At 67.2% G+C, this 40,983-nt stretch carries 30 protein-coding genes (1 of these 30 running past the window's edge); 18 read left to right on the top strand and 12 right to left on the bottom strand.

The features are described from left to right. Positions 1–322: 322 nt before the first annotated feature. The 3 genes from AC1RNC_RS12250 to AC1RNC_RS12240 form a co-directional block, all read right to left on the bottom strand. Positions 323–1,570, bottom strand: a complete 1,248-nt coding sequence (locus tag AC1RNC_RS12250) for a hypothetical protein (protein WP_492886552.1) — start codon at positions 1,568–1,570, stop codon at positions 323–325. Positions 1,571–1,625: 55 nt separating this feature from the next. After that, positions 1,626–2,678, bottom strand: coding sequence for a DUF6976 family protein (locus tag AC1RNC_RS12245; protein WP_492886550.1), 1,053 nt, complete (start codon positions 2,676–2,678; stop codon positions 1,626–1,628). Between the two features lie 861 nt (positions 2,679–3,539). Then, positions 3,540–4,538, bottom strand: a complete 999-nt coding sequence (locus AC1RNC_RS12240; RefSeq protein ID WP_492886548.1) for a glucokinase — start codon at positions 4,536–4,538, stop codon at positions 3,540–3,542. 334 nt (positions 4,539–4,872) lie between these two features. Here AC1RNC_RS12240 and AC1RNC_RS12235 point away from each other — a divergent pair, with 334 nt between their 5' ends. The 5 genes from AC1RNC_RS12235 to AC1RNC_RS12215 all read left to right on the top strand — a co-directional run bounded on the left by AC1RNC_RS12235 (position 4,873) and on the right by AC1RNC_RS12215 (position 10,180). Then, complete coding sequence (locus tag AC1RNC_RS12235) at positions 4,873–5,274, top strand: BA14K family protein (protein WP_492886546.1); 402 nt, start codon at positions 4,873–4,875, stop codon at positions 5,272–5,274. 224 nt (positions 5,275–5,498) lie between these two features. Further along, on the top strand, positions 5,499–6,929 hold the full coding sequence (locus AC1RNC_RS12230; RefSeq protein ID WP_492886544.1) for an efflux transporter outer membrane subunit: 1,431 nt from the start codon (positions 5,499–5,501) through the stop codon (positions 6,927–6,929). A 10-nt stretch (positions 6,930–6,939) separates the two neighbouring features. Further along, on the top strand, positions 6,940–8,250 hold the full coding sequence (locus AC1RNC_RS12225; RefSeq protein WP_492886542.1) for an efflux RND transporter periplasmic adaptor subunit: 1,311 nt from the start codon (positions 6,940–6,942) through the stop codon (positions 8,248–8,250). Beyond that, positions 8,247–8,963, top strand: coding sequence for an ABC transporter ATP-binding protein (locus AC1RNC_RS12220; protein ID WP_492886540.1), 717 nt, complete (start codon positions 8,247–8,249; stop codon positions 8,961–8,963). The genes AC1RNC_RS12225 and AC1RNC_RS12220 overlap by 4 nt, the downstream gene beginning before the upstream one ends. Then, entirely contained in the window at positions 8,960–10,180 is a 1,221-nt protein-coding gene (locus tag AC1RNC_RS12215) for an ABC transporter permease (protein WP_492886538.1), read from the top strand. The genes AC1RNC_RS12220 and AC1RNC_RS12215 overlap by 4 nt, the downstream gene beginning before the upstream one ends. A gap of 410 nt (positions 10,181–10,590) precedes the next feature. Here the strand turns inward: AC1RNC_RS12215 and AC1RNC_RS12210 are convergent, their stop codons facing one another. After that, positions 10,591–11,562 carry a LysR family transcriptional regulator gene (locus AC1RNC_RS12210; RefSeq protein ID WP_492886536.1) on the bottom strand — a complete coding sequence of 324 codons (972 nt, stop codon included), beginning with the start codon at positions 11,560–11,562 and terminating at the stop codon, positions 10,591–10,593. Between the two features lie 430 nt (positions 11,563–11,992). Between AC1RNC_RS12210 and AC1RNC_RS12205 the strand changes: the two genes are divergently transcribed. From AC1RNC_RS12205 to AC1RNC_RS12165, 9 genes are read left to right on the top strand one after another with little or no spacing between them, the layout of a single operon-like run. Then, positions 11,993–14,344 carry a TonB-dependent siderophore receptor gene (locus tag AC1RNC_RS12205; protein ID WP_492886534.1) on the top strand — a complete coding sequence of 784 codons (2,352 nt, stop codon included), beginning with the start codon at positions 11,993–11,995 and terminating at the stop codon, positions 14,342–14,344. Between the two features lie 17 nt (positions 14,345–14,361). Beyond that, entirely contained in the window at positions 14,362–16,164 is a 1,803-nt protein-coding gene (locus AC1RNC_RS12200; RefSeq protein ID WP_492886532.1) for an ABC transporter ATP-binding protein/permease, read from the top strand. After that, complete coding sequence (locus AC1RNC_RS12195; protein WP_492886530.1) at positions 16,161–17,510, top strand: TldD/PmbA family protein; 1,350 nt, start codon at positions 16,161–16,163, stop codon at positions 17,508–17,510. The genes AC1RNC_RS12200 and AC1RNC_RS12195 overlap by 4 nt, the downstream gene beginning before the upstream one ends. Further along, entirely contained in the window at positions 17,507–18,967 is a 1,461-nt protein-coding gene (locus tag AC1RNC_RS12190; protein WP_492886528.1) for a metallopeptidase TldD-related protein, read from the top strand. The genes AC1RNC_RS12195 and AC1RNC_RS12190 overlap by 4 nt, the downstream gene beginning before the upstream one ends. 29 nt (positions 18,968–18,996) lie before the next feature. Further along, entirely contained in the window at positions 18,997–19,320 is a 324-nt protein-coding gene (trxA, locus tag AC1RNC_RS12185; protein ID WP_309998654.1) for a thioredoxin, read from the top strand. Further along, positions 19,320–20,213, top strand: coding sequence for a hypothetical protein (locus AC1RNC_RS12180; RefSeq protein WP_492886525.1), 894 nt, complete (start codon positions 19,320–19,322; stop codon positions 20,211–20,213). Before trxA ends, AC1RNC_RS12180 begins: the two co-directional genes overlap by 1 nt. An 18-nt stretch (positions 20,214–20,231) precedes the next feature. Continuing rightward, positions 20,232–21,218 (top strand): thioredoxin-disulfide reductase, encoded by a 987-nt coding sequence (trxB, locus tag AC1RNC_RS12175; protein ID WP_492886523.1) that lies wholly within the window; start codon positions 20,232–20,234, stop codon positions 21,216–21,218. A 28-nt stretch (positions 21,219–21,246) separates the two neighbouring features. Then, positions 21,247–23,280 (top strand): M3 family metallopeptidase, encoded by a 2,034-nt coding sequence (locus tag AC1RNC_RS12170; RefSeq protein WP_492886521.1) that lies wholly within the window; start codon positions 21,247–21,249, stop codon positions 23,278–23,280. After that, on the top strand, positions 23,270–24,346 hold the full coding sequence (locus AC1RNC_RS12165) for a PLP-dependent cysteine synthase family protein (protein WP_492886519.1): 1,077 nt from the start codon (positions 23,270–23,272) through the stop codon (positions 24,344–24,346). The genes AC1RNC_RS12170 and AC1RNC_RS12165 overlap by 11 nt, the downstream gene beginning before the upstream one ends. Positions 24,347–24,853: 507 nt before the next feature. Here AC1RNC_RS12165 and AC1RNC_RS12160 read toward each other — a convergent pair. The 4 genes from AC1RNC_RS12160 to AC1RNC_RS12145 are packed head-to-tail and all read right to left on the bottom strand — an operon-like array spanning position 24,854 to position 29,569. Then, positions 24,854–26,107, bottom strand: a complete 1,254-nt coding sequence (locus AC1RNC_RS12160; RefSeq protein WP_492886516.1) for an MFS transporter — start codon at positions 26,105–26,107, stop codon at positions 24,854–24,856. Then, positions 26,104–27,048: a VOC family protein gene (locus tag AC1RNC_RS12155; protein ID WP_492886514.1), complete on the bottom strand. Its 945-nt coding sequence runs from the start codon at positions 27,046–27,048 to the stop codon at positions 26,104–26,106. The genes AC1RNC_RS12160 and AC1RNC_RS12155 overlap by 4 nt, the downstream gene beginning before the upstream one ends. Further along, positions 27,048–27,923, bottom strand: a complete 876-nt coding sequence (locus AC1RNC_RS12150) for a fumarylacetoacetate hydrolase family protein (RefSeq protein ID WP_492886512.1) — start codon at positions 27,921–27,923, stop codon at positions 27,048–27,050. Before AC1RNC_RS12150 ends, AC1RNC_RS12155 begins: the two co-directional genes overlap by 1 nt. Beyond that, on the bottom strand, positions 27,923–29,569 hold the full coding sequence (locus tag AC1RNC_RS12145; RefSeq protein ID WP_492886510.1) for an FAD-dependent monooxygenase: 1,647 nt from the start codon (positions 29,567–29,569) through the stop codon (positions 27,923–27,925). The genes AC1RNC_RS12150 and AC1RNC_RS12145 overlap by 1 nt, the downstream gene beginning before the upstream one ends. A gap of 197 nt (positions 29,570–29,766) precedes the next feature. On the opposite strand from AC1RNC_RS12145, the gene AC1RNC_RS12140 reads away from it, so the two are divergent. The 4 genes from AC1RNC_RS12140 (at position 29,767) to kce (ending at position 35,136) form a co-directional block, all read left to right on the top strand. Further along, a complete protein-coding gene (locus AC1RNC_RS12140; RefSeq protein WP_492886508.1) occupies positions 29,767–30,681 on the top strand; it encodes a LysR substrate-binding domain-containing protein in 915 nt (304 codons plus the stop codon). Between the two features lie 137 nt (positions 30,682–30,818). Next, entirely contained in the window at positions 30,819–33,053 is a 2,235-nt protein-coding gene (locus AC1RNC_RS12135; RefSeq protein WP_492886506.1) for a TonB-dependent receptor, read from the top strand. A 66-nt stretch (positions 33,054–33,119) separates the two neighbouring features. Further along, complete coding sequence (locus AC1RNC_RS12130; protein ID WP_492886504.1) at positions 33,120–34,106, top strand: alpha/beta hydrolase; 987 nt, start codon at positions 33,120–33,122, stop codon at positions 34,104–34,106. Positions 34,107–34,203: 97 nt separating this feature from the next. Then, positions 34,204–35,136, top strand: a complete 933-nt coding sequence (gene kce, locus AC1RNC_RS12125; protein ID WP_492886502.1) for a 3,5-dioxohexanoate:acetyl-CoA acetone transferase — start codon at positions 34,204–34,206, stop codon at positions 35,134–35,136. Between the two features lie 463 nt (positions 35,137–35,599). Here the strand turns inward: kce and AC1RNC_RS12120 are convergent, their stop codons facing one another. The 4 genes from AC1RNC_RS12120 to AC1RNC_RS12105 form a co-directional block, all read right to left on the bottom strand. Continuing rightward, the gene (locus AC1RNC_RS12120; RefSeq protein WP_492886500.1) at positions 35,600–36,670 is read right to left on the bottom strand and encodes an ArsO family NAD(P)H-dependent flavin-containing monooxygenase; all 1,071 of its coding nucleotides are present in this window, start codon (positions 36,668–36,670) and stop codon (positions 35,600–35,602) included. A 238-nt stretch (positions 36,671–36,908) separates the two neighbouring features. Next, entirely contained in the window at positions 36,909–37,820 is a 912-nt protein-coding gene (locus AC1RNC_RS12115; protein ID WP_492886498.1) for a metallophosphoesterase family protein, read from the bottom strand. 71 nt (positions 37,821–37,891) lie between these two features. Next, positions 37,892–40,375: a TonB-dependent receptor gene (locus AC1RNC_RS12110; RefSeq protein WP_492886496.1), complete on the bottom strand. Its 2,484-nt coding sequence runs from the start codon at positions 40,373–40,375 to the stop codon at positions 37,892–37,894. 106 nt (positions 40,376–40,481) lie between these two features. Then, on the bottom strand, positions 40,482–40,983 hold the 3' portion of the coding sequence (locus tag AC1RNC_RS12105) for a FecR family protein (protein WP_492886494.1). 476 nt of this gene lie beyond the right edge of the window; 502 of the gene's 978 nt are visible here — the last part of the coding sequence; its start codon lies off the right edge, out of view; its stop codon occupies positions 40,482–40,484.

The following is a 40,983-nucleotide window of genomic DNA, read 5'->3' as shown; positions in this document are numbered from 1 at the left end:
GTTTTCTCAGGTTGTGGCTTGGGTCGATCTATAAGGTTTTCAATGCCTTAGTGGGATCGACCCAAGTTGCAGCGACACGCTTAGCAAGCCCGCCCTACTGTGCTGCGACAGCAACTTAACGCTGATGATAGTGCGAGGCGGTCGCATTTATGGCTCTAGATCGGCCATCCGTGCAGTGCTGCCGTAGAGCCGGCCCCTTGATGAGCGACAGCAGCCAAATGGCTTAGGCGTAAGCGCCGCTCTACATCTGAGTGAGGAGGCGGGAAATCACGATGCGACCATCCCAGGTGTCTAGGTAGTCGATGGGGCGCTCAGAGTTCGCTCAGGCTGGCGTCTGCCGCTGCCGATGATCAGAGAGCCGAATCGGGAGATTGAGCGCCGGGCACTCGACTTCGCCACCGGGCGCATCCGCCAGGGGCGCCACCATCGGTCCGCTGAGAAAGGGCGCTCGCAATCGCCGGCAGAGATCTAGCTCGCGTAGACTGGCGAGCCCAGCGACTCCCTGCCAAACGCGCTTTGCACGATAGGCCTCCGCGGCCTTCAGGAAGCGGGTGATCAAGTCCAGGCGGGCCCGCTCATCTTGACCGGTCAGCACCAAGGTGACGCTGTTTACAGCCCCGGCCGGCAGGCTTTCGATCCTAAACCCCGGGTCGCGAACCTGTAGGTCGATCAGGGAAAAGCGAGGCTGTAAAAATGCGCGCAACTGGCTGATTGCGCCGTAGGAAGGCTCGCGCGGCACATCATACACATTGGCGGCCAGCCTGGGGCGGGCGGCAAGAGGGAGCTTCTCGACCAGGGGGCGATAGGTTTCCCGCAGGGTGGGTTTGATCATCGAGGAGAAACTGAACGGGACGAACATGTAGCCGCCCACATTCGCGCCCCGCAGCGCCTCGTTTGCGGCGTTCAGGCAGATCATATCTCGCGTCGATGCATCGGAGTCTTCGACAGAGCTGAACGGATCGCCGTCCCAAGCCGCGCGACAATCGACGCCGCTCCCAACGAACCGCTCCCTTAGGAGGTAATAGATTCCCCACCACCCCGTGGTCGCCACCGGCACCCCCAGCAAGCTGCTGGGGCCACCTTTCGGCGGGTCTGGCTCGATCGCCTCCAACTCCTCCGCGGGCGGCGAGCCCTCCACGGGACCATCGCGAGGAACAAGACTGGTCACGCCCTGCGGGGTGATCTTGCAAATCCGGCCCGCGAAGTCTCCGTCGCCCTCACCGGCCATGAGGGCCCTAAGGGCTTCATTCGAGGTTCCGGCAAAGCGCATTACGTCGCTCTGGTCGCCTTCAAACATCAGCAGGGCGATTTCCCCGGCGCCCTTGTCGCCAAACAGCTTGTGCTGCAAGTCGACCGCAAGCTGGCGCATCTCCCGAGCATCGAGCCGGGTCGCGCGAGGGTCAGCCAAGACGAAGGAGAAGGGCGCGACGAGGCCGTGACGGCGTGGCCACGTCCAAACGGATTCGAGATAGGCTCCGGCCACCTTGGCCACCAGGCCCGCCATGGCTTCCGTGTCGGCGAATTGTAGGTCGTCCCCGACGAATATCTTAAGGCAGGCGATTGCGGTCATGACGCGCGCTCAAACTCTTGGTGGCGAGGCGATGGACGGGGCGGTGGCAGGCTCGTCATCGCCCAATGGCTTGGGCGTATGAGGCGACATTTGCGCCGAGCCTTCCGGCGACTACGCTATCTTCGGTGGGATCAAAGATCGCTAAGCGAACAAGTGTCTGATTAAGCAGGATGTAGGCGAACTCGCCGAACGTTACTGGACCGACAAAGCCCCCCGCGGAGCGCCCTTCCAGGCCGGCGTGCAGGTAGTTGAGTATGCAATTGCAGGATAGCATGCCTGGGGCCTCATCTGGTGGCGCGGCATAGGCGTACGGCAGAGTATGTTCCCGGACCGATCGCGCCAAGCGGTAGGAGACGCCGGGGACGACCGGTGCGTAGAGGCGCACGATCCCCGCCTCCCGATCCACCGCTTGGAATGAGACGTTGATCACGGCTCCGCCATAGTCGGCCACCATGGGCGAGCGCGTATCGAACCCGCCCGCGACAAGATATTCCGCGAAGTTGGCCGCCTGTCCATCGACGAGACAATCGCTCACCGAAAACCCGGCCTCCGGGAAACAAATGACGTCCCCGTCGCCCTCTTCAAACAGATTGACGATGTCGAGATCTGCTTCGAGGTGAGGAGGCAACTCCAGCCAGAGCGTGGCCAGGCCATCACAGGCCGCCAGGCCGGTGGCGCCATCGAACACCTTCGGAAGCTGTTGCTGCGCCAGATCCAGCCGAACGCCAGCGACCCAGCCGAAGACGGGTTGATCATACAGCCCGGGCAGGGCGGGTCCTTCCAACGCGTATCGCTGGTGCGCCTCGGCAAAGGCTGGCGTGATGATGCAAGTCACGCCGTGGCTGAAGCGGCCCTCCGTTACAGCCTCCAACCGGCTTGCCGGCAGGATGGCGGTTCGGGCTCGCAGAGCCTCGTCAAAAACGGTGCAAAAAAGCCGGTCCTCGCGCGCTACCCCGCCCGCTTCCGTGACAAAGTATGCGGTTGTGCCGCCAATCCATCGCCCGCGCGGCAAGCCGCGAAGCAGCACCTCGGATCCCGAGATGAACGCCACCGCGCCGGTTGCGATCAGCTCTGCCGTCGCCTCTGGTGTCAGAAACAGATTTCTCATGGCGCGGATCCTGGGTCTCTGTTTCAACAACCTACAAGTCAGGATCGATCAATTCACTAACTTCGCGCAGACCGATTGTCGCAGCCACGCCGCGCGCGAGAGCCCTGGCGTAACGCGTCGGAGACGCGCCTCGCGCCTGCGGTGCGGTGTCGCATGACCACGTTCGATGATGCTCAACCCGCGCCGGCATCGACGGGGCGGTGGCGGGACGTTGTGTTCGTCCTGGACCTTCAAACCGTGTCGGCGGCTGGCTTCATGCCATTTGAGCTCCCCTAAATGGCGCTTCGCCGGCGAGGGCCGATCATCCTTGTCGGCGCACGCTGATCCCGCGTGAGGCGACAGGTCGCAACCTAGGCGGCAGATCCGATTAATGACCGTGACCTACGCTTCGAACCATGACATCGGCTTTCGATCTTACGACAGACGGTTCGGGATTTGCGCCTCCCCTGGGACGTGGAGAGGGCGACACCGTCTATGTCTGCGACGGCACCTTGGCGCGTAAGGCCGTCCTTCTTGACCTCGCCGGGGATGAGGCGCTGATCGATGTTGGCGAGAGGCGCCTGCCACAGCGGCTTGTGTTGGTCGATCCGCGGACCGGCCTCAGCTACCTGTCGGCCGTGATCTGGCGACGAGGCGCTCGGGTGCGCGTCAGGTTCTTGGGCGAGGGGCCCCGCTACAGGGTCCTACGATCGACTCGCGATCTGGACTGAGATCATCAACGGCAGGCTTCCTGAGCGGTGTCGCGAAGCGACCTTCCCAATCGGGCTGGCGACGACTTGTCGGAACAGGTTACTTGCCGCGGGCGCCTCGCGCCTCTCCGCCAGGACGATCGCGGCCTGCGCTCAAGTCGTCGTCGTGGCTTCAATCGAACAGGGTGGTCAAGCCCAATAGGCCGCAGTTGGGATCGTTGACCAGATAGAGTGGGACGTCGCGGAGGTAGGCGGCCATGCGTCCCTTGGCTTCGAAACGTTGCCGGACAATAGCGCGATCTAGCCGATCGCCCCACGACAGCACCGTCGCGCTGATGATGTAGACACCACTTCGCGCGCCGGTGGTCAGCACAAGGTTGCCGCACACCGCGCCCAGCCACCCCGAGACCAGGTTGAAGGTCTCCAGCGCCACGGCCTCGCCGCGGTTGGCGGCTTCCAGCAGTGTTTGGAGGTTAGCTGGACGCCGCGGCGCGCCAGCCAGGGTCGAGACGGCCAGCGCTACGTCCAGCAGCCCCTGGCCCGAAAGCACGTGTTCGGCGGAGACATGGTCGTGCCTGTCCCGCAGCACGCTGATAATGTCGGCTTCGCGGTCATTGGCGGCGGCCAGGTCCACGTGTCCGCCCTCGGCGGCGGCGGCTGTCCAGCCGACAAATCCGTCGGGATAAAGGATCGACATGCCAAGGCCCGCTTCGGAGGGGCCCACCGCGCCGACCGGCGCGTCTCGGTGCGGCGCGCCGCCGCCGATCGGTTCTAGCGCCTCGGGCGCCAGCAGCGGCACGGCTAGGGCTCGGGCGGTGAAGTTATTGACGAGGTGTAGGCGCCGCAGTCCGAGCCGGTCGGCGATGAGGTCGGCATCGAGGCGCATATCAGAGTGGGTTAGCTGGATAACGCCATCCAAGTTTGGCCCCGGCGCCGCGATGGCCACGCCGTGCAAGGGTCTACCGAACGATGCGCGCGCTTGGGCCAAGATGTCGATCAGTTGGTCCTGGCTCGTACAATCGACCACGCTCACCGACGCGGGCGCCTGACCGGGCGCGGCCAGGCCGAGGCGGGCTTGAAGTCCGCTCACATCGACCACCAGGATCGGGTGAGTGACGTCTGGAGACTCGATCATCCATCGATTTCCCTTGACCAACCCATCGGCACGCAAGTCGCCCTTCACAGGTCGTGAGCCTGGCCAAAATCACGGGATCGACAATAGGCCGCGATGTCGCATGGCCGCGTCGGATCGGGTGTGGGACTATTCATCCTCTATCGACACCCGATCTATTGGTCGCCGGGGCCTGTCTGGCGGTTCGTCGAAGGCGCTGGGGGGACAGCGGCATTGAGCGCCTGGCCGACGCCGAAGCCGTCATCGCCGGCGCGGCGGGCGCGCAGATCCGGATGGGCTGAACTTCGTCCCACCGCCGATTTGATCAACGGCAAAGGCTGGCGGCGGCCAGCCTCTACGCTCCCCAGGGCTTATGATGAGAAGGAGATTTCAGATGCCGCGTGTCCTGGTCGCCAGCACCCTGATCCTGGCCCTTGCCGCCCAAGCCCCTGTTCCGGCGCTCGCCCAACCCGGCCGCCACCCGCCGAGCGAGTCGCGTCACGATCGCTGGCGCTCGCCGCCGCCCGGCTGGACCGAGCCGCAGTGGCGCTATCGCCAGGACTATGTCCGCCGCCACCCGGACCGTCGGAACGACCACAGCGACGCGATCATCGCCGGGGTTCTGGGCTTTGCGCTCGGCGCGGCGATCGCCGGCTCCAGCCAGGACAAGGACCGGGTCGAGCCCCGGCTCAACGATCCGGACTGGATCGCCTACTGCGCCCGCAAATACCGGTCCTTCGATCCCCGCAGCGGCACCTATCTCGGACGTGACGGTCTGCGCCGGTACTGCCAGTAGCAGAGGCGGGGAGGCGACTTCCTCGGCCATCGCCGCCCTGGCCTTTGGCGAGGCGGCGATGACGGCGTGGCGGGGTTCTGGGCACGAGCGGCTTTTTCCGCCCGATTTGCCTGCGATCAAAGGTGACGGAGGCGTCACCTTGTCCGCTTGACCGGCGTCAAGGTGGCGTACGGCAAAGTTCGGTAAGTGGGCCCCAAGTTGCGCCTCTGGACAGGAGGGGACAGTTGATCCACTTCCGAAATATGCTGCGGGCGGCGTCGGGCGGCGTCGTGATCCTGCTTGCCGGTTGCGTTGCGGGGCCCGACTACCACGCGCCGACGCTTGCCGAGCTGAGGGTCCCTGAGCAATTCACGGCCGGGGCGCGCGAAATCTCCGCCGACGTTGACCTCGCCCGCTGGTGGCAGGCGTTCGGCGACCCGACCTTGACGGCCTTGGTGGAACGCGGGCTGGCCGCCAACCTCGATATCGACGAGGCGGGGTCGCGGGTGCGCGCGGCGCGCGCCGACCTCCGCGCCGCGCGCGGGGCGCTGCTGCCCAGCCTGAACGCGTCCGGCTCGGGAACCCGCCAAGTCGGCGAACGCACATCGGGTCAGACCTCTGGCCGCGCCAGCTACCAGATCGGCTTCGACGCCGCCTACGAGACCGACATCTTCGGCGGCGGACGTCGTTCGGTCGAGGCCGCCCGGGCCACGGCCGAGGGGACACGCGCCAGCCTGCGGGCGGTCCAGCTCACGGTCGCCTCCGAGATCGCTCTCAACTATCTCGACGCCCGCGAGGCCCAAGCCAGGCTGCGCATCGCTCGCGACACGCTTTCCACCCTGGACGAGACGGTGGAGATCACCGGCTGGCGGCTGCAGGCGGGTTTGGTCGGCTCCCTCGACCTGGAGCAGGCCCGCCAACTCCGCGCTCAGACCGCGGCGAGCATCCCCGCGATCGAGACAACCTACGCCGCCGCGGCCAACCGACTAGCGGTGCTGCTGGGCGAAGCGCCGGGGGCGGTGAACGGCCTGCTCGAGCCCGCCGCCGACCCGCCCGCCGCACCGGTCGCGCTGCCCGCCGCCATTCCCGCCGACGTGATCCGCCGGCGGCCGGACGTGGCGCTGGCCGAACGCACCCTGGCGGCGGAGACCGTCCGCATCGGCGTCCAGGCAGCCCAGCTCTATCCGGCGCTGACGCTGAGCGGGACCTTTTCCGGCTCGGGCGGTTCGCTGTCGAACGCCGCGGGCGACATGGCCGGCGACCTGGTCGCCGGGATCACCGCCCCGATCTTCCGGGGCGGCCAGATCCGCGCCGCGGTGGAGGCTCAGCGGGCCAGCGCGGCCGGCGCCTTGGCCGCCTATCGCACCAGCGTCCTCACCGCCCTGGAGGAGAGCGAAAACGCCCTCGTCTCGGTGTCCGCCACGGACCGCCGGCTGCAGGCGCTGGTCGCCGCCGAGTCCGCCGCCCGCAGCGCCGCCGAAATCGCCCGCATCCAATACCGCTCCGGCCGCACCGATTTCCAATCGCTGCTGGAATCCGAGCGCACCTTACTCTCCAGTCAGGACAGCCTGGCCTCGGCGCGCGTCGCCCGCGCGACTGCGGCGGTCCAGCTCTACAAGGCCCTGGGCGGCGGCTGGCAGGCCGCGCCAGACCCCTCCAGCGTCGCCGCTCCCTAGAGAAATCCAGATGGACCAGACCTCAGCCTCCACGTCCGACGCCCGCGCCAAGATCGACGCGTTTCTGGGCGTGAAACCTGGCGCGCGTCGACGCTGGCCGCTGGTGATCGCCCTCCTGGCCATCGGCGTGGCGCTGGCGCTGCTGATCTGGTTTCTGCTGCGCGGCGCGGGCGACGAGCCCCGGTACGCCACCTCTCCGGTCGAGCGCGGCGACCTCCGGGTGACCGTCTCGGCCACCGGCAACCTCGCGCCCACCAACAAGGTGGAGGTCGGCTCCGAGCTCTCCGGCATCGTCAGCGCGGTCTATGTCGACAACAACGACCGCGTAACCAAGGGCCAGATCCTGGCCCGACTGGACACTTCGCGCCTGGAGGACACGGTCCGCGAAAGCGAAGCCGCCCTGGCTTCGGCGGAGGCCAGCGTCGCCCAGGCCCAGGCCACCCTGACCGAGGCGCGGGCAAGTCTGACCCGCATGGAAGAGGTCAATCGTCTATCCGGCGGCAAGGCGCCCTCCGCCACCGAACTGGACGTCGCGCGCGCCGAGCAGGCCCGAGCCGCGGCCAACCTTCGCGCCGCCCAGGCCGCGGTGGGCCAGGCTCGCGCGAACCTGTCGTCAAACCGCACCCAGCTTTCCAAGGCCACGATCCGCTCGCCGGTGAACGGCGTGGTGCTGTCACGAGACGTGGAGCCGGGTTCGACCGTAGCCGCGACGCTGAACGCGCCCGTGCTGTTCACCCTGGCCGAGGATCTTTCGAAGATGCAGCTGGAGGTGAAGGTTGACGAGGCCGACGTGGGCCAGGTGAAGGACGGCCAGAAGGCCACCTTCCAGGTCGACGCCTATCCCGGCCGGACGTTCAACGCCGTGGTCAAGCGCCTGGACCTCGGCTCCACGACAACCACGAGCTCCAGCGGTTCAGGCCAGGTGGTCGCCTATACGGCGGTGTTGACGGCCGACAACCCCGATCTTGCGCTCCGTCCCGGCATGACCGGCACAGCCGCCATCGTGGCGACGGAGAAGTCCAATGTGCTGCTGGTCCCGAACGCGGCGCTCAGGTTCGCGCCCGCCGCCGCCGCCCGGAGTACGAGCGGGGCGACCAGCATGCTGATCCAGAGGATGCCGCGCTCGCAGGGACAGACCGCCGACGTCGCGATCGGGCGGGGCAGCCGCCAGACCGTCTATGTCTTGCGGGACGACGGCGAACTACGACCGATTCCGGTCCAGGCCGGCGACAGCAACGGCAGCCAGACCGAGGTCGCCGGCGACGCGCTGAAGGTCGGGATGAAGGTCGTCACCGGCCAGCTCGCCGGGGCGGCGCGATGACCGCCGAGCCGCTGATCTCGCTGCGCGGGATCACCAAGACCTTCGGCGACGGCGCGGCGGCGTTCCAGGCGCTGAAGGGCATCGATCTCGACGTCCAGGTCGGCGACTTCGTGGCGGTGATGGGACCGTCGGGCTCCGGGAAGTCCACGATGATGAACATCCTGGGCTGCCTCGATACGCCCACCGGCGGCGAATACGTCTTCAAGGGCATCCATGTGGAACAGCTCGATCGGGACGAGCGGGCCCTGCTGCGGCGGCGCTATCTGGGCTTCATCTTCCAGGGCTACAACCTGCTCGCGCGCACCAGCGCTCTGGAGAATGTCGAGTTGCCGCTGCTCTATCGCGGCGAACCGAAACGGACCCGGCGGGAGATCGCCATGGAGGCTCTTCGGAAGGTCGGACTGGCGGATTGGTCGCACCACATGCCCGCCGAACTCTCCGGCGGCCAGCAACAGCGCGTCGCCATCGCCAGGGCCATCGTCACCCAGCCCGAAGTGCTGCTCGCCGACGAGCCCACCGGAAACCTCGACACCGAGCGCTCGCTCGAGATCATGCGGCTGCTCGAACAGTTCAACGACGAGTCGGGGATCACCATCCTGATGGTGACGCACGAGCCTGACATGGCGGCTTTCGCTCACACCACGGTGAAGTTCCGCGACGGCCTGATCGAGGCTATCGAAGCCGGCAGGCCCCGGGTTGGAGCCGCTCCGTGAACGCTGTCCTGGTCACCACATTCGCCCTGGCGCTTCGGGAGATCCGCCGGCACCTGATGCGGTCGTTTCTCACCGTGCTCGGCATCGTCATTGGCGTGGGCTCCGTGGTCACGATGGTGACGCTCGGCAACGGCACCACCGCCGCCGTCCAGCAGCAGATCTCAAGCCTGGGCGCCAACATCCTGCAGATCCGGCCCGGCCAGGGGTTTGGGCGCGGCGGCGGCGGCGGTTCGCAGCCGCAGCCCTTCGAGGCCGACGATATCGAGGCGCTCAGGCAACAGGTGGCCGGCCTGGTGTCGGTCGCTCCCCTGGTCCAGTCGTCGGGCCTGGCGGTCCGCAACGCCGCCAACTGGTCGACCACCATCTATGGCACCAGCAACGATTACCTGAAGGCCCAGTCCTGGAACATGGCCGAGGGGCGAACCTTCACGGCGGCCGAGGAGCAGGCGGGCAAGACGGTGTGCCTGATCGGCTCCACGGTCCGGCGCAACCTGTTCCGCGACGAGAACCCGGTCGGCGCCTCCATCCGCATCCGCGACCTTTCGTGCCACGTGGTTGGCGCGCTCGCGGCGCGCGGGTCCAGCATGGGCCCCATGGACCAGGACGACGTGGTGATCATGCCGGTGAAGGCCGCGCAACGCCGGATCACGGGCAACCAGCACGTCAGCATGATCATGGTCTCGGTGGACCCGGCCTACGACTCCAAGACCGTTCAGGCCTCGATCAAGTCGTTGCTGCGCGAGCGCCGCCACCTGCAGCCGGCCGACGCCGATGACTTCAACATCTTCGACACCCAGCAGATCTCGGAGACCCTGCGGAGCACGACCCAGATGCTGACCGGCCTCTTGGGCGCCGTTGCCGCGGTCAGCCTGCTGGTGGGCGGGATCGGGATCATGAACATCATGCTGGTGTCGGTGACCGAGCGCACGCGCGAGATCGGCGTCCGGCTGGCCATCGGCGCGCTCGGGCGCGAGGTGCTTCTGCAGTTCCTGGTGGAGGCCGTGGTGCTGTCCAGCCTGGGCGGCCTGCTGGGCCTGACGCTGGCCCTATGCGCCAGCCTGATCCTCGCGCCCATGCTGAATGTGCCGTACATCTTCGACCCGACCATCAATACGGTCGCCTTCGTCTTCTCGGCCCTGATCGGCGTGTTGTTCGGCTACTTCCCCGCCCGCCGGGCCGCGCGGCTCAATCCGATGGACGCGCTTCGTCACGAATAGAGGCCGCGCTTGATCGCCTGGGCCTGCTCGGACTGCAGGTCGTCGATCATTTCAAGCATCTCTCGCAGCTTCTCACGCGCGCCGGCGAGCTTGCGGGCGGTGACGAGGTCTTGGCGGCCCGCGAGCTGCCCCTCCCCAGCATCCTAAGGATGGCCACCGGCGAGCTGGGTTGGCCGTTGATGGAAATCGTAGCTCAGAGGGCTTCGGCGTGGGCGTAGTGCTCCTCGCCATTCGATTCTGCGCGCCACGTCACCGGGCGAACGTCGTGTTCCTGGAGGTGAGGCGACGTCAGCGACTGGCGCGGCCCCGCCAACTCCGGACCGGCCGATGGACCGGGTGGGCTCGGATGGCGCCGTTAGGGTCAGGCCGCAATCGACGCCAGCGCCAATGAGCGCTTCCGCCCCCGCCCGTCACTCAAGACCGCGTGGATATTGTCGGCGCCGTTCCCTGATCTGGTCGACAAACCATGCCAGCATGGGATCTCGACGATGTTTTGGCCACTGCGCGACAACTGGGGTTCGACGCCTGGTAAAGGGCGCGGTGACGACCTTCAGCGGCATCATCGATGCATAGTGTTGAAACAGCCACATGCTGCCGGTCGCCACCAGATCGCTGCCGATGACGATAGCGGGCAACGTGGCCTGCGAGCTGGTCTGAATGCAGATCCGGCGCGCGCGCAGCATCTCGGCGCCAGCCGCGTCGAGCGGAAAGCTTTCCGTCAATTCGCCGCGGGCCACGATGTGCCGCGCGGCGCGATACTGATCTTCGCTCAGGTCATGGCAGTCCCGCAGCGTTGGATGGTCGGCCCAGATCATGCAGGAGGTTTGGTCGTTCAGGATCGGCAATGTCTCCAGACCGTCGAGCGCGCACTGTCCGGGAAGCAGCAGCAGATCGGCTCCATCATCCAGCGCGCGCCGCGGTCGCGCGATATCGAGCGGTAAAATGCTCACGGTCAAACCGGGGGCGGTCGTGGACAGATTGCGCAGCACCGCCCCAAGCAGCATCTGCTCAATCGCCTCGGACGTGGCGACATGGATGGCGCCGGTGGTGGTCATGGGATCGAAGGCGAGCGAGAAGTTGAAGGCGCCCTCCACTTCGCGCATCACCCGCTGCACTTCGGGACGCAACGCCAGACCAAGGGGCGTGAGCTGCTGCTCGGCGCCCAGGTGGATCACAAGATCGTCGGCGAAATGCTCGCGAAGCCGACGCAGGGCATGGCTCATGGCCGGCTGACTGAGCCGGACCTCTCGTCCTGCTTCGGTCAGGGACCGCGCGCGCAGGATCGCATCCAGGGGGTAGAGAAGGTTCAAATTCAGTTTGCGCAGCGGTAAGACGTCGGGAGGCGGTGTCCGCACTTCTGCCTCGGGTTGCTTGGCGTTCATCCTGTGCCTGCCCCTTACCGACTTCGCCGGACCGCTGCTTCCAGCAATCTTCCATATGTAGACTATAGTTGCTTCTGGCGTCCGCTGACCCGTTGGTCGATTGGCGGTCCAATCTTCGCGCGGGCTTGCAATCCACCCGGGACATCACCGTAGGCCATCCATGCGGCTTATGGGGGCATGAACACTTCGAATTTGCCAGTCATGGAACGGACACATAGCGTTTCTTTCGACGGAAAAGTCCCGCCAGTGCTTGGGCTCCAAGACTGGGGGGCGCCGTCGAGCAGGAGGGGGCCGCGGTCGTAGCCGATCTGGAAGCGACTGTTTCGCGCCGTGAGGCGAGTTCGTTTTGTCATAGGGTCTGCGGCTTAGCGGACGGGCAGTCGCGCCCGTGCGGGGATGGCGTGCGGCCCTCAAAAGGGGGAACTGCGTGATGCATATGACTGCCAAGACCAGATGTCTGTTAAGCGCCGCAAGCCTCGGCGTTCTGGCGCTGGTGAGCGTCGTCTCACCGTCGTCCGCTTCGGCCCAGAGCGCACAGGCCACGGCCATCGACCTGCCCGCCATGCCGATGGCCGAGGCGCTTCAGGCGATCGCCGCGCGGACAGGCGAGACGATCAATTACGACCCCGACGCCGTCCGGGGACTGACCTCCCGGCCGGTGCATGGGGCCACGAACGCCCGGCGGGCGGCGGAGGCGGCGATCAAGGGCAGCAGTCTGGCCGTCCTTTCGGGCGCGAAGGCGGGTCTGGTCGTCGTCGTCGACCCGGTCATCCTCAACGAGATTGTCGTGATCGCACGTCGCGACGAGGCCGAAACCAGCTCGCTGGTCCGCCAGTCGAGCACCTCCGATCGCAACGGCCTGGGCCTGCGCAACCAGCCGCGCAATACGCAGGTCATCACCGCCAAGACGATCGAGGAACAGCAGGCGCTCGACATCACCGACATCCTGCGCAACGCGGGCGGTGTGTCGGCGCTGGTCAACACCCCCAATAGCGGCGCCAGCTATACGCTCCGCGGCTTCTCGGCGGGCGGTCTGGTCAACGGCCTGACGACGACGTCGCAATATGGCGTCAATGCCGGGGCCGATCAGCCGGTCGCCAATATCGAGCGGGTCGAAGTCCTGAAGGGCCCCGACGCGCTGCTGGCCGGGTTCGGCAATCTGGGCGGTAACGTCAATGTGGTGACGAAGAAGCCGAGCGCCGAGCGGCGGCTGGCCGTCGGCTTCGATACGGGCTCGTTCGGGCTGGTGCGCGGCGTGATCGACGCCAACGGTGCGATCATCGCCAACAAAAAGCTGTCGGCGCGCGTCATCGCCAGCGCGCAGACGATGGACCACAATTACGGCGGCTACACGGGTGACGAGAACTGGCTGTTCGCGCCGACCGTGCGGTACAAGGATCGCCTGACCGATGTCGTGATCGGCGCCAGCATCAACGAAGGCTCCAGCGGCATCGGCGCCTTCACGCTGTTCGACAACAAGACCAGGCAGATCATCGATCGCGACCCCTCGCGGCCCATCTATGCGCCCAACCAGGGTATTCACATCAACACCACGCGTATCTACTTCGATGCGACGCGACAGATCGTGCCGGGTATCGACCTCGTCGTGCGCGGTACGCACGACCAGACCCTGCTGAAGCTCCGGGCCGCCAACGTCGGCTACAGCCGCGCGGGCGCTCTGATAGCCGATACCCAAGGTTCGCGGCAGGACGGCTCATCCAGCGCCATCGACAGCTTCCTGCGGATCAAGACGCGGATCGGCGACGGCGTGAAGGCCAGCTTCAACTTTGGCTACAATTACAGCGACGGCGACAGCGCGCAGCAGAGCGGGCTGGTCTATAACCGGGCCACGAACCCGTCGCTCGACGCCAATACACCCTTGGTCGTCATACCGTGGTCAGCGTTTGGCGATGTGCAGATCCGCAACAGCGGCAAGCAAGAGGGGGTCTATGGCCAGGCTCTGATCGAGTTCTGGAAGATCAAGGTCCTGGGCGGCGTTCGCAAGAACTGGTTCGAAAGCACATCGCAGACGTTCTTCGCGGGCCCGTCGCCATTATTGGTGCAACGCAAGAGTGGCGTATCACCGAGCGGCGGCGTCATCTTCGACGCCACGGACAACCTTTCGATCTTCGCCAACTATGCGCGAGGCGAGCAGGCCACGTTCACGGTCGCCAAGGATGGCTCCATCCTGCCGAACATCATCACCAACAACAAGGAAGTGGGCGTCAAGCTCGACCTCTTCCAAAAGCGCGCGACGATCAATGCGTCCTATTTCGATATCCAGCAGGACAATATCATCGTTCGTGACCCAACGGATCCGACCAACCTCTTCCCCGGACCGGGGCAGCGCGGGCGGGGCGTCGATCTGAACATCGCCGGGCAGTTGTCGCCGGGATGGACGGTGCTGGCGTCGCTGACGCACACCAAATATGCGCTGCTGACCACGAATGCCCTTCAGACCGTCGTGGCGAACCAGCCGCGTGACACGTACAGCGTCTATTCGACCTATCGCACGAAGATTTCGGAGGGTGTCAGCGGCGGCGTATCGGCCGGCCTGTACGGGCGGTCGAGCTCGTTCGCCAACCTGCTGGGCCAGTATGTCGTACCGTCGTCGCGGCAGATCGATGCGAATGCTTTCCTTAGTGTGAGGGGCTTCGACATCAATATCGGTGTCCGCAATATCTTCGATCGCCGAAACTACGGGTCGAGCTCCATCTTCACCTACGTGCCGGTCGGAGAGCCGCGCAGCGTGCGCCTAAGCATTTCCAAGCGCCTGTTCTGATCGGGTATCGCAGACCGATGACGCCACAACCTGTCAATGTCGAGGAGACCCGCCGCGAGGCGGGTCTCCGTTCCTCCCAGCCAGCGCGAGAACGCTGGGCCTATGCTTGGCGTTTAAGCACGCGCTATTTCGTGTCGGACGACTGGAAATGGGCGTGGTTCCTGGTCGCCTGCTATTGCGCGATCGAGATCGGCACCACCTACGCCTTTCTGCTGTCCAATCAGTGGCAGCGCCATTTCTACGATGCGATCGAACAGCGGCAGGGCGGGTTGTTCCTGTCGCTGGTCTTCGCCTTCTCGATGATCATCGTTCTCCAGATCGGGACGGCCTTCGCGCACAATCTCGTCGGCTGGACGCTGTCGATGCGGTGGCGCCAATGGCTGACCGAATGGTATCTGGGCCGCTGGTTCGCCCGCGATCGCTTCTATGAGATCGAGCGGTTGCGGATGATCGACAATCCCGACCAGCGCATCGCCGAAGACGTGAAGGAATTCACGGCGATGGGCTTGGTGTACGGGACATCGCCGCTCGCCATCGTGATCGCACTCGTCTTCAGTCTGGTGCGCGCGATCGTCTTCGCCGCCATATTGCTGCAGACATCCTCGCCGATCAGCATTCCCCTTTTCGGCCATCGCATCCCTCTGCCCGGCGGCGACCTCGTCTGGTTCGCGATCGTCTATGTCCTGTTTGGCACGGTGTTCATCACCTGGATCGGCAAGCCGTTCGTCCGGCGCCGGATGCTTGAGCAGCATTTCGAAGCCGATTTCCGTAGCGACCTGCTGCATGTTCGGCGCAACAGCGAACAGATCGCTTTTTCCGGCGCGCAGGAGATCGAACAGAGCGGACTTCGCATCGCCTTCGACAACATCCGGCGCAATTGGTACCGCATGATGCTGGCCAATGCGGGTTTGCAGGTAGGGCAGGGCGTCTATCAGCAGGTCATGGGCATCGTCCCGCTGTTTCTGGCCGTGCCGAAATACTTCGCGGGCGCGATCAGCTTCGGTCAGGTCCAGGCGGCGCGCGACGCCTTTGCGCAGTTCGCGGGCAGTCTGTCCTATATCGTCACCGCCTATCCAAGCATCGCCCGCCAGATCGCCAACATCAATCGTCTGAAGGCGCTGGACGATGCGATCGATTATGAGCGGCCGCGTGGCATCGGCTTTACGCCCGGCGGCGCGCCGGAGGGCGTCGCGATCAGCGCGGCGGGTCTGATGCTGCGTCGCCCGAATGGCGAGCCTTTGCTGTCGGTCGCCGACTGGACCATCCGCGATGGCGAGCGCTGGGTGATCGAAGGGCCTTCGGGCACGGGCAAGACCACCCTGCTGCGCGCCATCGCCGGACTGTGGCCGGATGGATCGGGCCAGGTCGCGATGACCCGGCGCGGTACGGCGATGCTGGTGCCGCAGCGGCTCTATCTGCCGCTCGGCACGCTCAAGAACGCCATCTGCTTCCCCGACCGGACCGAGGATCACGATGATGCGGCCATCGCGCGGCTGCTGGAGCGGGTCCGGCTCGAGGCCCATATCGAGGCCATGCACGAGTCGCGCATGTGGCAGGACGAATTGTCGCCCGGCGAGCAGCAGCGCGTGGCGCTCGCCCGCATCCTGCTTCAGCGTCCGACCTTGCTGGTGCTGGACGAGGCGACGAGCGCGCTCGACGCGGACAACGCCGCGCATTTCTACCAGTCGGTGCTCGACGCCATGCCCGAGGCGACCATCGTCAGCGTGGTGCACGATGAGAAGCTGGCCGCCTATCACACCGATCGCCTGCAACTGCATCACGGCCACGCCACCGCCGCCCGTATCGAGGTTCAGGCGTGACCAGGCTGCTCACCCAGACCGAGACCGAACTGCGCGAGGCCGCCCAGCTGGCGGTGGAGCTGGCGGGCCGGCGTGGCGCGCGGGCCCGCGCCTCGGTCCATCACGACGCCGTCGCCAGGATCGCGGTGCGCGACGGCGAGGTGGAGACGGCCGAGCGCAGCGGCGGCCAGGGCCTGGGCCTGACCGTGTTTCACGAAGGGCGCCGCGGATCGGCCTCGACCGCCGGGTTCGATCGGGCGGCGGTGGAGCGGGTCGTCGAGGAGGCGATGCTGATCGCCGGACATGTCCAGCCCGATCCAGACGCCGACATGCCCTCCGCCGATGCGCTCGCCTTTTCCGGTCCGGCGCCGTTGCTCTACGCTGACAGTCTCCGTGGTCCGGCGACGCTGCTGGACGCGGCGAACACGATGAACCGCATCGCCATCGGCGTCGCCGCCGCCGACAGCCGCCTGCGCGCGGGGGAGTCGGTGGCGGTGGCGACCGAAGGCCTCTGGGCGCTGGCGACCAGCGATGGATTCTGCCGCAGCGCGCTGCGCTCAAACGACGCCCGCTGGACAGTGATGCTGGCGCAGGACGAGGGCGGCGGCATTTCCGACTTCTGCCAATCGCAGGAACGACGGGCCGACGCTCTATCGTCCGCTGAACAGCTCGCGAAGACCGCCGCCGACCGCGCCCGCGGGGCCCTGGGCGCGCGCTCGGTCGACAGCCGTCGCTGCCCGGTGCTGTTCGAGCCGCGCGTCGCCGCCACTCTGGTTGGCGAGCTGGCGGGCGCGCTGACCGGCGCGGCGCAACATCGGCGCATGAGTTTCCTGCCCGATCCGATCGGACGCGGCGTGGCCGCCGCCCACCTTGATCTTCACGAAGACCCGTTCGAGCCGCTGGGTCTGGCCAGCGGCGGCTTCGACAGCGAGGGGATCGCCGGATCGCCGCGCGCCATCCTCCGGTCCGGCGTGGTCGAGGGGCTCTTCCTGTCCAGCTTCACGGGGCGCAAGCTGGGCATGCCCTCGACCGGCAATGCCGATGGCTACTACAATCTGCGGCTGACCAGCACGGCCGAAAGCGGCGACTGGGGCGAGATGCTGCGGATGCTGGGCGCAGGACTGATCGTCACCCAGTTTCAGGGCGGCAAGACCGATCCCGCCAGCGGCAACTGGACCCAGGCGGTGCGGGGCCTCTGGGTCGAGGACGGGCAGGTGGTCCATGCCGTCACCGACGTGACGCTGGCCGGGACCATGCCCGCGATGCTGAACGGCGTCCGCGCGGTCGGCCGGGATGTCGAGCGGCTGGGCGCGATCCGCACTGGTTCGATCCTGATCGATGACATGCTGGTGGGAGGTAGGGCATGAACGGCGGCGCCCTCGCGATCGACCGCGCACGCTCGGCGTTGCTCGGCCCGGCCGGACTCGACGAAGCGGCGATCGCCCGCGCGCTGGGCGAGCTGGCCGGAGGCGGCGCGGATTTCGCCGACCTCTATTTCGAGACGACCAGCATGCGCAGTTGGGGACTGGAGGGCGGGCGCGTCACCCAGGGCGGCTTTGTCATGCGCCAGGGCGTCGGCGCGCGCGCGGCCCATGCCGGCCAGGTGAGCTTCGCCCACTCCGCCGATATCCGCGAGGGCGCGCTGCTCGACACCGTGCGCGCGGTGCGGACGCTGGAGCGCCGAGGGGAGTCGGGGCGGCGCCCGCAAGGCGTCGCGCTGAACCGCCGGGTCGCGGGACATGATCTCTATCCCGCGGTCGATCCGGTCGCGGTCGAGGACGCCGGCGCCTGGATCGCGATCCTGAAACGGATCGACGAACAGGCGCGCGCGCGCGATCCGCGCATCGTGCGGGTCGACGCCAACGTCCGCGCGACCGACACGACGGTGCTGGTCGCCGATGCCGACGGTTTGCTGGCTGGCGACGTGCGGCCCATGACCATCCTGTCGATGGTGGTGATCGCCGAGCACAAGGGTCAACGCGCGCGCGGACAGGCGGGTCTGGGCCGGCGCGCCGGCCTGGACGGGTTCGATGCGGCCTCGATCGATGCGATGATCGCGACCGCGACGCGCATGGCGGTCAACAATCTCGACGCCATTCCCGCGCCGGCCGGCGAAATGCCGGTCGTGTTGGGGCCGGGCTATCCGGGCGTGCTGTTCCACGAGGCGGTGGGCCACGGTCTGGAGGCCGATCACCACCGCAAGCATCTGTCCGCCTTCGACGGCAAGGTCGGCGAACGCATCGCCGCGCCCGGCGTGACGGTGATCGACGATGGCGGCATCGCGGGGCGGCTGGGGTCGCTGGGCATCGACGACGAAGGCGCCGCGCCCGACCGCACCGTGCTGGTCGAGGACGGCGTGCTGACCGGGCTGATGCAGGACCGGCTCAATGCGGGTCTGATGAACGCGCGCTCGACCGGCAACGGCCGCCGGCAGTCCTATGCGCATCTGCCGATGCCGCGCATGACCAACACGTTCCTTGCGAATGGCGCCGCCGATCCGGCCGATATCATCGCCTCGATCGATCGCGGCGTCTATGCGACCGAATTCGACGGCGGGCAGGTCGATATCGTCACCGGCCGTTTCAACTTCACCACGATCGAGGCCTGGCTGGTCGAGAAGGGCCGACTGGTCGCGCCGGTGCGCGGCGCGACACTGATCGGCGTTGGGCACGAGGCGCTTCGCCATGTCTCGATGATCGGCAACGACCTGGCGCTCGACAGCGGCATGGCGACCTGCGGCAAGCAGGGCCAATCGCTGCACGTCAGCGTCGGCCAGCCCACGCTGCGCATCGACCGGATGATGGTCGGCGGACAGGCCGGCTGACCCCCTATTTCCCCGAAAGGACAAGTATCATGCGTAACGCGACCGAGCAGGATTTCGACGAGATCGTGATGAAGAACGACAAGCCCGTGCTGGTCGACTTCTGGGCGCCCTGGTGCGCGCCGTGCAAGGCGCTGGCCCCAACGCTCGACGAGATGGCCAAGGAATATGCCGACGAGATGGAGATCGTGAAGGTCGATATCGAGGCCAATCCCAAGCTGGCCGAACGGTTCGCGGTCCGCGGCATCCCGCTGCTGATGATCGTGAAGGACGGCGCCGAGACCGGGCGGACCTTCGGCACCATCTCGCGCAGCCGGCTCGACGCCTTTGTCGACGCCCATGTGGGAACGGAATGATGACGATGGTCGCGTTCCACGGCGATAAGGCGGTCAAGGCGCAGGCGATGGAGCGCCTGCGGCGCCACATCGCGGCGGACAGCTTCGTCTATTTCCCGGCCTGGGAGAACGGACAGGCCAATGTCATCGGCGCCGTCATGGAAGCCGACGATACGCCGGGCTTCGCCGAGCGACTGGGATATCCGATCGCGCTGGCCGAGGCGCTGCCGATGTTCGTCAACGGCTTCCGGCCGAAGGCCGAGGCCGAGCGCTTTGCGTGGGCCTGGCTGGAGCGAACGCCCGTCGGGGCGGATCTGACGCCGATCGTCTCGCAATTGGTGCTGGATCTTCTCGCCAACGCCGAACTGGCGGCTCTGACCGAACAGCGCCCGGATGTGGAACAGGGCCGTCTGGCGATCATGGCCTTGCATCGGCGTGCGATCGACGGCGACGAACCCGATCGAAAGACGTGGAAAGCCGCCCGGATGGCCGCCGTCGCCGCGACGGACGCTCTGGAGGAGGCGACGCTGGATCGTCGGGCGGGGCAGGTTATCGAGGCGGCGGCCTGGCCTGGCGCCATGCGGACCGTCCTGCGCGACACGCTGAACGGGCTGGGAACCCTCGAACTCCATCTCTCGCTGTCGAGGATCGGCTGGACCGACCAAGACGAGAGCCGCGTCTTCCATATCCGCGATCAGGCGGAGAAGGACGGATACAAGGCCGAATTTTCCGGGCTCGACCGCGTGCTGGCGATCCTGGACGCCGACCATCCGGCCCTGGCGCGGCAGTTTCGCCTGCGGCTGGAGCGGGTGGAGGCGTCCAGCGAACGGTATCGGTCGTTCGGCTGGAAAGCGATCGAGCTGATGGAGCGCGCGCCGCTGGCCGCCGCGCCGGTTCCCGCACAGCAAGGATGAGGGCATAGGATGCCGGGAATGACCGGGCCGCGCGCGCGGCACAGCAAGATGCTGATCATCGGCTCGGGCCCGGCGGGTTATACCGCCGCCGTCTACGCCGCGCGGGCCGCGCTGGCGCCGACACTGATCGAGGGGCCGCGGCCGGGCGGGCAGCTGACCATCACCACCGAGGTCGAGAACTGGCCGGGCGAGGAGAGCGTGCTCGGTCCTGACCTGATGGCGCGGATGGGCGAGCAGGTGCGCAAGGCCGGCGTCGACCTCGTCAGCGACCAGATCGTTGAGGTCGACCTGACCCGCGCGCCGTTCCTCGCGGTCGGCGATGGCGGCGCGCGCTACACCGCCGACACCATCGTCGTGGCGACGGGCGCATCCGCCCGCTGGCTGGGACTGGAGAGCGAAACCGAGTATCGCGGACGCGGCGTGTCAGCCTGTGCGACGTGCGACGGCTTCTTCTATCGCGGTCGGGTCTGCGCGGTCGTCGGCGGCGGCAACACGGCCGTCGAGGAGGCGCTGCACCTCACCCATTTCGCCGAGAAGGTCTATCTGATCCACCGCCGCGACACGCTGCGCGCCGATAGCACCAACCAGGCGCGGCTTCGCGCCAATCCCAAGGTCGAGATGGTCTGGAACGCCGAAGTCGCCGAGGTGCTGGGCGATGGCGGCGGCGTGACCAGCGTGGCGCTGCGCGACACCCGTGACGGCGCCGTGTCGCACCTGGCGGCGCACGGGCTGTTCGTCGCGATCGGCCACGATCCCGCGACCGCCTTGTTCAAGGGGCAACTGCAAATGGACGATGAGGGCTATATCCTCGTCGCGCCCGGATCGACCGTCACCAGCGTGCCGGGCGTGTTCGCGGCCGGCGACGTGCAGGACAGGCTGTTCCGTCAGGCGGTGACGTCCGCGGGCACGGGCTGCATGGCCGCGCTTGAGGCCGAGCGCTATCTGGCCGGGCGCAACGCGCAGGCGATCGCCACCGAAGACGCCGATGTCCGCCTGCTGGTCTGAACTCTCGCCCAAGATGGGAAATTCCATGATGAACGCGCTGCTCGACACGCTGGCCTTGCCGCGGTTTGGCGATATCCGCCCCGACCAGATCGCGCCCGCGCTCGACCAAGTTCTCGCCGACCACCGCGCGGTCGTGGCCAAGATCGTCGCGACCCGGCCGACCGATTTCGCGGACGCGTGGCTGCCGCTGGAACGGGCCGACACCGCGATCGCGGGCGTCTGGTCGGCCGTCTCCCATCTGCAAGCCGTGGCGGACACGCCCGAGCTGCGCGCCGCCTATGCCGCCGGACAGGTGCGGCTGGTCGAGAACCATCTTCAGGTCATGCAGAACCGGGCGCTGTACGAGGTGCTGGTCGCGCTGACCGCGACAGCGGATTTCGCCGCCTCGCCCAACGCCGATCGCGCCGCGGTCGAGCATATGATCCGCGACTTCACGCTTTCCGGCGTCGCGCTCGCGCCCGAGGATCGCGCCCGCTTCGCGGCCATCTCGGTGGAGTTGTCACAGCTTTCGACGGCGTTCGGCAACGCCGTGCTCGACGCGACCGACGCCTGGTTCGAGCAGGTCGAGGACGAAGCGCTCCTCGCGGGACTTTCGGACGCCGACAAGGCGATGTTCGCCGAGGCGGCCAGGGCGAAGGGGCTGACCGGCTGGGTCGTCACGCTCCAGATGCCCAGCGTCAACGCGATCCTGACCTTCGCCGAGGACCGGGGGCTGCGCGAGCGCGTCTATGCCGCATCGGGCACGCGCGCGTCCGACCAGGGCCCGCACGCCGGACAGTTCGACAATTCCGGGCGGATCGCCGAGATTCTAGACCGGCGGCGCGAGGCCGCGCGGCTGCTCGGCTTCGCCGATCCGGTCGCATGGTCGCTCGCCACCAAGATGGCCGCCGATGCGGACGCGGTCCTGGCCTTTCTGCGCGATCTCGCCGCCCGCGCGAAGCCTGCCGCCGAGCGCGAGATGGCGGCGCTGGCGGATCATGCCGCCAGGCGTCTGGGCATCGCCGAGCTTCAGCCCTGGGACGTCGCCTATGTCGCCGAGCGGATGCGGCAGGCCCTGTACGCCGTCGACGAGCAGGCGGTGCGCGCCCATTTCCCGGTCGAGCGCGTTATCGCCGGGTGGCGGCGCCTGCTCGACCGGCTGTTCGGCATCCGTCTGATCGCGCGGCCCGACGTCGCCGTCTATCATCCCGACGCCTGCTATTATGACGTGGCGGACGAAGATGGCGCGGTGTTCGCGGGCGTCTATCTCGACCTGCACGCGCGCCCCGGCAAGCGTGGCGGCGCCTGGATGGCGCAAGCGCGACCGCGGCTCAACGACGGGAATGTCCAGCGCGTGCCGGTCGCCTATCTCGTCTGCAACTTCGCGCCGAAGACCGATGGCAGTCCCGCGCTGCTCAGCCACAAGGAAGTCGTCACCTTCCTGCACGAGACCGGGCATTGCCTGCATCACCTGTTCACCCGCGTCGACCGGCCCAATATCGCCGGCATCAGCGGGTTCGAATGGGATGCGGTCGAACTGCCCAGTCAGTTGATGGAGGATTTCGCCTGGGACAGCGCCGTGCTGGGCGACATGTCCGGCCATTATGTGACGGGCGCGCCGCTGCCCGATGCGCTGTTCGAGACGCTGCTCGCCGCACGCCACTTCCTGTCGGGGATGTTCGTCGTACGTCAGGTCGAATTCGCGCTGTTTGACCTGTTGCTGCATCGGGGCGGGCTCGGCGACGACCCCATCGACGTGATCGAGGCGGTGCGCGACGAGGTGGCGGTCGTTCGCCCGCCCGCCTGGCACCGCTTTCCGCACGCCTTCACCCATATCTTCGCGGGCGGCTATGCCTCGGGCTATTACAGCTATCTCTGGGCCGAGGTGCTCGCCGCCGACGGGTTCCAGCGCTTTGCCGAGGCTGGGCTGATCGACCGCCCCACCGCGGCCAGATTTTGCGAGGAAATCCTCTCCCGGGGCGCGAGCCGTCCGGCGGCGGAGAGCTTCCGCGCCTTCCGCGGACGCGACGCCGACCCGGCTGCGATGCTGGTCCGGCATGGACTGACCGCCGATGCCCGGTAATCGCGGTGAGACTCCCGTCCAGGCCTGGCGGGCCGACGCGATCCGACGGATAGAGGCGGACTTCAACCGCTCCGCCGACACGCACCTTATCCGGCTGGACTTGGCGCGTTATCCAGGAATCACGCTCTATCTGAAGGACGAGAGCAGCCACCCCACGGGGAGCCTGAAACACCGTCTGGCGCGCTCGCTGTTCCTCTATGCCCTGTGTAACGGCTGGATCAGGCCCGACACCTGCATCATCGAGGCATCGTCGGGATCGACGGCGGTCAGCGAGGCCTATTTCGCACGGATGCTCGGCTTGCGCTTCATCGCGGTTGTGCCCGCATCGACGGCGGCGCCCAAGCTCGATGCGATCCGCTTCCACGGCGGCGAAATTCATACGGTCGACGACCCGCGCACCGTCTATGACGTCGCCCACCGCCTCGCACGCGAGACGAAAGGCCATTATCTCGACCAGTTCACCTATGCCGAACGCGCGACCGACTGGCGGGGCAACAACAACATCGCCGAAAGCATCTTCGCGCAGATGGCGGCGGAGGCGTTTCCGATCCCGGCATGGATCGTGTGCGGCGCCGGCACGGGCGGGACGTCCGCCACGATCGGCCGCTACATCGCCTATCAGCGCCATGCGACCCGGCTTTGCGTCGCCGATCCGGTTCACTCGGTCTTCCATCGCCATTTCGCCGATCCGACGGTCGTGTCACTGCCGGAAGCGAGCGCCAGTTGCGTCGAGGGGATCGGGCGGCCGCGTGTCGAACCCAGCTTCATCCCCTCGGTGATCGACCGGATGATCGCGGTCGAAGACGCCGCCAGCATTGGCGCGATGCGGGCTCTGTCTCATCGTCTGGGGCGTCGGGTAGGCGGCTCCACCGGCACGAACCTGGTGGCCATCGCTCAACTGGTCGAAGAAATGGCGAGCCAGGGCGAGACGGGCTCGATCGTGTCGATCCTGTGCGACGGGGGGGATCGATACAGTTGCACCTATTATGACGATCACTGGCTGCGGGAGCGCGGGGTTGACTGGCGGCCCCATGAGATGCTGTTCAGGGCCCAGTTCGATGCATGAGCGCTCACGGCGCACGCTCGGCGAGCCAGGCGGGGTATCGCCTTGTTGGCCTGGGTGCTGGGCGCGGCGGTTTCTGACCACGCGATAATCTTAGCGCTCGCCCGCGCCGCGCGGCGCGTGTCGTCGAGCAGTTGGTCAGCGCTGCGAACGTCGCCCTCCTGGAGGCGTTCCAACGGCAGATGTTTGCGCGAGGCGGCCGCGGAAGTCGCCATCGGCTATGAGCGCCGCTGAGGTGGCCAGGCTGCATCAGGCGTCCCGGCAGCAAAGAACGATCGGCTTGTCCTTGGGGAGTTCGGCCCAGCGCTTGCGCATTTCGGGGCTGGGTATCCATCGCGCTCTAACGACCCGTTTTGCCGGCGTTGGGTGTCGCTCCTGGCCCCCATCAGGAAATCGGAACGCCGCTCCGCCCATCAGGAAAAGGGCTGGCGCGCGCGCCGCGCGCGCCAGCAGGAGGGGCCGAGTTCCAGGGCGGAGGGCTCGGCCGGTGGCGTCAACCGGCCGGCGTCGTCAACCGGCCGGCGTCGTCGACGATCGGGGAGGTTCCTCGACGAACAACGCCGCGATGAAGGCGACGCCCGCCAGGGCCGCGCACACCAGTTGCGCGGCGGCTAGGCCATGATGGTCGGCCACCCAGCCGGCCAGGGTGGGGGCGCCGCCGCCGCCGATGATCTCGCCCACGAACAGCAAGATCGCGAAGGTCGTCGAGGCCATCTGGGGCGGGACGGTCTCGCCGGGAACGACATAGACCATCAGGGTGAAGGCGCCGGAGGCCACGAAGCCGAGGATCACCACGGCCGCCACCCACCACGTCGACAGCGACATCAGGGCCATGGCCGCCGGCGTGGCCGCCGAGCACAGACAGGCGGCGATCAGACACGCCCGCCGACCTACCCGGTCGGACAGGGCGGGCAGCATGATGCCGCCGATGCTGTGGATGATCCCGAGGGTGACGAAGAACAGAATCTTCGAGGTCGGCGTGAACGCCGGCAGGGACGACAGATAGAGGGGCAGGAAGGCTGCCGAGGCCACCGTCGAGCCGATCAGGGTGATCGCTCCGACCAGGGCCAGGAGGATGTTTCGGCGGGCGATGATGCGCACCGCGCCGCGCAGGTCCAGCCGCTCGGCCTTGGCGGTCCCGCCCAAGGCGCGCGGCCGCGTGGCGATCCATACGGCCAGCGCCACCAGGGGCCCGGGTAGGGCGATGGCCAGGAAGGCCGAGCGCCAGCCCAGCGTCGCCGAAAGGCCCGTCATGATCGGCGGGGCCAGCACCGCGCCCACGAGGGCTGAACCGCCGATGATCACGCCGAGGTTGGCGCCGCGGCGATCGGCCGGCGAGGCCGCCGAGACGGTCGACTGGATCAGCGGCAGCACCGGCCCCTCGAAGACGCCCATGGCCACGCGAAGCAGCAACAGCGCCGCGAAGGTTGAGACCAAGCCCGACAGTCCGCCGACGATCGAAAATCCGATCGTGCAGATGACGATCAGCAGCCGTGGGCGAACGCCCAGCACGTCGCTGGCTAGCGAGAAGAAGATGCTCGACACGGCCCAGGCCAGAGAGGTCGCCGACATCAGCTGCCCGAGCTGGGTGTTGGTCAGGTGCAACTGGCCCTGGATCGCCGGAAACAGGAAGCTGATGCCGGTGCGATTGAGGAAGACCAGCGCGGCGCAGGTGGCGAGCGCCAGCAGCAGGCCAAGCTCCCCCGCGCCGCGCCGCATGGCCGGCGCCGCGGCGGCCGGCAGGGGGCTGGAGACGGGGGTCAAGGCTTGGCTCCTTCGCTATTGACGCCGAAATCGTCGGGCGGGGGTGGGCCCCAGAGATAGAGGCCGTTTTCGGGCGAGGCTTCGGTGCTAGGCCAGTCGAAGTCGGCCGGCACGTAGTCCATGTTGAAACTGTATTCGGCGAAACTGCCCCAGGGATCGCGAACATAGTGGAAATAGTTCGATCCCAGCACATGGCGGCCAAGGCCCCAGCCCTCGGTGTAGCCGGCGCGCGCCATCTGGGCCGCGCCAAGGCCCACCTCGTCGACCGAGCCGACCTCCCAGGCGCTATGATGAAAGCCGGCCTGGCTGGACTGGGCGAAGGCGACCATGTGGTGCTCGCTGCCATGCGCGCCGTGCAGGAACGCGCCCGGCCCCGAGCGGTCCGACAGGCGCAGGCCCAGGACGTCTATGTAGAAGGCCAGGGTGGCCTCGAGATCCGGGGTGAAGAAGGCCGCGTGCGACATGCGCCGCGGACGTACGAGGGGCGCAGCGTCACGCATCGGCGCTCCTCGAAGGGTGGTCGGGGTCGGCGCCGGAACCGCCTTGGCGTCTGGAGAGGATTTCTCGGCCACGCGCAGCTCGATGGCCAGGCCGTGGGGATCCTTCAGCCAGAGCGATGGCGCGGAGGGCTCGCCCTGGACGCTGGTCGCGATCCCCAGGCCTGCTAGGCGCGCGCTGAAGGGGCCGAGGTCGTCCTCGAAGATCCCGAAGCTCAGGCTCTCCACGACCTTGTGCGGACCGAGCCTGATCCGCATCCAGCAGTGGTCGTCGCCGCAGGCGTGGATGGCCAGGGCCTCGTCGTCCCGGCGAACCTCCAGGCCGAAGGCCTCGTAGAAACGGCGCGCCGCGTCCAGGTCGGGTACGGTGAGGGCGAAGTGGTCGAGAGAATGGACCCCCAGGACGGCGGGCCGGCGTGAGGGCGTGCGCTTGACCTCCGCCATCAGGCTTCTCCCGCCGCGGGGACCGGCTCGTCGGCGACCGGGTTGGACAGGACGCCCACGCCCTCAATGCTGACCTCGCAGATATCGCCCGGCTTCATCCAGAGCGGCGGCTTGCGCGCGGCCCCAACGCCCGAGGGGGTTCCCGAGACGATGACGTCACCGGGTTCGAGGGTGACGGCCTCCGAGAGGATCGTGATCAGGCGCGCCACGTCGAAGATCAGGTTATCGGTCGAGGCGCTTTGCACGACCTCGCCGTTGAGGCGGGTCTCCAGCCGCAAGCCCTTGCAGCCGCGCGGCAGTTCGTCGGCGGTGACCAGTTGCGGCCCGAACGCCCCGGTGGCGTCGAAGGTCTTGCCGATGGTCCATTGCTGGGTCCGCAATTGGTAGTCCCGCACCGAGCCGTCGTTGAACACCGCATAGCCGGCCACATGGTCCAGCGCCTGGTCTTCGGGGATGTAGCGGCCGCCGCGCCCGATCACGACGGCCAGTTCGCCCTCGTAGTCGAGCTGGTCGGAGACGCGTGGGCGCAGGATCGGCGCGCCATGGGCCACGAGGCTCGTGGCGTAGCGGGCGAATACGGCCGGATAGGCTGGCGGGCTGAAGCCGGCCTCCTGGGAATGGGCCATGTAGTTGAGCCCGATGCAGATGATCTTGGGCGGCCGCGGCAGGGGCGGCAGGAGGTCGAGGCCCTCCGCGGCGACCAGGGGGGCGGAAGCCAGGCGCTCGGCGGCCGCGGCCATGGCCGGCGCCCCGCCCCTGACCAGACCCAGCAGGTCCGCGCCGAGTTCAGCGACGCTCGCGCCGCGATAGCCGCCCGACGTGGCCAGCCCGACGGCCTCTTCGCCACCAGGCGTACGGTAGGAGATCCAACGCATCAAACTTGCTCCGTTTCGGTCGAGGCGATGTCGGCGCCGGCGAGGCGGCCGCTCACGCGTTCGAGGATTTTCGGCCCAGGCCAGGCCGCGCCGCGCCAGGCGACGTGTTGATCCGGCCGCACCAGGGCCAGGGGAGCCCCGTAGAGGCTGGCCAGGCGCGGGTCGGGCAGGCGCACGACGGCCAGCGGCGTCCTGGCCTCGGCGGCCTGGCGCTCGGCGGCGGCCACATCGGCGGCATGGCCTTCGGAGAGGGCCAGCAGGGTGAAGCCAGGACCGAAATGATCGTAGAGGGAGCTGCCGTCCTCGAGCCAGGCATGCGGGGCGAGCCGCCCGGGATAGGCGCTGGGCTGATAGTCGGTGGCCGACGAAGCCGGCGGCGCCGCGGCCTCGCGCGCCACGAACGGCGAACCGGCGTAGCTGTAGCCAAGGACCACCCCGAGACTGCGGAACTCCCGGGCTCGGGTCGCTCGGATCAGGTCGCCGACCTCGCGGCGGAGCGCCTCGCCGGTGGGGCTGTCTTCCTCGAGCCCATGGCGCACGATGGCGGCGTTGGCCGCGTGATTGCCCACGGCTTCGTCGATGACACTGCGGTGCACGGGGCGGCGCTCCAGTTCGTAGCTGTCGAGCAGGGCCGGCGCGGCCCACCCCTGCAGCACCGCGGCGAGCTTCCAGCCGAGGTCCACGGAGTCGCCCACCCCCAGCGTCATGCCATAGCCCCCGAGCGGCGGGTGCAGGTGGCAGGCGTCGCCGGCGATGAACATGCGGCCCCGCCGGTAGTGGGTGGCCACCAGCTGGTTAGCGTACCACTCGTCGCAGCTGAGGATCTCGAAGGGCAGGTCGACGCCCGTGGCCTTGCGGATTAGGGCGCCGGCCGAGGCATCGGTGAGCTGAAGGTCCTCGGGGACGTTGGCGGGCATGAAGAACCACAGATCGCCCTTGTCCATCGGTCCCAGGGTGCTGGGCGTCTCGGCGTCGACCTGCCAGTACATGATCGCATCGCCTTGCGGATGCGCCTGCGCCAGCCCCGGCGCGCGGAAGATGATGTTGAAGTTGCGCGAGAGTCCCTGACGACCCTCCATTGTCGCGCCGATCGTCTCGCGCACCAGGCTGCGCGGACCGTCGGCCCCGACCACGTACTGGCTGCGCACGAGGATCTCCTCGCCGCTGGCGGTGTCCGCCGCATGCGTCGTCACCCCATCGGCGTCCTGCTCCAGGCCCTTCACCAAGACGTTGAAGCGGAGGTCGACGGTGGGCAGGGTGGCCACGTGCGCCCGGAGAACTTCCTCGAGCTTGTATTGCGGCACCCACTGAGCGTGCTCGGAGTAGAAGTCGTTCCTAGCCGGCGCGCAGCTGAAGGCGTTCTCGAAGCGCGCCAGCTGATGTTTGGCCAGGCGTGTGACGAAGACGATGTCGGAAGGGTAGTCGACCCCGAAGGGCGCGGCGGCGGCGAGGTCGGCGGCGACGCCCCATCGCCTTAGGTGCTCGCGGACGCGCGTGTGGGTGGTCTTGGCCCGCGGCGCATAGCCGACCCGATCGTTGCGTTCGACCACCAGGCACGAGATCCCGCGCGCGCCAAGCTCGGCGGCCAGGCCCAATCCTGTCGGCCCGGCTCCGATGACGAGCACGGCCGCTTCCAATTCGATCATTTCCTCTCCCCGAACCAGTTCGAGCTCGTCGCAGATCCTTGCGGTTCGAGCGCCATGCAGGCCCTGCGCGTTTTAGGGGAACGTGCGTTGCGCGAACGATGGCAAACGCTCGTCTGCGATGGCGAAAGCCCATCACTGAGGCTTTGCGTCGCCGGCTCGAGAGGGCTAGGCGTGGTGGCGACAGGAGGATGATCGACATGAAGTTTCGGCACCTGCGCGCTATCACCGCCGTCGCCGAACGCGGCAGCCTGCGCGCCGCGGCGCGCCACCTGGGCATCGATCAGCCTTCGATCACCCGCAGCATCCGGGAGGTCGAGCAGGAGCTCGGCGTGGCTCTGTTCGAGCGCCACCCGCGTGGGGTGTCGCCCACCGCCATGGGGCAAGCCTTCCTGCGCCGCGCCGGTGCGATACAGAACGAGCTGCGCCTGGCGGTCGACGAGATCGCCCAGATGCGCGGCGAGGCCAGCGGCCAAGTCGCGGTGACCTTGTCGAGCGCCGTCCAGATGTCGCTGCTGCCGCGGGTGATCGCGCCCTTCCGCCGGCGCTACGATGACGTCTATCTGACGCTGCGGGAAGGCAGTTTCCCGACCGCGGAGGCTTCGCTGCTCGAAGGGGCGATCGACTTCTATGTCGGCCCCGTTCCCGAGGCTCCGCCCAAGGGCGAACTGGTGGTCGAGAAGCTGTTCGACAACACCCGTCTGGTCTTTGGCCGCAAGGGCCATCCCAAGGCCGCCGCCAAAACCCTGGCCGAGCTTGCCGATGCGAAATGGATCCGCACGCTGGTGGCGGTCGACAACGCCACCGAGCTCGCCCAGGTCTTCGAGCACTTTGGCCTGCGGCCGCCGATCGTCGAGATGACCGCCGCCTCGACCATGGCGATCATGCTGGCCGTGGCCAATTCGGACCTGCTGACCATGCTGCCCAAGCAATGGCTGGAGTTCGTCGGCACGCGCGAACTGCTCCAACCCATCGAGATCGCCGAGCGACTCCCGGCGCCGCCCGTCTGCATCGTCAGCCGGGCCCGCCTGCCCTTGACGCCGGCCGCCGAATTCCTCGCCGATCTCTTCCGGCGCGCCAGCGGCCGTCACGTCCAGGCCGATGCCGCTGGCTAGGCGCATGAGTGATGGCTTTTCGCCATCGATCACCTGATTTTGCCATCGTTCAGCGGCGCAAGACGGCGCTAGAACCCCCTTATCAAGATGCGGCTCGACCGCCGCCCAATGGGCGATAACAAGGGGGAGGACAGCGCATGGGGCGCGATAAATTTTGGCTGCTCGCGACAACGGCCGCCATGGCCTTGGCGACGGGCCACGGCGCTTGGGCCCAACAGGCCGGCGCGCCGGCGGCGAAGGGCCTGGACGACACCCTGTCGGAGATCATCGTCACGGCCTCGCGGCGCGAACAGCGCCTCCAGGACGTCCCCGTTGCGGTCACGGCCCTGTCCTCGGAATCGCTGGATCGCCTGAACGTGCGCAGCACCCAGGACCTGATGTCGGTCGTGCCCGGCCTGCAGGTCAGCACCCAGACGGCGGGCGACGGCGGCGGTTCGGCCACCTTCTTCCTGCGCGGCATGGGCCAGCAGCGATCGGGCAATGGCTCCGAGCCCGCCGTCGGGGTCTATGTCGACGACTTCTACTATCCTTCGCTCTCGGGAACGCTGTTCAAGATCGTCGATCTCGAGCGCGTGGAGGTGCTGCGCGGGCCGCAGGGAACGCTCTTTGGCCGCAACACCATCGGCGGCGCCATCCGCTATACGACCCGCAACGCCAAGCTTGGCGCCTTCGACGGCCACCTGGCGGCCACCGCCGGCAACTATCAACGCTATGACCTCAGCGGCGCCGTCAATGTCCCGCTGGGCCAACGGGCGGCCCTTCGTCTGTCAGGGGGCCACCTTGAGCAGGACGGCTACGTGCGCCGCCAGACCGACGGCTCGCGCGCGGGCGGGACGACGACCGACCTGATCCGCGGCCAGGCCCATATCGAGCCGACCGAGGACAGCTGGATCGACGTTTCGGGCCAGTGGAGCCGCGACGAGCTCGACGGCTTCGCCTACCGGATTCCTGGTCCGATCTCGCCCAGGCCGGCCACCGTGCCCTTCATCTACAACATCGCTGTCGCCCCGGCCCTGGGGTTGCCGCCCTACACCGACAGCCTGAAATCGCGGTGCTTCTACTGCCAGCCCGGAACCGACGCGCCCGAGTTCAGCCAGACGACCAACAAGAACTTCCTGGTCACCGCCGGCTGGCGCATCGCCGAGGGCTTCACCCTCAAGTCCCTGACCGGCTGGCAGGACATCTACAATAAGCAGTCGTTCGACCTGGACGGCACCATCGCCTCGATCTTCGGGCGCGGCGTACGCCCCGCCCAGACCTACGCCTTCTCCCAGGAGCTGCAATTGAACGGGCAGATGCTGGACGGGCGCCTCAACTTCGTGGCGGGGGGGTTCTACTTCAACCAGCGCCAGCCGATCCGCAATCTCATCGCCCCCTTCTACGTGCTGGGCGCGCCCGCGCCGCCGGCGCCCGTCGAAGATCGCGACACCAAGTCCTACGCTGGCTTCGTCGACGGCTCGCTCAGGGTCACCGACAAGCTGAGCCTTCTGGGCGGCTTTCGCCTAAGCGAGGACCACAAGTCTGTGCTCGCTCAGGACCCGATCACCAAGGCGACGCTGGCCACCGCGGCCGACAAGTTCCGCAGCAGCACCTTCCATGCCGGCCTGCAATATCAGTGGCGTCGCGACGTGATGACCTATGCCAGCCTCTCGACCGGCTTCCGCGGCGGCGGCTTCAATCCTTACGACCCCCTGCAACTGCCCCAGCTGCAGCCCTTCGCCCCCGAGAAGTCGACCAGCTACGAGGTCGGCGCGCGCATGCAGTTCCTCGATCGCCGCGTCACGATCAATCCCACCGCCTTCTATGTCGACTGGACCAACATCCAGGTCCAGCAGGTGGTGCTTTCCAATCCGGTGCTCAACCAGGGTAGCGTCATCCTGCAGAACGCCGGCAAGGCGCGCAGCTACGGCTTCGAGCTGGATTGGTCGGCCCAGGCCGGCGACCATCTGCGCCTGTTCGGCAACTTCGCCTGGCTCGACATCCGCTACACCGACATCGGCAAGGCTAGCGGCATTACGCTCAAGAGCGACCTGCAACGGGCTCCGCCGGTCACCTATTCCGTCGGCGCGGCCCACACCCTGGACCTGGCCTCCGGCAAGGTGGTGACCACCCTCAACTACGCCTTCGAGGACGACCAGCGCAGCACCCCCACCGATTCCGACGCCTTGCTGCTGCCCAGCTACGGACTGCTGGGCGGACGCATCGACTACACGCCGGCCGGCGCGGCCTACACGATCGGCCTCTTTGGGACCAACCTGCTGGCCAAGCACTACTATGTCGGGGGCGTCGACTACTCAGGCAATGTCGGTACGGCGCACTACGATGTCGGCCGGCCGCGCGAGTTTGGCGTCTCCGCGCGCGTCAACTTCTAGGCGCGCCGGGATCAAAGGACACGACGGCCCCAGGGCCGCGAAACGCATATCTGTAGAGGTGCATCCATGAGCGCGGACCAGACGACCCCGAAGACCGGCAATGTGAGCGACGAGGGCGCGGCGGTGTCGCCCGCCAATCGCAACGTCTTCAAGCCGCATGGCTATCCCGAAAAGCAGGTGGACCTGGGCGAGATCCGCATGAACTACGCCGAGGCCGGCTCGCCGGACAAGCCGGCGCTGCTGCTGATCCCCGGCCAGACCGAATCCTGGTGGGGCTACGAGCAGACCATGAAGCTGCTCGAAGCCGACTTCCATGTCTTCGCCGTGGATCTGCGCGGACAGGGGCGCAGCACCTGGACCCCGGCGCGCTACACCTTCGACAATTTCGGCAATGACCTGGTCCGGTTCCTGGCCACGGTGGTCAAGCGGCCGGTGATCGTGGCGGGCAATTCCTCGGGCGGGGTCCTTTCGGCCTGGCTCGCCGCCTACGCCATGCCCGGCCAGATCCGCGCGGCCTTGCTGGAGGATCCGCCGCTATTCGCCTGCGAGCGCACCCCCGCCCACGGGCACTCGATCCTTCAGGCCGGCGGGCCGATCTTCAAGATGTTCAACGACTATCTCGGCGACCAGTGGCGGGTCGGCGACTGGCGCGGGTTCACCGAGGCGCTGGTCAGGTTCGCGCCGGCCATCGCCGCGACGCGTTCGCCCCTGACCGGCCCGGAGCCGCCGCTCAACATCCAGGAATATGATCCCGAATGGGGCAGGGCCTTCTTCCAAGGCACGGTCTCTCAGAGCAGCCCGCACGATAAGCTGCTCTCCCAGGTCAAGACCCCTGTCTTGCTCACTCAGCACATGCGCGCGATCGACCCGGTGACCGGCAACCTGATCGGCGCGATCAGCGACTTCCAGGTCGAACAAGTCAGGCGCCTCGTCGAGGGTGCCGGCGTCCGCTTCGACTTCGCCCTGCTGCCGGACGCCATGCACCAGATGCACATCGCCGATCCGGCGCGCTACGTGAAGGTGCTCACCGACTGGGCCAAGACCCTGTCCTAGCCTGGCCGGGGGGACTTGCCGTCCCTCCCGCGCTCCCCCAATCGCCCCGTTCCCTCAGCCGGCGCGCCCAAGCGGCGCGCCCGCGGAAAGCCTCGCCATGTCCAGCAACAAGGTCATTATCAGCTGCGCGATCACCGGCTCCGCGCACGTGCCGTCGATGTCGGACGCCCTGCCGCTGACGCCCGACCAGATCGCCGCGGCGTCGATCGAGGCGGCCAAGGCCGGCGCGGCGATCATCCACCTGCATGCGCGAAACCCCGAGGACGGTTCGCCGACTGGCGATCCGGCCGTCTATGGCCAGTTCCTGCCGGTGATCAAGCAGGCCACCGACGCGGTGGTCAACATCACCACGGGCGGCAGCGCCACCATGAGCGTCGAGGACAGGCTCGCCGCCGCCCTGGCCTTCGAGCCGGAGATGTGCTCGCTGAACATGGGCTCGCTGAACTTCGCCTTCTTCCCGGCGGCCAAGCGGATCGCGCGGTGGAAATATGGCTGGGAAGAGGCCTATGTCCGGGACTCGGACGGCTACATCTTCCGCAACACCTTCCGCGACATTCGCACGATCCTGGAGACGCTCGCCGGCGCCGGAACCAAGTTCGAACACGAATGCTACGACGTGGGTCATCTCTACAACCTGGCCCATTTCGTCGACGAGGGCTTGGTCAAACCGCCGTTCCTCATCCAGATGGTGTTCGGCATCCTGGGGGGGATCGGCCCCGACCCCGAAAACCTGATGTTCATGAAGCAGACGGCCGACCGCCTGTTCGGCCGCGAGGCCTACCAATGGTCGGTCCTGGCGGCGGGCCGCCACCAGATGCCATTTTGCACCCAGGCCGCGCTGCTGGGCGGAAACGTGCGCGTGGGCCTGGAGGACAGCCTGTTCATCGGCAGGCGACAGCTGGCGGCCTCGAACGCCGAGCAGGTGCTCAAGGTCAGGAGGATCCTCGGCGAAATGGGGCTGGAGCCGGCGACGCCGGCCGAGGCGCGGGCTTTGCTCGGCCTTAAAGGCGGCGACCGTGTCGGTTTTTAGCGGGCGCTCGGCCCGACGCTAGAGCCCCCAGAGGCAAGTCGAAAGATCTGACGTCAGGGGATCGAGTGGTCATTTTGGACGAGGTGATATCGAAGGCTGGGACGTTACGGGCGACGCGGCGTTGGAGCCGCTGTCCGAAAGCATCGTCATGGCGAACCGAGGACTGTGTGGATGCGGCTTTGTCTGGCTGGACCAGGGCGAGCGCCTATCTACCGCACTATCTTGGCCTAAAGGGCGTTGGCACTGAAGATTTGCTCAAATGGATCGGCGGACAGGGCGCCACGCTCACTCTGCCAGTGGGATCCACAACCTCGCGCGTCCGAGGGGGGAGGAAACCCCATGGTGGCGCGCTACCAACGGGCTCGGCCGCCGCCGTAGTCGGGGAGCTTCCCGAAGGTCAGGTTCCTGGAGCGGTTCTAGGGTTAGCTCTTGATGCTGTGGACGGCTCTCCGCCCGCGAGAGGCTAGGCTGGCGCAAGCACCTGGGCGATCTCGCGCGCGGTGTCCCGTGCGGACCGCATGACGCCGGTCAAGGTGGCGGACGCGAATCCCGTCCACTCGCCATAGCCCACCAGCCACAGGCGCGGCTCCTTGATGGACCGCGTGCCGTCGACCGCTACCCGTCCAGAGGGTTCAACCAAGCCTAAGGCGGCCAGATGCTGTAGCGCCGGCCGGAAGCCTGTGCACCAGATCACCGCATCGACCTCGGTCTCTCGCTCGTCCGGCCAGACGACGCCCCGTGGCGTGAAGCGCTCGAAAGGGCGAACCGCCTTCAGCACGCCGCGGTCGCGGGCCGCCTTGACCGGCGGAACCATCACGACATCGCCGAGCCCGCCCGGCGGCGGCGCATCGGCGGCGATCCCCTGTTTGGCCTGCCAGCGGGCAGTGGCCCGCTCGAACAGCACGCGCCCGTCGACCTCGTCCGGCAGGAAGGTTGGCGGTTCCTGTGTCACCCACGTCGTGTCGGCGACCTGCGACACCTCCGCAAAAATCTGCGCCCCGCTGTTGCCGCCGCCAACGACCAGCACCCGCTGTCCCGCAAACTCTTCCGGGCGGCGATACTGAGCCGAGTGGATTTGCACGCCTTCAAAACGGGCTTGGTCCGGGTAGGGCGGTCTATAGGGCGCGCGCCAAGTGCCGGTGGCGCTCACCACAGCGCGGGCCCGCCACGTCGCAGGGCAGGTTTCCACGACAAGCGCATCCTGTTCAGCGTGAACAAGTTCGACTTCCGCTGGCCTTATGACCGGCAGATTGTAACGCGCCTCGTAGGCCGCCAAGTAGGCCACCACCTCCTCACGCGTGGGATAGGCTTCGCCGCTGGGGGGCATGGGCCAGCCGGGCAGCGAGCTCCACTCAGCGGGTGAGAAGAGCCGAAGCGAATCCCAGCCATGGCGCCAAGCCCCGCCAGGATCTGGCTCGCCGTCCAAGATCGCAAAGCTCAGGCCGGTTCGGCGAAGGAAATAGCCCGTGGCCAGTCCGGCCTGCCCGCCGCCGATGATGACTACGTCGAAGCTTGTCGCGGATGCCGCCGTCATTCGTGAGGTCTCCAGTGGCGAATGCCGTCCGTGCGGCGGCCTCAGAATGCGCGCTTCTGGGCCGAAACTTGATTGCCCAACAGGACCCGTTCCATGCGCTGCATCAAAATCGGTTGGCGTTAGACGATGGGGCGGCCAATGGCTCCTAGCCAATGTCGTGTTTCTGGAAGGGAGCCAACGGCGGTTCATGGTGCCTTTCAGCCGCGACGAGGGCGAACCCGTAGCGGCGGCTTTCGCGTCAAAGGGGCACATCGCGTCGGCGTGGCGGCGTGAAGCCATAGGTTCTGAATTGGGTATCGAGACGACCGTTGGCGATGGTCACCTCCAGGTAGCCCTCGGGCGTGCCCAAGAAGCTGCCACGCCAGTCCGCGCCGGCGACCGCGCCGCTGGAGATATAGCGCACCCCGGCGACCTCGACGGTCTCGTATACGTGACCATGTCCCTGCAGCACCCCCAGCACATTGCGGTTTTGGAACAGTCGCATCACCTCACGGCCGTTCATCACCCGCGTCCAGTCATAGGGCGAGGCCGCCCAATCTTCGGGCTCGTAGCACTCCAGCGCGGTCACCAACGGGATGTGAGTCAGGACCACCACCGGATCCGAGGGCGAAAGGATCGCGAACTCGCCACGCAGCCATGTCAGCTGCTCGGCGTCGATACGGCCCTCGTAGTTGCGGCCCTTGAAGCCGATCGAGTCCAGGACAAGGAAGCGCACGCCCTTGTGGCTGAAGCCGTAATAGGTCGGCCCGAACTGGTCGGTGAAATAGCGCTTGCCGTAGCCGGGCTCGGACGGGTCCACCCCGCTCTTTTCGAAGAGCCCGAAACAGTCGTGGTTGCCCAGGACGTGACGGACGGGCTTACCCAGCAGGCGCTCGGACTCGCGATAGAGCGCCATCTGGGCGTCGGCGCGCGCCCGCCCCACCTCCATGGCGTCGAACACGTGGTCGCCGCCATGGACCACGAAATCGGCGTCGCTGGCCGCCACCTGGGCAAAGCAGCGACGCACGCCCTCGACCGCCCCGTCCTCGGGCTGGATGTGCGTGTCGCTGAGGAACACGAACTTGAAATCCCCTGTCTTGGCCTGGGCGGTCGCGGTAGCGGCGCAACTGGCGGAGACCAGCGCTCCGCGAAGCAGGGATCGACGGTTCATGGCGGTCTCGATCATTATCTCGCTCGAAAAGCGCCGCCGCCGAGGAGGACCTCGGCGGCGATCGGTCCAGACTAGAAGCTGACCCGCACGGTGGCGAACACCTGGCGGGGCGCGCCTTGCTGCAGCGTCGTGTACGAGCCCGTGGGGTCGGAATTGACGAAACCGCTGGTGCCAACGGATGAGTAGTAGCGCTTGTCGAACAGGTTGGTGACGTTCAGCAGCACCTCGACGCGCGTCCGAGGGACGCGATAGCCAGCCGCCAGATCAAACACCGTCGAGCTCTTGACCGGCGAGTCGTTCAGGTAGGTGTAAAAGCGCTCGCCTTGATAGTGGGCCGTGATCTTCGACCAGACCGCGCCGTTGTCATAGGCCAGTTCGGCGCCGCCGACGGTCTTCGGGGCGGCCACGACGCGCTTGCCCTTCGTCGCGATCGCCGCGCCGCCGAGCGGCCTGACGTCGTCGTCATACTTGGCGTCGTTGTAGGCGAAGCTGCCGAACAGCGACCAGTCGGGCGCGAAGCGCCAGTTGATCGCCGTCTCCACGCCGCGCGAGGTCACGCCGCCGACATTCTGCAGAACGTTCTGGTTGCCGACGATCGTGGCGCTGATCGAGGTGGCCAGCAGGCGGTTCTGGAAGGCGACGTCATAGGCGGTAACGGTGGCCTGCAGCCCGTCCCTGGAATAGCGATAGCCGGCCTCCAGGGTGCGGGTCTTCTCGGGCTTCAGGTCCTTGCGGATGTAGTCGAAGCCGGCCTGGGTGGTCGAGAAGGGGCCGCTGGACGCGGAGGCCACGAAGGCGGCCATGTTGCGCGTGAAGCCGGCGAACACCTCGTTGCGCTCATCGAGGCGGTAGAGGATCCCGGCCGAGGGCAAGAAGTAGTCCTTGGCCTCGATCGTGCCATTGATCGGCGTTTTGCTGGTGATCGTCTTGGCTTCGTTGGTGACCTTCAGCGCCTTGAAGCCGGCGTTGACCTTCAGGTCGTCGGTGACCGACCAGGTGTCACCGACATGGAACTGGTAGGTCTTGGTGCTGAATCGATAGTCCCAGCGCGTGCGGAAGGGATTGTCGTAGAAGCGCTGGAAATTGGTCGGAGCAACGCCCTTGGTCAGGCCATAGAGATAGGCCGCTTGGTGAAAGTCGTTGTCCTCGTACCAGACGCCGGCATCCAACTTGTGATCGCCCAACGTGTAGCTCAGGCGGCTGATCAGGCCGGCGCGGTCGATGTCGTAGCGCAGCGCTGAAACCGAGACCGACGATCCGCCATACGCCTGCGGTGTCGCGTCGTAGGGGCTCGCATAGGTGCCGATGCCGTGATCGCGGTGATAGTAGGCGGTCGTTGAACCCGACAGCGACGGCGTCAGGTCGTAGTCGAGCCGTTCATAGACCAGGGTGTCCTGCCGCACGCCGCCGCCGTTGTAGTAGACGTCGTCGGCGTTGAGATACGGCTTAGGAACGGTGGCGCCAGTCTGCAGGGCGGTGGCGAGCGTTTCGGCCAGGGCGAAGTTGTCGCTAATGGTGTCGACGTTCCAGCCCAGCCGATTGACCAGGGCGAAGGACAAGTCCGCGTAGTCGTCCTCGCGGCGGTCGGCATAGTCGACGAAGGTGGTCGAACGCACGGCTTCGCCCAGCGGCTGGACGAACTTCACATTGACCTGCTCGATGTTTTGCTCGCCAGCGGCCTTCCACTTCTTGGTGTCCTGCCGGGCATAACCCGCGTAGAGGCTGCCGCCGCCAGGCAATTCGCCCGTGTTAAGCCGCGCGAACCCGCGCCAGGTGCCGCCGCTGCCGTAGGTGCCGGCTATATCGACGCCGAACGCGTCGGTCGGGTCGATGGAGGTGAAATCGATCGTGCCGCCGATATTGCTGGTCGAGGCTGTGCCGAGGGCGCCGCCGCCCTGTGAAAGCGAGGTGGCGCCGTTGTTCTCGGTCAGCAGCGCGCGGCCGATGCTCAGGCCGTTGTTATTGCGGTACTGCATGTTGCCCAGTGGCAGACCGTCCAGGGTGTAGCCCATCTGGTCGGTGGTGAACGAGCGGATGGTCACCTGCTGGGCCCATTCATAGGCGCCGAACGGGTCGGATGACGTGAAGTTGACGCCCGGCAGCTTGTTCAGCGCGGCGAGAGGTGAAGTGCCCGGGGCCAGCTTGTTCAGTTCGGCCCTCGAGAGTGTCTGCATCTGGCGCGTGCGCCCGCGGCCCAGCACGACCACGACCTCGTCGACCGCCGCGATCTCAGCCTGCGCGGGTTGGGCGGGAGCCTCGACCAGCAGATAGGAGCCGCCCGGCGTCGTTTGGACGTCCAACCCCGACCCGACCAACAGTCGGCGCAGCGCGGCGTCGGCGGTGAAGCGACCCTTGAGGGGCTCGGCGGCCTTGCCGCTGACCTGCTCGGGGCGGAAGACCACATTGACCTGGGCCTGACGACCGACGGCGGTCAGCGAACGCTCGAGAGACTGGCCGGGCAGGTTGAAGGCGTACTGGGCCTGGGCTTGGGCCGCTCCGGCGGCCATCACTACCGAGACGGCCGCGCTTGCGAAAGCGGCGTGTTTGAAAAGCATCTGGATCCCCTGAAGACTGGCGAGGATCCTGCGGGACCCTCACAAGGGAAACGAAGCCTTCGCGCCGATCCGACATGAAGATTTCATGACGTGGCGGCGGCCGGGTCTATCGCCGCAGGTCCAGGCCATCCTCCCGGCGCACGACCTTGAGCCCGTGGAGCTGGGCCGCGGCGGCGGCGAATTCGGCGGCCTGGTTGGTCGCGAAGACGCCGGAAATCCTCAGGTCCGAGACATCGGCGTTGACCGTGACCTTGATGGGTCCATAGCGATTCATCTCGTTGGCGGCTTCGGCCAGGGTGGCGCCTTCGAAGATCACTTCGCCTTGCTCCCAGGCGGTCACCATCTCGATCGGGGGCGTGTCGAGCTGGGGTTGCGCCTGCGGCGCCACCTGCAGCCGCTGGCCTGGGGTCAGGATCGCCAACACCCGCTTGGCGCCACGCGGGTCTGCGCCCCGGCCAGAGACCTCCACCTTACCGCGCACAAGAGTCACCGAGACTCGATCGCCCTGCCGTCGCACCACGAAGGCCGTGCCCAGAGCACGCACTTCCGTCGTCCCGGCCATGACGACGAACGGGTGGGCCGGATCGTGAGCGACGTCGAACGCCGCC

This window comes from Caulobacter sp. GW822-FHT01G02 (genome assembly GCF_058802865.1).
Note: the sequence above shows the minus strand (reverse complement) of the source record. Positions and strands in the feature narration are given on the sequence as shown.

Excerpts from the sequence above, each read along its gene's own strand:
- AC1RNC_RS12245 (WP_492886550.1), bottom strand. The coding sequence starts at position 2,678 with ATGAGAAATCTGTTTCTGACACCAGAGGCGACGGCAGAGCTGATCGCA.
- trxA (WP_309998654.1), top strand. The coding sequence starts at position 18,997 with ATGCGTAACGCGACCGAGCAGGATTTCGACGAGATCGTGATGAAGAAC.
- AC1RNC_RS12165 (WP_492886519.1), top strand. The coding sequence starts at position 23,270 with ATGCCCGGTAATCGCGGTGAGACTCCCGTCCAGGCCTGGCGGGCCGAC.
- AC1RNC_RS12110 (WP_492886496.1), bottom strand. The coding sequence starts at position 40,375 with ATGCTTTTCAAACACGCCGCTTTCGCAAGCGCGGCCGTCTCGGTAGTG.
- AC1RNC_RS12150 (WP_492886512.1), bottom strand. The coding sequence starts at position 27,923 with ATGCGTTGGATCTCCTACCGTACGCCTGGTGGCGAAGAGGCCGTCGGG.
- AC1RNC_RS12250 (WP_492886552.1), bottom strand. The coding sequence starts at position 1,570 with ATGACCGCAATCGCCTGCCTTAAGATATTCGTCGGGGACGACCTACAA.
- AC1RNC_RS12235 (WP_492886546.1), top strand. The coding sequence starts at position 4,873 with ATGCCGCGTGTCCTGGTCGCCAGCACCCTGATCCTGGCCCTTGCCGCC.
- AC1RNC_RS12145 (WP_492886510.1), bottom strand. The coding sequence starts at position 29,569 with ATGATCGAATTGGAAGCGGCCGTGCTCGTCATCGGAGCCGGGCCGACA.
- AC1RNC_RS12205 (WP_492886534.1), top strand. The coding sequence starts at position 11,993 with ATGCATATGACTGCCAAGACCAGATGTCTGTTAAGCGCCGCAAGCCTC.
- AC1RNC_RS12120 (WP_492886500.1), bottom strand. The coding sequence starts at position 36,670 with ATGACGGCGGCATCCGCGACAAGCTTCGACGTAGTCATCATCGGCGGC.
- kce (WP_492886502.1), top strand. The coding sequence starts at position 34,204 with ATGTCCAGCAACAAGGTCATTATCAGCTGCGCGATCACCGGCTCCGCG.
- AC1RNC_RS12140 (WP_492886508.1), top strand. The coding sequence starts at position 29,767 with ATGAAGTTTCGGCACCTGCGCGCTATCACCGCCGTCGCCGAACGCGGC.
- AC1RNC_RS12115 (WP_492886498.1), bottom strand. The coding sequence starts at position 37,820 with ATGAACCGTCGATCCCTGCTTCGCGGAGCGCTGGTCTCCGCCAGTTGC.
- AC1RNC_RS12135 (WP_492886506.1), top strand. The coding sequence starts at position 30,819 with ATGGGGCGCGATAAATTTTGGCTGCTCGCGACAACGGCCGCCATGGCC.
- AC1RNC_RS12200 (WP_492886532.1), top strand. The coding sequence starts at position 14,362 with ATGACGCCACAACCTGTCAATGTCGAGGAGACCCGCCGCGAGGCGGGT.
- AC1RNC_RS12190 (WP_492886528.1), top strand. The coding sequence starts at position 17,507 with ATGAACGGCGGCGCCCTCGCGATCGACCGCGCACGCTCGGCGTTGCTC.
- AC1RNC_RS12130 (WP_492886504.1), top strand. The coding sequence starts at position 33,120 with ATGAGCGCGGACCAGACGACCCCGAAGACCGGCAATGTGAGCGACGAG.
- AC1RNC_RS12210 (WP_492886536.1), bottom strand. The coding sequence starts at position 11,562 with ATGAACGCCAAGCAACCCGAGGCAGAAGTGCGGACACCGCCTCCCGAC.
- AC1RNC_RS12220 (WP_492886540.1), top strand. The coding sequence starts at position 8,247 with ATGACCGCCGAGCCGCTGATCTCGCTGCGCGGGATCACCAAGACCTTC.
- AC1RNC_RS12170 (WP_492886521.1), top strand. The coding sequence starts at position 21,247 with ATGAACGCGCTGCTCGACACGCTGGCCTTGCCGCGGTTTGGCGATATC.
- trxB (WP_492886523.1), top strand. The coding sequence starts at position 20,232 with ATGACCGGGCCGCGCGCGCGGCACAGCAAGATGCTGATCATCGGCTCG.
- AC1RNC_RS12180 (WP_492886525.1), top strand. The coding sequence starts at position 19,320 with ATGACGATGGTCGCGTTCCACGGCGATAAGGCGGTCAAGGCGCAGGCG.
- AC1RNC_RS12225 (WP_492886542.1), top strand. The coding sequence starts at position 6,940 with ATGGACCAGACCTCAGCCTCCACGTCCGACGCCCGCGCCAAGATCGAC.
- AC1RNC_RS12155 (WP_492886514.1), bottom strand. The coding sequence starts at position 27,048 with ATGGCGGAGGTCAAGCGCACGCCCTCACGCCGGCCCGCCGTCCTGGGG.